General features: G+C 71.8%; 53 protein-coding genes and 7 tRNA genes (2 of these 60 running past the window's edge). 18 read left to right on the top strand and 42 right to left on the bottom strand.

Going from position 1 to position 55524, the window contains the following annotated elements; all coding sequences use genetic code 11:
* Positions 1-177: the 3' portion of a peptidylprolyl isomerase gene (locus AS594_RS28455; RefSeq protein WP_069929688.1), read on the top strand. 627 nt of this gene lie to the left of the window's left edge; 177 of the gene's 804 nt are visible here — the last part of the coding sequence; its start codon lies beyond the left edge, outside the window; it ends in the stop codon at positions 175-177.
* Between the two features lie 143 nt (positions 178-320).
* Positions 321-1550 (top strand): DUF349 domain-containing protein, encoded by a 1230-nt coding sequence (locus AS594_RS28450; RefSeq protein ID WP_069929687.1) that lies wholly within the window; start codon positions 321-323, stop codon positions 1548-1550.
* A 69-nt stretch (positions 1551-1619) separates the two neighbouring features.
* On the opposite strand, the gene AS594_RS28445 is transcribed toward AS594_RS28450, so the two are convergent.
* The 15 genes from AS594_RS28445 to pgsA all read right to left on the bottom strand — a co-directional run bounded on the left by AS594_RS28445 (position 1620) and on the right by pgsA (position 16855).
* The gene (locus tag AS594_RS28445) at positions 1620-4283 is read right to left on the bottom strand and encodes a RelA/SpoT family protein (RefSeq protein WP_069929686.1); all 2664 of its coding nucleotides are present in this window, start codon (positions 4281-4283) and stop codon (positions 1620-1622) included.
* 160 nt (positions 4284-4443) lie between these two features.
* Positions 4444-4989: an adenine phosphoribosyltransferase gene (locus AS594_RS28440; RefSeq protein ID WP_069929685.1), complete on the bottom strand. Its 546-nt coding sequence runs from the start codon at positions 4987-4989 to the stop codon at positions 4444-4446.
* Positions 4986-6110: a protein translocase subunit SecF gene (gene secF / locus AS594_RS28435; protein ID WP_069929684.1), complete on the bottom strand. Its 1125-nt coding sequence runs from the start codon at positions 6108-6110 to the stop codon at positions 4986-4988. Before secF ends, AS594_RS28440 begins: the two co-directional genes overlap by 4 nt.
* A 1-nt stretch (position 6111) precedes the next feature.
* On the bottom strand, positions 6112-7857 hold the full coding sequence (gene secD / locus AS594_RS28430) for a protein translocase subunit SecD (protein ID WP_079144363.1): 1746 nt from the start codon (positions 7855-7857) through the stop codon (positions 6112-6114).
* A gap of 144 nt (positions 7858-8001) precedes the next feature.
* Complete coding sequence (yajC, locus tag AS594_RS28425; RefSeq protein ID WP_069929683.1) at positions 8002-8493, bottom strand: preprotein translocase subunit YajC; 492 nt, start codon at positions 8491-8493, stop codon at positions 8002-8004.
* 175 nt (positions 8494-8668) lie between these two features.
* Positions 8669-9736, bottom strand: a complete 1068-nt coding sequence (gene ruvB, locus AS594_RS28420; protein WP_069929682.1) for a Holliday junction branch migration DNA helicase RuvB — start codon at positions 9734-9736, stop codon at positions 8669-8671.
* Between the two features lie 22 nt (positions 9737-9758).
* On the bottom strand, positions 9759-10388 hold the full coding sequence (ruvA, locus tag AS594_RS28415; RefSeq protein WP_069929681.1) for a Holliday junction branch migration protein RuvA: 630 nt from the start codon (positions 10386-10388) through the stop codon (positions 9759-9761).
* On the bottom strand, positions 10385-10933 hold the full coding sequence (gene ruvC / locus AS594_RS28410) for a crossover junction endodeoxyribonuclease RuvC (protein ID WP_069929680.1): 549 nt from the start codon (positions 10931-10933) through the stop codon (positions 10385-10387). The genes ruvA and ruvC overlap by 4 nt, the downstream gene beginning before the upstream one ends.
* A gap of 114 nt (positions 10934-11047) precedes the next feature.
* Positions 11048-11800, bottom strand: a complete 753-nt coding sequence (locus tag AS594_RS28405; protein WP_069929679.1) for a YebC/PmpR family DNA-binding transcriptional regulator — start codon at positions 11798-11800, stop codon at positions 11048-11050.
* A 63-nt stretch (positions 11801-11863) separates the two neighbouring features.
* On the bottom strand, positions 11864-12457 hold the full coding sequence (gene pdxT, locus AS594_RS28400) for a pyridoxal 5'-phosphate synthase glutaminase subunit PdxT (RefSeq protein WP_107357878.1): 594 nt from the start codon (positions 12455-12457) through the stop codon (positions 11864-11866).
* A 5-nt stretch (positions 12458-12462) separates the two neighbouring features.
* Entirely contained in the window at positions 12463-13371 is a 909-nt protein-coding gene (pdxS, locus tag AS594_RS28395; protein ID WP_028814108.1) for a pyridoxal 5'-phosphate synthase lyase subunit PdxS, read from the bottom strand.
* Positions 13372-13470: 99 nt separating this feature from the next.
* Positions 13471-14019, bottom strand: a complete 549-nt coding sequence (locus tag AS594_RS28390) for a hypothetical protein (protein WP_069929678.1) — start codon at positions 14017-14019, stop codon at positions 13471-13473.
* A 108-nt stretch (positions 14020-14127) separates the two neighbouring features.
* Complete coding sequence (locus AS594_RS28385; RefSeq protein ID WP_069929677.1) at positions 14128-15288, bottom strand: glycosyltransferase family 4 protein; 1161 nt, start codon at positions 15286-15288, stop codon at positions 14128-14130.
* Entirely contained in the window at positions 15285-16196 is a 912-nt protein-coding gene (locus tag AS594_RS28380) for a phosphatidylinositol mannoside acyltransferase (RefSeq protein ID WP_069929676.1), read from the bottom strand. Before AS594_RS28380 ends, AS594_RS28385 begins: the two co-directional genes overlap by 4 nt.
* On the bottom strand, positions 16193-16855 hold the full coding sequence (gene pgsA / locus AS594_RS28375) for a phosphatidylinositol phosphate synthase (RefSeq protein ID WP_069929675.1): 663 nt from the start codon (positions 16853-16855) through the stop codon (positions 16193-16195). The genes AS594_RS28380 and pgsA overlap by 4 nt, the downstream gene beginning before the upstream one ends.
* Before the next feature lie 268 nt (positions 16856-17123).
* Between pgsA and AS594_RS28370 the strand changes: the two genes are divergently transcribed.
* Together AS594_RS28370 and AS594_RS28365 are read left to right on the top strand one after the other, a co-directional pair.
* Positions 17124-19331, top strand: coding sequence for an elongation factor G-like protein EF-G2 (locus tag AS594_RS28370; protein WP_069929674.1), 2208 nt, complete (start codon positions 17124-17126; stop codon positions 19329-19331).
* A 196-nt stretch (positions 19332-19527) separates the two neighbouring features.
* Entirely contained in the window at positions 19528-21183 is a 1656-nt protein-coding gene (locus AS594_RS28365; RefSeq protein WP_069929673.1) for a hypothetical protein, read from the top strand.
* 23 nt (positions 21184-21206) lie between these two features.
* On the opposite strand, the gene AS594_RS28360 is transcribed toward AS594_RS28365, so the two are convergent.
* Positions 21207-21767 carry an HIT family protein gene (locus AS594_RS28360; protein WP_069929672.1) on the bottom strand — a complete coding sequence of 187 codons (561 nt, stop codon included), beginning with the start codon at positions 21765-21767 and terminating at the stop codon, positions 21207-21209.
* 66 nt (positions 21768-21833) lie between these two features.
* Between AS594_RS28360 and AS594_RS28355 the strand changes: the two genes are divergently transcribed.
* A complete protein-coding gene (locus AS594_RS28355; RefSeq protein WP_069929671.1) occupies positions 21834-22496 on the top strand; it encodes a potassium channel family protein in 663 nt (220 codons plus the stop codon).
* A gap of 46 nt (positions 22497-22542) precedes the next feature.
* On the opposite strand, the gene thrS is transcribed toward AS594_RS28355, so the two are convergent.
* The 3 genes from thrS to AS594_RS28340 form a co-directional block, all read right to left on the bottom strand.
* Positions 22543-24519: a threonine--tRNA ligase gene (thrS, locus tag AS594_RS28350; protein WP_069929670.1), complete on the bottom strand. Its 1977-nt coding sequence runs from the start codon at positions 24517-24519 to the stop codon at positions 22543-22545.
* Positions 24520-24608: 89 nt separating this feature from the next.
* A complete protein-coding gene (locus tag AS594_RS28345; protein WP_069929669.1) occupies positions 24609-25853 on the bottom strand; it encodes a hypothetical protein in 1245 nt (414 codons plus the stop codon).
* A complete protein-coding gene (locus AS594_RS28340; RefSeq protein WP_069929668.1) occupies positions 25853-26419 on the bottom strand; it encodes a DUF4365 domain-containing protein in 567 nt (188 codons plus the stop codon). Before AS594_RS28340 ends, AS594_RS28345 begins: the two co-directional genes overlap by 1 nt.
* Positions 26420-26606: 187 nt before the next feature.
* Here AS594_RS28340 and AS594_RS28335 point away from each other — a divergent pair, with 187 nt between their 5' ends.
* The gene (locus tag AS594_RS28335; protein WP_069929667.1) at positions 26607-27335 is read left to right on the top strand and encodes a 3'-5' exonuclease; all 729 of its coding nucleotides are present in this window, start codon (positions 26607-26609) and stop codon (positions 27333-27335) included.
* Between the two features lie 86 nt (positions 27336-27421).
* Here the strand turns inward: AS594_RS28335 and AS594_RS28330 are convergent.
* Both AS594_RS28330 and AS594_RS28325 read right to left on the bottom strand, forming a co-directional pair.
* Positions 27422-27493, bottom strand: a tRNA-Val gene (locus tag AS594_RS28330).
* Positions 27494-27532: 39 nt separating this feature from the next.
* The gene (locus tag AS594_RS28325) at positions 27533-27979 is read right to left on the bottom strand and encodes an SRPBCC family protein (RefSeq protein WP_069929666.1); all 447 of its coding nucleotides are present in this window, start codon (positions 27977-27979) and stop codon (positions 27533-27535) included.
* A 103-nt stretch (positions 27980-28082) separates the two neighbouring features.
* Here AS594_RS28325 and AS594_RS28320 point away from each other — a divergent pair, with 103 nt between their 5' ends.
* Positions 28083-30623 carry an SCO7613 C-terminal domain-containing membrane protein gene (locus tag AS594_RS28320; RefSeq protein WP_069929665.1) on the top strand — a complete coding sequence of 847 codons (2541 nt, stop codon included), beginning with the start codon at positions 28083-28085 and terminating at the stop codon, positions 30621-30623.
* Between the two features lie 83 nt (positions 30624-30706).
* On the opposite strand, the gene AS594_RS28315 is transcribed toward AS594_RS28320, so the two are convergent.
* Together AS594_RS28315 and AS594_RS28310 are read right to left on the bottom strand one after the other, a co-directional pair.
* Positions 30707-30778, bottom strand: a tRNA-Val gene (locus AS594_RS28315).
* Between the two features lie 67 nt (positions 30779-30845).
* Positions 30846-31301, bottom strand: coding sequence for a TIGR02611 family protein (locus tag AS594_RS28310; protein ID WP_069929664.1), 456 nt, complete (start codon positions 31299-31301; stop codon positions 30846-30848).
* 190 nt (positions 31302-31491) lie between these two features.
* On the opposite strand from AS594_RS28310, the gene AS594_RS28305 reads away from it, so the two are divergent.
* Positions 31492-31905, top strand: coding sequence for an SsgA family sporulation/cell division regulator (locus tag AS594_RS28305; RefSeq protein ID WP_003987206.1), 414 nt, complete (start codon positions 31492-31494; stop codon positions 31903-31905).
* Positions 31906-32096: 191 nt separating this feature from the next.
* On the top strand, positions 32097-32654 hold the full coding sequence (locus AS594_RS28300; protein WP_069929663.1) for a CGNR zinc finger domain-containing protein: 558 nt from the start codon (positions 32097-32099) through the stop codon (positions 32652-32654).
* Between the two features lie 52 nt (positions 32655-32706).
* Here AS594_RS28300 and AS594_RS44780 read toward each other — a convergent pair whose 3' ends face one another.
* Both AS594_RS44780 and AS594_RS28295 read right to left on the bottom strand, forming a co-directional pair.
* Complete coding sequence (locus AS594_RS44780; protein ID WP_167368049.1) at positions 32707-32859, bottom strand: hypothetical protein; 153 nt, start codon at positions 32857-32859, stop codon at positions 32707-32709.
* 187 nt (positions 32860-33046) lie between these two features.
* Positions 33047-33535: a hypothetical protein gene (locus AS594_RS28295; RefSeq protein ID WP_420877853.1), complete on the bottom strand. Its 489-nt coding sequence runs from the start codon at positions 33533-33535 to the stop codon at positions 33047-33049.
* A gap of 119 nt (positions 33536-33654) precedes the next feature.
* Here AS594_RS28295 and AS594_RS28290 point away from each other — a divergent pair, with 119 nt between their 5' ends.
* Positions 33655-34161, top strand: coding sequence for a DsbA family protein (locus tag AS594_RS28290; RefSeq protein WP_069929661.1), 507 nt, complete (start codon positions 33655-33657; stop codon positions 34159-34161).
* Between the two features lie 18 nt (positions 34162-34179).
* On the opposite strand, the gene AS594_RS28285 is transcribed toward AS594_RS28290, so the two are convergent.
* The 3 genes from AS594_RS28285 to AS594_RS28275 are packed head-to-tail and all read right to left on the bottom strand — an operon-like array spanning position 34180 to position 36954.
* Positions 34180-35019 (bottom strand): GNAT family N-acetyltransferase, encoded by an 840-nt coding sequence (locus AS594_RS28285; protein ID WP_069929660.1) that lies wholly within the window; start codon positions 35017-35019, stop codon positions 34180-34182.
* A 52-nt stretch (positions 35020-35071) separates the two neighbouring features.
* The gene (locus AS594_RS28280; RefSeq protein WP_069929659.1) at positions 35072-35893 is read right to left on the bottom strand and encodes an aminotransferase class IV; all 822 of its coding nucleotides are present in this window, start codon (positions 35891-35893) and stop codon (positions 35072-35074) included.
* Entirely contained in the window at positions 35890-36954 is a 1065-nt protein-coding gene (locus AS594_RS28275) for a chorismate-binding protein (RefSeq protein WP_069929658.1), read from the bottom strand. Before AS594_RS28275 ends, AS594_RS28280 begins: the two co-directional genes overlap by 4 nt.
* A 144-nt stretch (positions 36955-37098) precedes the next feature.
* Here AS594_RS28275 and AS594_RS28270 point away from each other — a divergent pair.
* The 5 genes from AS594_RS28270 to AS594_RS28250 all read left to right on the top strand — a co-directional run bounded on the left by AS594_RS28270 (position 37099) and on the right by AS594_RS28250 (position 37582).
* Positions 37099-37171, top strand: a tRNA-Gly gene (locus AS594_RS28270).
* A gap of 40 nt (positions 37172-37211) precedes the next feature.
* A tRNA-Cys gene (locus AS594_RS28265) sits at positions 37212-37285 on the top strand.
* Between the two features lies 1 nt (position 37286).
* Positions 37287-37358: transfer RNA gene (locus tag AS594_RS28260), tRNA-Val, on the top strand.
* 39 nt (positions 37359-37397) lie between these two features.
* Positions 37398-37469 (top strand) — tRNA-Val (locus AS594_RS28255).
* A gap of 38 nt (positions 37470-37507) precedes the next feature.
* Positions 37508-37582, top strand: a tRNA-Val gene (locus AS594_RS28250).
* 54 nt (positions 37583-37636) lie between these two features.
* Here AS594_RS28250 and AS594_RS28245 read toward each other — a convergent pair.
* The 4 genes from AS594_RS28245 to AS594_RS28230 all read right to left on the bottom strand — a co-directional run bounded on the left by AS594_RS28245 (position 37637) and on the right by AS594_RS28230 (position 40180).
* On the bottom strand, positions 37637-37912 hold the full coding sequence (locus AS594_RS28245) for a TFIIB-type zinc ribbon-containing protein (RefSeq protein ID WP_069929657.1): 276 nt from the start codon (positions 37910-37912) through the stop codon (positions 37637-37639).
* 68 nt (positions 37913-37980) lie between these two features.
* A complete protein-coding gene (locus AS594_RS28240) occupies positions 37981-39090 on the bottom strand; it encodes a phosphotransferase family protein (protein ID WP_240509098.1) in 1110 nt (369 codons plus the stop codon).
* Positions 39091-39501: 411 nt separating this feature from the next.
* Positions 39502-39708: a hypothetical protein gene (locus AS594_RS28235; protein WP_069929656.1), complete on the bottom strand. Its 207-nt coding sequence runs from the start codon at positions 39706-39708 to the stop codon at positions 39502-39504.
* Positions 39709-39943: 235 nt separating this feature from the next.
* Entirely contained in the window at positions 39944-40180 is a 237-nt protein-coding gene (locus AS594_RS28230) for a hypothetical protein (RefSeq protein ID WP_069929655.1), read from the bottom strand.
* A 231-nt stretch (positions 40181-40411) separates the two neighbouring features.
* Between AS594_RS28230 and AS594_RS28225 the strand changes: the two genes are divergently transcribed.
* On the top strand, positions 40412-41707 hold the full coding sequence (locus AS594_RS28225; RefSeq protein WP_069929654.1) for a serine/threonine-protein kinase: 1296 nt from the start codon (positions 40412-40414) through the stop codon (positions 41705-41707).
* Between the two features lie 97 nt (positions 41708-41804).
* Here AS594_RS28225 and AS594_RS28220 read toward each other — a convergent pair whose 3' ends face one another.
* The 9 genes from AS594_RS28220 to AS594_RS28180 form a co-directional block, all read right to left on the bottom strand.
* On the bottom strand, positions 41805-42623 hold the full coding sequence (locus AS594_RS28220; RefSeq protein WP_069929653.1) for a TrmH family RNA methyltransferase: 819 nt from the start codon (positions 42621-42623) through the stop codon (positions 41805-41807).
* A 121-nt stretch (positions 42624-42744) separates the two neighbouring features.
* Entirely contained in the window at positions 42745-43995 is a 1251-nt protein-coding gene (cobA, locus tag AS594_RS28215) for a uroporphyrinogen-III C-methyltransferase (RefSeq protein ID WP_069929652.1), read from the bottom strand.
* Positions 43996-44583: 588 nt separating this feature from the next.
* The gene (gene cobT / locus AS594_RS28210) at positions 44584-48066 is read right to left on the bottom strand and encodes a nicotinate-nucleotide--dimethylbenzimidazole phosphoribosyltransferase (protein WP_069929651.1); all 3483 of its coding nucleotides are present in this window, start codon (positions 48064-48066) and stop codon (positions 44584-44586) included.
* A 362-nt stretch (positions 48067-48428) separates the two neighbouring features.
* Positions 48429-49718, bottom strand: coding sequence for a precorrin-6y C5,15-methyltransferase (decarboxylating) subunit CbiE (cbiE, locus tag AS594_RS28205; protein ID WP_069929650.1), 1290 nt, complete (start codon positions 49716-49718; stop codon positions 48429-48431).
* Positions 49719-49904: 186 nt separating this feature from the next.
* Positions 49905-50543: a GNAT family N-acetyltransferase gene (locus AS594_RS28200; protein WP_069930840.1), complete on the bottom strand. Its 639-nt coding sequence runs from the start codon at positions 50541-50543 to the stop codon at positions 49905-49907.
* Between the two features lie 162 nt (positions 50544-50705).
* Positions 50706-51569: a MetQ/NlpA family ABC transporter substrate-binding protein gene (locus AS594_RS28195; protein WP_069929649.1), complete on the bottom strand. Its 864-nt coding sequence runs from the start codon at positions 51567-51569 to the stop codon at positions 50706-50708.
* An 83-nt stretch (positions 51570-51652) separates the two neighbouring features.
* Positions 51653-52324: a methionine ABC transporter permease gene (locus AS594_RS28190; RefSeq protein WP_069929648.1), complete on the bottom strand. Its 672-nt coding sequence runs from the start codon at positions 52322-52324 to the stop codon at positions 51653-51655.
* Positions 52321-53391, bottom strand: a complete 1071-nt coding sequence (locus AS594_RS28185) for a methionine ABC transporter ATP-binding protein (protein WP_069932142.1) — start codon at positions 53389-53391, stop codon at positions 52321-52323. Before AS594_RS28185 ends, AS594_RS28190 begins: the two co-directional genes overlap by 4 nt.
* 390 nt (positions 53392-53781) lie before the next feature.
* Positions 53782-54435 (bottom strand): HAD family hydrolase, encoded by a 654-nt coding sequence (locus AS594_RS28180; RefSeq protein ID WP_069929646.1) that lies wholly within the window; start codon positions 54433-54435, stop codon positions 53782-53784.
* Between the two features lie 62 nt (positions 54436-54497).
* On the opposite strand from AS594_RS28180, the gene AS594_RS28175 reads away from it, so the two are divergent.
* Together AS594_RS28175 and AS594_RS28170 are read left to right on the top strand one after the other, a co-directional pair.
* Positions 54498-54857 (top strand): hypothetical protein, encoded by a 360-nt coding sequence (locus AS594_RS28175; protein WP_069935473.1) that lies wholly within the window; start codon positions 54498-54500, stop codon positions 54855-54857.
* A gap of 2 nt (positions 54858-54859) precedes the next feature.
* Complete coding sequence (locus tag AS594_RS28170) at positions 54860-55288, top strand: hypothetical protein (protein WP_069929644.1); 429 nt, start codon at positions 54860-54862, stop codon at positions 55286-55288.
* A gap of 106 nt (positions 55289-55394) precedes the next feature.
* On the opposite strand, the gene AS594_RS28165 is transcribed toward AS594_RS28170, so the two are convergent.
* Positions 55395-55524 carry the final stretch of a GNAT family N-acetyltransferase gene (locus tag AS594_RS28165; protein WP_069929643.1) on the bottom strand. It continues 374 nt past the right edge of the window, so the window shows 130 of its 504 coding nt (coding positions 375-504); the start codon falls outside the window, past its right edge; the stop codon is at positions 55395-55397.

Genomic DNA, 55524 nt, shown 5'->3' with positions numbered 1-55524 from the left:
CAGTTCTTCCTCGTCTACCAGGACAGCAAGTTGCCGCCCAACTACTCACCGTTCGGGACCATCAAGGGCGGCAAGGACGTGCTGAAGAAGATCGCTGACGCGGGTGAGGCGACGGGCGCGGGCGACGGGGCGCCCAATGCCACCGTGGTCATCGACAAGGCGACCGTCACCAAGTAAATCCGGAAGTGCGGGATGCGGACAGCCGCCCTGCCGTTCGCCTATGTTGGCGGTGTGCAGGGCGTCTGTCGCCCCGCGAAAGAAACTGTGGACGATGCCCGGGGGTCAACAGCCCTGCGCAGGCATCATGTGGAGGAGGCGCTGTGAGCAGCGACCCGTGGGGCCGTGTCGACGAGACCGGCACCGTGTACGTGCGTACGGCCGAGGGCGAGAAGGTCGTCGGTTCCTGGCAGGCGGGCTCTCCCGAGGAGGCCCTGGCCTACTTCGAGCGCAAGTACGAGGGCCTGGTTGTCGAGATCGGCCTCCTCGACCGGCGGGTGAAGACCACCGACCTGTCGGCCAAGGACGCCCAGGCGGCGATCGGCCATCTGCGTCAGCAGGTCGACGAGCACCACGCCGTCGGCGATCTCGACGCGCTGAGCAAGCGTCTCGACGCGCTGGTGGCGACGGTCGAGGCGCGCCGCGAGGAGCGCAAGGCCGAGAAGGCGAAGCAGACCGACGAGGCGAAGCACGCCAAGGAGGCGCTGGTCGTCGAGGCCGAGGAGCTGGCCCAGAGCGAGCAGTGGCGGGCGGCCGGTGAGCGGCTGCGGGCACTCGTGGACATCTGGAAGGGCCTGCCGAGGCTCGACCGGAAGTCCGACGACGAGCTGTGGCACCGCTTCTCGCACGCCCGCTCGGCGTTCTCCAAGCGCCGCAAGGCCCACTTCGCTTCGCTGGACGCCCAGCGCGAGGAGGCCCGCAAGGCCAAGGAGAGGCTGGTCGCGGAGGCGGAGAGCCTTTCGGGCTCCACCGACTGGGCCGCTACGGCCGCGCGCTACCGCGACCTGATGACGGAGTGGAAGGCCGCGGGCCGCGCCCAGCGCGAGGCCGAGGACGACCTGTGGAACCGCTTCCGCGGCGCCCAGGACGTCTTCTTCGCGGCCCGCAGCGAGGTGTTCGCCGAGCGCGACGCGGAGCAGGCCGAGAACCTCAAGCTCAAGGAGGAGCTCGCGACCGAGGCCGAGAAGCTGGTGCCGGTGAAGGACCTGAAGGCGGCCAGGGCCGCGTTCCGTTCCCTCAACGAGCGCTGGGAGGCCATCGGCCACGTGCCCCGCGACGCCCGCCCGAAGGTCGAGGGACGGATGCACGCGGTGGAGAAGGCGCTCCAGGAGACCGAGGAGAACGAGTGGCGCCGTACGAACCCTGAGGCGCGCGCCCGCGCCGCGGGTCTGACCGGCCAGCTCCAGGACGCCGTGGACAAGCTGCGCGGTCAGATCGACCAGGCACGCGCGTCGGGCAACAACGCCAGGGCGGACAAGCTCGCCCGCGAGCTGGAAGGCCGGCAGGCGCTGCTGGACCAGGCCCTCAAGGGTCTCCAGGAGTTCGGCGGCTGACCCGGCGGTTTACGCGAAGCGAAGGGCCCCGGTACGGATTTCCGTACCGGGGCCCTTCGCGTACGTGTCCTACGGCCGGCGGGCCGAGGTGACGCGGTAGACGTCGTACACGCCCTCCACGCCGCGCACCGCCTTCAGGACGTGCCCCAGGTGCTTGGGGTCGCCCATCTCGAAGGTGAAGCGCGAGGTGGCCACCCGGTCGCGGGACGTCTGGACGGCCGCGGACAGGATGTTGACGTGCTGGTCGGACAGGACGCGGGTGACGTCCGACAGCAGCCGGGAGCGGTCCAGCGCCTCGACCTGGATGGCGACCAGGAACACCGAGGACTGGGTGGGGGCCCACTCGACGTCGAGGATGCGCTCCGGCTCCCTCGACAGCGAGTCGACGTTGACGCAGTCGGCGCGGTGCACCGACACGCCGCTGCCCCGGGTGACGAACCCGATGATGGGGTCGCCGGGTACGGGCGTGCAGCAGCGGGCGAGCTTGACCCACACGTCGTCGACGCCCTTGACCACGACGCCCGGGTCGGCGTTCGAACGGCGCTTGCCGCGCCCGCGCGAGGGCGGCGCGCTCTCGGCGATGTCCTCGGTTGCGGCCTCCTCGCCGCCGAGCGCCTGCACCAGCTTCTGGACGATGCTCTGCGCGGTGACGTGCCCCTCGCCGATCGCCGCGTAGAGCGAGGAGATGTCGCTGTAGCGCATCTCGTGCGCGAGCGTGACGAGGGAGTCGCCGGTGAGGATGCGCTGGATCGGCAGGTTCTGCTTGCGCATGGCCCGCGCGATGGCGTCCTTGCCCTGCTCTATGGCCTCGTCGCGGCGCTCCTTGGAGAACCAGGCGCGGATCTTGTTGCGGGCACGCGGCGACTTGACGAAGCCGAGCCAGTCGCGGGACGGGCCCGCGCCGGCCGCCTTGGAGGTGAAGACCTCCACCAGGTCGCCGTTGTCGAGGGTCGATTCGAGCGGTACGAGCCGCCCATTGACCCGTGCGCCTATCGTCCGGTGGCCGACCTCCGTGTGGACGGCGTACGCGAAGTCGACGGGTGTGGCGCCGGCGGGCAGCGCTATGACGTCACCCTTCGGCGTGAAGACGAAGACCTCGTTGCGGGAGAGGTCGAAGCGCAGGGACTCCAGGAACTCGCTGGGGTCCTCGGTCTCCTTCTGCCAGTCCAGGAGCTGCCGCAGCCACGCCATGTCGTTGACGGTGTCCTGGCCGCGCCCGGTGTTCTTGGGGACGTCGGTGCGCACCTTGGAGGCGCCGGCGACGGCCTCCTGCTTGTACTTCCAGTGCGCGGCGATGCCGTACTCGGCGCGGCGGTGCATGTCGAACGTACGGATCTGGAGTTCGACGGGCTTGCCGCTGGGTCCGATGACCGTCGTGTGGAGCGACTGGTACATGTTGAACTTCGGCATCGCGATGTAGTCCTTGAACCGGCCGGGGACCGGATTCCATCGCGCGTGCACCGTGCCGAGGGCCGCGTAACAGTCGCGGACCGTGTCGACAAGTACACGAATGCCCACCAGGTCGTAGATCTCCGCGAAGTCACGGCCGCGGACGATCATCTTCTGATAGACGCTGTAGTAGTGCTTCGGCCGGCCGGTGACGGTGGCCTTGATACGGGCGGCGCGCAGATCGGACTGAACCTCGTCGGTCACTATGGCGAGGTATTCGTCGCGCTTCGGGGCGCGCTCCGCGACGAGCCGCACGATCTCGTCGTACATCTTGGGGTAGAGGATCGCGAAGGCGAGGTCCTCCAGCTCCCACTTGATGGTGTTCATGCCCAGGCGGTGGGCCAGGGGCGCGTAGATCTCAAGCGTCTCGCGGGCCTTCTTCTCCTGCTTCTCCCGCTTGAGGTAGCGCATGGTGCGCATGTTGTGCAGGCGGTCGGCGAGCTTGATGACCAGGACGCGCGGGTCCTTGGCCATGGCCACGACCATCTTGCGTACGGTCTCGGCCTGCGCGGCCTCGCCGAACTTCACCTTGTCCAGTTTGGTGACGCCGTCGACGAGGAGGGCGACCTGGTCGCCGAAGTCGCGGCGCAGGGTGTCCAGGCCGTACTCGGTGTCCTCGACGGTGTCGTGCAGCAGGCCCGCCATCAGGGTGGCCGGGTCCATGCCGAGCTCGGCGAGGATCGTGGTCACGGCGAGCGGGTGCGTGATGTACGGGTCGCCGCTCTTGCGCTTCTGGCCGCGGTGCCAGCGCTCGGCCACCTGGTAGGCGCGCTCGATCTGGCGCAGCGTCGACGTCTCGATCTTCGGGTCGTTGCTGCGGACGGCGCGCAGCAGGGGTTCGAGGACCGGGTTGTACGGGCTGGAGCGCTGTACGCCCAGTCGGGCGAGCCGGGCCCGTACGCGGTTGGAGGAGCCGCTGCCGGAGCGCGGGGTGGAGCCCTGGGCCGGCTTGGGGGCGGAGAGGGGCGGCGTGGGGCCGGTGGCCCGCTCGGGGGCGGTCTTCGGCTTGCCGCTGGGCTCGGAGTTCCCGGTGGGCCGGCTCGTCGGGTCCGCGGGGGTGCCACTGCTCCCGGGGGCGCTCGCGGGCGGTCCGCTGCCGGCGGGGGCGCCGCTGCTCGCGGCGTCGCTCTTCGCCGGTTCACCGCTCTTCGGCGGCGCGGCCGGCGGGCTCGCGGGCGTGGCCGGGCCCGCCGCGGCCTCGGCGGCCTGCTGCTGCTCGGGCTGCGCGGCTGCGGGGTCCCCCGGACGGGAGCTGGGGGAGAGTGGCTGGGCCTCGTCTGGCAAGAGCGCTCCTCGTGCGGGTCCGGGTCCCCCGGTCAGGCCCGGAAAGCCCATGGTAACGATGCCTGGCTTCCGGTTCGCCCCCGGCCTGACACCTGGACCAACGTGAAAGGCGGGTCCCGGAATTCCTCCGGGACCCGCCCTTCCCCTACAGCCGTGCTGGTCAGACCGTGATCAGGGCTTCCAGCGGCGCACCCCGCAGGGCCGGCTCCAGACGGGCGCGGCCGCCCAGGAATCCGAGCTCCATGAGGACCGCGACCCCGGCGACCTGGGCTCCGGCCCGCCGGATGAGCTCCAGCGACGCCTCGGCGGTGCCGCCGGTGGCGAGGACGTCGTCGATGACGATGACGCGGTCGCCGTCGACCAGGTCCTCGGCGTGGATCTCGATCTCCGCGGTGCCGTACTCCAGCTCGTACGCCTGCTTCAGCGTCGCCCCCGGCAGCTTCCCCGCCTTGCGTACGGGGATGAACCCGAGGCCGGCGCGGACGGCGACCGGTGCGGCCAGGATGAAGCCGCGCGCCTCCAGACCGACGATCTTCGTGGCGTCGCAGCGTACGCACAGTTCCGCGAGGGCGTCGGTCAGCGCCGTGAAAGCCACCGGGTCCGCGAGCAGCGGGGTGATGTCCTTGAACATCACTCCCGGCTTGGGATAGTCCGGTACGTCACGGATGCGGCTGAGCAGGAGATCCTGCGTGGCGGTCGCCGTCATCGGCGCTTGCCCGAAGGCTTGCCCCGGCCGGGGCGGCCACGGTCGGCCGGGCGCTGGCCGACGACCGCGCCGGCGGGCGCTGCGTCGTCCGGGAACCGGTCCTGCGGCTCGCCGGAAACACCGTCGGCGTCGTCCGCCGACTCGCCCCGCGCCTCGGCGGCCGCCCGCTTGGCGAGCACGCGCTTCTTCAGGGCCTTCATCTGCGGGTCGCGTTCCTTCAGGTCGGCGACGAGCGGAGTGGCGATGAAGATCGAGGAGTACGCGCCGGCTGCCAGGCCGACGAAGAGCGACAGCGAGATGTCGTTGAGCATGCCGGCGCCCAGCACACCGCCGCCGATGAACAGCAGGCCCGCCACCGGCAGCAGCGCGACGACCGTGGTGTTGATGGAGCGCACCAGGGTGCCGTTGAGGCTGCGGTTGGCGATCTCGCTGTACGTCCAGCGCGTCTGCTTGGTGATGTCCTTCGACCCCTCCTTGAGACCGTCGAAGACGACGACGGTGTCGTAGAGGGAGTAACCGAGGATGGTCAGCAGACCGATCACGGTGCCCGGGGTGACCTCGAAGCCGACGAGGGCGTACACACCGACGGTGATCGTGAGGTCGTGGACCAGGGCGATCAGAGCGGCCAGGGCCATGCGCCACTCGAAGGCGATGGCGAGGTAGATCACCACCAGGACCATGAAGATCGCCAGGCCGGTCCAGGCCTTGTTGGCGATCTGCTCGCCCCAGCTGGGGCCGACCAGCTCGGAGGTGATGTCGCCCGGCTTGACGCCGAGGTCCTTCGCGAGCTCATCCTTGACCGGCGACGCGCTGGCGGTGTCCAGACCACTGATCTGGATGCGCATGCCGCCGTTGCCGAGCTCCTGGACGATCGCCGCGTGTCCGGATGCCTCCTCGGCGTCCTCCTGGACCTGGGCGACGGAAACACCGGTCTTGGAGGTCGTGAAGACGGCGCCGCCCTCGAACTCGATGCCCATGACCAGACCGCGCACCGCCAGGCCGACGATGGCCGTGATGGTGATCAGGATCGACAGGCCGTACCAGATCTTGCGCTTGCCGACGAAGTCGTAACCGACCTCACCGTTGTAGAGGCGGGCGCCGAGATTTCCGAGTCGGGACATCTCAGGCCTCCTTCGGGTCGATGGGGGCGGAGACGCGACGGGTACGGCGCAGGGGAGGCTGTACGCCGAGCCGCTTCGGGTCCAGGCCGGACCACGGGTGGCCCTGTCCGAAGAACTTCGTACGCGCCAGCAGCGTCATCAGCGGCTTGGTGAAGAGGAACACCACGACGACGTCGAGCAGGGTCGTGAGGCCGAGCGTGAACGCGAAGCCCTGGACCTTGCCGACCGTCACGAGGAACAGCACGGCGGCGGCGAGGAACGACACGAAGTCGGAGACCAGGATGGTGCGCCGGGCACGCGGCCAGGCACGCTCCACCGCGGGCTTGAGCGTGCGGCCCTCGCGGATCTCGTCGCGGATGCGTTCGAAGTACACGATGAACGAGTCCGCGGTGATGCCGATGGCGACGATCGCACCGCACACCGCGGGGAGGTTCAGCGCGAAGCCGATGCCCGGGCCGAGCAGGGTCATGATCGTGTACGTCAGGATCGCCGAGACGATGAGGCTGACGATCGCGACGAAGGCAAGGCCGCGGTAGTACGCCAGGAGGTAGATGACGACCAGCGCGAGACCGATCGCGCCGGCGATCAGACCGGCCTTGAGCTGCTCGCCGCCGAGCGCGGAGGTGACGGTGGTGACGGTCTCCTCGCTGAAGGAGAGCGGCAGCGCGCCGTACGAGAGGATGTTGGCCAGGTCCTGGGCTGAATCCTGGGTGAAGCTGCCGGAGATCTCCGCGTTGGCGCTCAGGGTCTGGTTGACCGAGGGGGCCGAGACGACCTCGCCGTCGAGGACGATGGCGAACTGGTTCTGCGGGGGCTGCTGCTGCGAGAGCTTGCCGGTGATCTTCTGGAACTTCTTGGAGCCGGCGTCGGTGAACTCCATGTTCACCTTCCAGCCGCCGCCACGCTGGGTGTCGATGGTGGCACTGGCGTCGTCGACGTCCTTGCCGTTGACCTCGGCCGGACCCAGGATGTACTTCTCCCACTCGCCGGCGTTGTTCTTGCCGCAGGCGATCATCGGGTCCTCGGGCTTGACGCCCACGTTGGCCTGGACCCGGGCGGTGTCGTTCGCGCAGTCGAGCGCCGTGAACTTCTTCTCCAGCGCGGAGGCGGCGGGGTCGGCCGACGGCGTGGGCGTCGGCTTGCCGCTCTGGTCGGGGCTCTTCGTGGCGCTGCCCGTGGGGGTCGGCGTCGGGGCCTTCTTGAGGCCCTCCGTCACGGCGCGGCCCTGGGTGGTCGCGGTGGCCGACGGGGTGGCGGTCGGCGTGGACTTGCCGTCCTTGCCGTCCTTGGCGCCCGCCGAGGGCTTCGGGGAGGGAGAGGCGTCCGGCGTGGGGGTACCGGCGGTGTACGTCACGACAGGCCGGAAATAGAGCTGAGCGGTCGTACCGACCTGCTTCCGGGCCTGCTTCTCGTCCGTCCCCTTGGGGATGTTGACGATGATGTTCTTGTCGCCCTGGGTCTGAACCTCGGCTTCGGAAACACCCAGACCATTGACGCGCCGGTCGATGATGCCGACCGCGGTCTCCATGTTGGTCTTGTTGATCGCGTTCGGCTTGCCCGGCTCGGGCTTGGCCTCGAGCGTGATGCTCGTGCCGCCGGCGAGGTCGATGCCCAGACGCGGCGTGAGCTCACCGGTCGCGAACATGCCGCCGGTGAGCGCGACCATGGCGATCAGGATCAAGGCCAGGGCGCGCCCTGGCCTGCCCGGAGCCCCCGCGGGCCTGCGGCCCTTCTTCGGTGCTGCCACCTTCTCGTTTCTCCCTGTCCAACCGCCCCCGCGCCGGGTGAGCGCCGGGGCAGCCACGAAGTATGTGGGGCCCAGCCCCGCGGAAGTCGGCACGATCCGGGGACCGCGGTACGCCGGTGGGCGCCCCGCGGTCCCCCTACGTGACTACTTCGCGTCGCTCTCGCCGTCGGTCTTCTTGTCCTTCGGCTCGTCGCCGGCCGTGTCGGCGGCGTCGTGCGCCTTGTCCGCCCCGTCCGACCCGGCGGTCTTGCCCAGGTCGATCCGCGCGACGTCGTCGTCCTTGTCCGCGTCCGAGGACTCGGTCAGCGAGGACGCGTCGTCCGGGACGACCGGAGCGTCGATCTTGAGGTCACCGTCGCCGTGGACGATGCGGTTGTACTCCTCGTCGTCGAGGACGGCGCCGACGGAGTTCTTCGCGTAGACGGCGTGCACGCCCGGCGCGACCTCGAGGAGGACCGTGTCGTCGTGAACTTCCTTGACGGTGGCGTACATGCCCCCGATCGTCCGGACGCCGGTGCCGGGCTGCATGTCGTTGCGCATCTGCGCAGCCGCCTGCTGCTTCTTCTTGGCGGACCGGGTCATCAGGAACATGGCCCCGATGAGCACGATGAAGGGGAGGAGGGTCACGATATTCACGGGACGGAAATTCCTTCGCACGACCGCGCCGGGGAGCGGCCTGATCTACGGGGGTGGGCACGCCGGCCCTGGAAGGGCGGCATCGGCGGAGTCTAAGCGAGTCCGCATCAATGGAACAACGCCCAGCATCGCACCGTGGTTCCTGACAGGTCGACCGTCCGCGCCGTCAGGTCCGTCACGTCCCGAAGAGCCCTGCTTGTCCGTTTCTTCCGTTACCCTGCTGCGGCGGTACGAGACCGAGGTGGGCCCAGGCGGCGGGCGTGGCGACCCGGCCCCTCGGCGTGCGGGCCAGCAGACCCTCCCGTACGAGGAACGGCTCGGCCACCTCTTCCACCGTCTCCCGCTCCTCCCCCACCGCGACCGCCAGCGTGGACAGCCCCACGGGCCCGCCGCCGAAGAGATTGAGGAGGGCGCCGAGCACGGCCCGGTCCAGGCGGTCGAGGCCGCGGGCGTCGACCTCGTACACCTTGAGGGCCGCGGCGGCGATGTCGCGGTTGATGACGCCGTCCGCCTTGACCTGGGCATAGTCCCGTACGCGGCGCAGCAGGCGGTTCGCGATGCGGGGCGTGCCGCGGGAGCGCCCGGCGATCTCGGCGGCGCCCTCCACGTCTATCTCCAGGTCGAGGAGGCGCGCGGAGCGGTGGATGACCCGCTCGAGCTCGGCGGGCTCGTAGAACTCCATGTGGCCGGTGAAGCCGAAGCGGTCGCGCAGCGGCGGCGGCAGCAAGCCGGCCCTGGTGGTGGCGCCGACCAGGGTGAAGGGGGGAAGTTCCAGCGGGATGGCGGTGGCTCCGGGGCCCTTGCCGACGATCACGTCGACGCGGAAGTCCTCCATCGCCATGTAGAGCATCTCTTCGGCGGGCCGGGACATCCGGTGGATCTCGTCGAGGAAGAGAACCTCACCCTCCTGGAGGGAGGAGAGGATCGCCGCGAGGTCGCCCGCGTGCTGGATGGCGGGGCCCGAGGTGATGCGGATCGGGGCGTTCATCTCGGCCGCGATGATCATCGAGAGGGTCGTCTTGCCGAGGCCGGGGGCGCCGGAGAGCAGCACGTGGTCGGCGGTCGCGCCGCGTGCGCGGGCGGCCTTCAGGACCAGGTCGAGCTGCTCGCGGACCTTCTCCTGGCCGACGAACTCGTCGAGGTCCTTGGGGCGCAGCGCGGCCTCGACGGCCTGGTCCTCGCCGTCGGGGCCGGAGTCGACCAGCCGCTGGTCGATGTCGGGTCCGGTGTCGTCCCAGTTCATGTACGGATCTCTCGAATCGAAGTCAGCGGGCGCGGTTGAGGGTCTGGAGCGCGGCGCGCAGCAGCTGCGGCACGGGGGGCCGGACGCCGTCGGCGAGCGCCGCCTCGGCCTGCGGTGCGACGGCGGCGACCGCTTCCTCGGCCTCGCGCGACGCGTAGCCGAGGCCGATGAGCGCGGCCTGGAGCTGTTCGCCCCAGGGGGCGGGCCCCGACGCGACGCGCTGGGCGCCGACGTGCCCCGATGTGCCGAGCGGCTCGCCGAGGCGGCCCTTGAGTTCGAGGAGCAGCTTCTGGGCTCCCTTCTTGCCGATGCCGGGGACGGCGGTCAGCGCCTTCTCGTCCCCCGTCGACACCGCGAGGCGCAGCGCGTCGGGCGAGTGCACGGCGAGCATGGCCTGCGCGAGCCGGGGGCCGACGCCACTGGCGGTCTGGAGCAGCTCGAAGACCTGCCGCTCGTCGTCGTCGGCGAAGCCGTAGAGGGTGAGCGAGTCCTCCCGTACGACCAGGGAGGTCGCGAGCTTCGCGTCCTGGCCGACGCGGAGGGCGGACAGCGTGCTGGGCGCGCACTGCACGGCCATGCCGATGCCGCCGACCTCGATGACCGCCGTGGTGGGGGCGAGTGCGGCGACCGGGCCGCTGACGAACGCGATCATCGCGTGACCTTCCGTACGACGGGGATGCGGGACGCGCGGGCGGCGGCGTGCGCCTGCTGGAGGCGGTTGACCGCGGGGGCGCGCCAGATGTGACAGATGGCGAGCGCGAGGGCGTCGGCGGCGTCGGCGGGTTTCGGCGGGGCGTCGAGCCGCAGCAGCCGGGTCACCATCGCGCCGACCTGGTCCTTCTCGGCCCTGCCGTTGCCGGTGACCGCCGCTTTGACCTCACTGGGCGTGTGCAGGGCGACGGGCAGTCCGCGCCGCGCGGCGCACAGCATGGCGACCGCGCTGGCCTGGGCCGTACCCATGACCGTACGGACGTTGTGCTGGCTGAACACCCGCTCCACGGCGACGTATTCGGGCCGGTGCTCGTCGAGCCATGCCTCTATGCCGCGCTCGATGGCGACCAGCCGGTCCCCCAGCTCCGCGTCCGCCGGCGTCCTTACGACTCCGACGCCGAGCATCCGCAGGGGACGGCCCGCGACGCCCTCGACGACGCCGACGCCGCACCGGGTCAGCCCCGGGTCCACGCCCAGTACGCGCACAATGCCCCTCCCCTTCGATCACCTGTTTGTGCAGGCTATCGGCTACCAGTGACAAAGCGGCGGGCCGACGGGTGTGTCCCGTCGGCCCGCCGCTTTTCGCGCCACTGCGAGAGGTCAGGCGTCGACCTTCTCCATGACCTCGTCGGACACGTCGAAGTTGGCGAAGACGTTCTGCACGTCGTCGCTGTCCTCCAGCGCGTCGATCAGCTTGAAGATCTTCCGCGCGCCCTCCTCGTCGAGCTCGACCTGCATGGTCGGGACGAAGTTGGCGTCGGCCGAGTCGTAGTCGATGCCGGCGTCCTGGAGCGCGGTGCGGACCGCGACCAGGTCGGTGGCCTCGCTCAGCACCTCGAAGGACTCACCGAGGTCGTTGACCTCCTCGGCGCCCGCGTCGAGGACCGCGCCGAGCACGTCGTCCTCGGTCAGCTCGCCCTTGGGGACGACCACGACGCCCTTGCGGTTGAAGAGGTACGAGACCGAACCGGGGTCGGCCATCGAGCCGCCGTTGCGGGTCATGGCGACCCGCACGTCGGAGGCGGCACGGTTGCGGTTGTCGGTGAGGCACTCGATGAGCACCGCGACTCCGTTGGGGCCGTAACCCTCGTACATGATGGTCTCGTAGTCGACGCCGCCCGCCTCGAGACCGCCGCCGCGCTTGACCGCGGAGTCGATGTTCTTGTTGGGGACGGAGCTCTTCTTCGCCTTCTGGATGGCGTCGAAGAGGGTCGGGTTGCCGTCGATGTCGGCGCCGCCGGTGCGCGCCGCGACCTCGATGTTCTTGATCAGCTTCGCGAAGAGCTTGCCGCGCTTGGCATCGATCACGGCCTTCTTGTGCTTCGTCGTAGCCCATTTAGAGTGGCCGGACATCCGCCTGTCTCCTTCGCGTCACCAAATACTGCTGCGTTCGGCAGAGATCCTACCGGGATCCCGTCAGCGTACGGCCCGCACCATCTCTGTGAAGAGCCGGTGCACCCGGTGGTCGCCCGTCAGTTCGGGGTGGAACGATGTGGCGAGGGCGTTGTCCTGGCGTACGGCGACGATGTGGCCGCCGTGCTCCGCGAGCACCTCGGCCCGGGCGCCGACCGACTCCACCCAGGGGGCGCGGATGAAGACGCCCTCCACGGGCCCGTCCTCGATGCCGGCGATCTCGACCTGGGCCTCGAACGACTCGTTCTGCCGCCCGAACGCGTTGCGGCGCACGATCATGTCGATGCCGCCGAAGGTCTCCTGGCCCGAGCGCGGGTCGAGGATCTTGTCGGCGAGCATGATCAGGCCGGCGCAGGTGCCGTAGACCGGCAGGCCGTCCCTGATGCGCTCGCGCAGCGGCTCCTGCATGCCGAAGAGCGCGGCCAGCTTGGACATGGTGGTGGACTCGCCACCGGGGATGACCAGGCCGTCGATCTCGGCGAGCTCTTCGGGGCGCCGGACCGGCCTGGCCGTGGCGTCCGCCACGGCCAGGGCGACCAGGTGCTCCCGTACGTCGCCCTGGAGAGCCAGGACTCCGATCACGGGGTTGCTGATCACAGTGACTACCAGCCGCGGTTGGCGTAGCGCTCGGACTCGGGGAGGGTGTCGCAGTTGATGCCGACCATGGCCTCGCCCAGGTTCCGCGACGCGTCCGCGATGATCTTCGGGTCGTCGTAGAAGGTGGTGGCCTTCACGATCGCGGCGGCGCGGGCGGCCGGGTCGCCGGACTTGAAGATGCCGGAGCCGACGAAGACGCCCTCGGCGCCGAGCTGGCGCATCAGCGCGGCGTCGGCGGGGGTGGCGACCCCACCGGCGGAGAACAGCACCACGGGGAGCTTGCCGAGCTCGGCGACCTCCTTGACGATCTCGTACGGCGCGCGGAGCTCCTTGGCTGCGGCGTACAGCTCGTTGTTGTCGAAGCCGCGCAGCTTGGCGATCTCGTTCTTGATCTGGCGCAGGTGACGCACGGCCTCGACGACGTTGCCGGTGCCGGCCTCGCCCTTCGAGCGGATCATGGCCGCGCCCTCGGCGATACGGCGCAGGGCCTCGCCCAGGTTGGTGGCGCCACAGACGAAGGGGGTGGTGAACGCCCACTTGTCGGAGTGGTTGACCTCGTCGGCCGGGGTCAGGACCTCGGACTCGTCGATGTAGTCGACGCCGAGGGACTGGAGGACCTGGGCCTCGACGAAGTGGCCGATGCGGGACTTGGCCATGACCGGGATCGAGACGGCCTCGATGATCTCTTCGATCATGTTGGGGTCGGACATCCGGGCCACGCCGCCGTCCTTGCGGATGTCGGCGGGCACGCGCTCCAGCGCCATGACGGCAACGGCGCCCGCGTCCTCGGCGATCTTCGCCTGCTCGGCGTTGACGACGTCCATGATCACGCCGCCCTTGAGCTGCTCAGCCATGCCGCGCTTCACGCGTGCGGTGCCGGTCTCGGGGGCCTGGAAGTTGCTGGTGCTGGACACGGATGGACCTCACTCGGAGAAAGAAGGTTCTTGCTGTCTCAGAGACAACATCGCCGGACCAGTCCACTGCAAGGGCCAATGCTCAGCGGGTGGATCGTTTTACTGGCTGCCTGGGCGGTCGGCCAACGCCACAGGGGCCTCGTCGTCCATCTCGAACGCCATCGGGAACGGGGCGTGGCCCGCCAGCCGGAACCACCGGACCTTGCGGTGGCGGCGCAGCGCGCGTGCCGCGCGTACGGAGTCGTTGTGGAAGCGCCGGGCCATGGGTACGCGGCGTACCGCCGCCGCCAGCTCCCCGGTGGCCTCCTCGCCGCCGGGCGCCTCCTTGACCGCCTCCACCTGCGCCGTCTCCCCGAAGACGGCCCGCAGCGCCTGGCTCAGCTCGCTCTCCGCGACCTCCCGGTGATCCTCCTCCGCCTGGCGGGCGGCGTGCGCGGCCTGGTACAGCAGGATCGAGGCGGCGGGGTCCAGCACTCCGGAGGTCGCCAGTTCCTGGGTGACCGAGGCACGGCGCAGCAACTGGGCGTCGAGGGCGGCGCGGGAGGCGTCGATACGGGCGTGCAGGCGGTCCAGCCGGCCGGCGGTCCAGCTGAGGTACAGCCCGATCGCGACGAGGGCTACGACGATCCAGATGAGGGTTGCGGTCACGGGCGGCAACGTTACCCGTGGCCGGCGGGCCCCCGTCGGCCGGCGGCGCCCGGCCCCGGATCAGCCGTGGACCAGGGCCGGGCTCGGCGGTGGCCCCCGCTCCCCGAATCAGTCGCGGGCCAGTCCGAAGCGGGCCCGCAGGCCGGTGCGCTCGTCGGTGTCCACCGACCCCGCCCCGTCCGTCACCGTCTCGTACACCGACAGGATGTCCGCCGCCACCGTCGACCAGTCGAAGCGCCGTACGTGCGCCGAGCCCCGCAGCCGCAGCTCGACCAGCCGCTCCGGGTCTCCCAGCAGTCGTACCGCCGCCGAGGCGAGCGCGTCCGCGTCCTCGTTGGCGAAGAGCTCGCCCGCCGCACCCTGGTCCAGTACCTGGGCGAACGCGTCCAGGTCGCTGGCCAGCACCGCCGCGCCCGCCGACATCGCCTCGACCAGGATGATGCCGAAGCTCTCGCCGCCGGTGTTCGGGGCGACGTACAGGTCGACACTGCGCAGCAGGCTCGCCTTGTCCTCGTCGCTGACCATGCCGAGGAATTCGACGCGGCCGCGCATCTCCTCGGGCAGGGACGCGACCGCTTCCTCCTCGTCGCCGCGGCCCGCGACCAGCAGTCGCGTCCGCGGGCGCTCGGCGAGGATCTTCGGAAGGGCGCGCATCAGCACGGGCAGGCCCTTGCGCGGCTCGTCGATGCGGCCTATGAACCCGATGGTGTGCCCCTGCCACTCCGGCTTGGGCTCCGCCTTCGCGAAGAAGTCGACGTCGACGCCGTTGGGGATGACGACCGCGTCCCCGCCGAGGTGCTCGACCAGCGTGCGCCGCGCGTACTCGCTCACCGCGATGCGGGCGCTGATCTTCTCCAGCGCGGGCTGGAGGATCGGGTACGCCGCGATCATCGCGCGGGACTTGGGGTTCGAGGTGTGGAAGGTGGCGACGATGGGCCCCTGGGCGGCCCAGCACGCCAGCAGCCCGAGCGACGGCGAGGTCGGCTCGTGGATGTGGATGACGTCGAACGTGCCGTCGTGCAGCCACCGCCGTACCCGCGCGGCGGAGAGGAACCCGAAGTTCAGGCGGGCGACCGAGCCGTTGTACGGCACCGGCACGGCCCGGCCGGCGGACACCACGTACGGCGGAAGCGGCATCTCGTCGTCCGCGGGGGCCAGGACGGAGACCTCGTGGCCCAGCCCGATCAGGTGCTCGGCCAGGTCCCTGATGTGGAACTGGACGCCACCGGGCACGTCCCACGCGTAGGGGCAGACAATGCCGATCTTCACGAACTCTCCTGACGGGGCTCGAGGTCGTCGAGCCACAGCCGTTGCAGCATGTGCCAGTCCTCCGGGTGCTCCGCGATACCGGTGGCGAAGGCGTCCGCCAGCGCCTGTGTCATGACGGACGTCTTCTCGTCCCGCGTACCTGTCTCCGGTACCTCGACGGGCGGATGGACGCGCCCCCGCATCACCGGAGAGTCGTCGTACCAGAGCGTCGCCGGCAGCAGCAGCGCCCCGGTCTGCTGCGCCAGCAGCGCGGGACCGCCGGGCATCCGCGCCGCTTCGCCGAAGAATGTGACCTCCGTGCCGGACGCGGACAGGTCGCGGTCGGCGACCAGGCAGACGAGGCCGCCGGCCCGCAGCCGCCGGGCCAGCGTGCCGAAGGCGCTGCCGCCCTCGTGCGGCAGGACCTCCATCCCGAGGCCCTCCCGGTACGCGACGAACCGGTCGTACAGCGTTTCCGGCTTGAGGCGCTCGGCGACGGTGGTGAACGGGACTCCCAGCGCGGTGGTGACCCAGGCGCCGGCAAGGTCCCAGTTTGCCAGGTGCGGCAGCGCGAGGACGACGCCGCGGCCGGAGGCGAGGCCGGCGGTCAGGCGGTCTATGTCCTGGACCTCTACGCCGCCCCTGATGCGCTCCTTGCTCCACGCGGGCAGCCGGAACGACTCCATCCAGTAGCGCATGTACGAACGCATCCCGGCCCGGGAGAGCTCGGCGAGGCGCTCGGGGCCGGCGTCCGGGACGACCCGGGCCAGGTTGGACTCCAGCCTCAGGACACTCGCGCCGCGCCGCTTCCACACGGTGTCGGCGATGGTGCGCCCGAGGGCGGCGGCGGCCGGTTCGGGCAGCTTCTTGACCGTGGCCCAGCCGAGGCCGTACAGCGTGTCCGTCAGCCGTTCCCTGGCGTCGCTCACGGCGTGGCCCCGCTCCCCGGCGCGGCGGCGGCGTCCGCCTCTGCCGCCTCCCTGCGTACGGTCACGACCCGCTGTCCCAGCGTCACGAGGCTGCCGGCGGCGACCGCCCACAGGGCGACGGGCAGCAGTACGTCGATGTGCGGCACGCCGAAGTCGTGCAGTCCGGCGAGCCCCGCGGCGACGAGCGTGATGACGAGCCGTTCGGCGCGCTCCACCAGGCCGTTGACCGCCACGGGCAGGCCGATCGACTCGCCGCGGGCCTTGGTGTACGAGACGACCTGGCCGCCGGCGAGGCAGAAGATCGCGACCGCGCACAGCGCGTTGTCGTTGCCGGTGCCCGCGTACCAGAGCGCGATCCCGCCGAAGACGGCCGAGTCGGCGACTCGGTCGAGCGTCGAGTCCAGGAAGGCGCCCCAGCGGCTCGAAACCCCCGCCTGCCTCGCCATATTGCCGTCGACGAGGTCGGAGAAGACGAACAGCGTGATGACGATCGTGCCCCAGAAGAACTCTCCCCGGGGGAAGAAGACCAGCGCACCCGCCATCACTCCGGCCGTACCGATGAGCGTCACCGCGTCGGGGCTCACGCCACGGCGGAGGAGAAACGCGGCGAACGGTGTGAGGACACGCGTAAAGAATGCACGCGCGTACTTGTTCAGCATGGCCTTCCCGAGGGTCGGTGCGCCGAGCGGCCCCTGTGGCCCCCGACTGGCCCATCGTAGCGACGACCCACCTCCGGGACCGCCGGGGCATCGCCGGGCCGTCACAGGGCCTCCTGCCGCCTGTCGGTCGCGTACTACGTATGGACGCGCCGTGGCGGGAGTGGAAAGCTCGAATGACCGCGGGCGTCACTGGTGTCGCCTCGCCAATGCGGCTTCCACATGTCCGCGCCCCCTCTCCTCACCGTGCTCGAACTGGGAGGCAAGGATCATGGGCGAAAAGACGCAATCACACCCCGGGGCCGCCGGCAGGGCAGCGACGGCCGACCGGCCCACATCCATCCGGAACGTCGTGCTGGTCGGCCACAGCGGCTCGGGAAAGACCACTCTGGCCGAGGCCCTCGCGCTGGCGACGGGAGCGGTCAACCGGGCGGGCCGGGTCGAGGACGGCGCGACCGTCTCCGACTACGACGAGATCGAGCACCGGCAGCAGCGCTCGGTGCAGCTTTCGCTGGTCCCCGTCGAATGGGACGGCATCAAGATCAATTTGATCGACACCCCCGGATACGCCGACTTCGTCGGGGAACTGCGGGCCGGTCTGCGGGCGGCGGACGCGGCCCTCTTCGTCGTCTCGGGCTCGGACGGCGTGGACGGCGCGACCCGGATGCTGTGGGACGAGTGCGCCGCGGTCGGTATGCCGAGCGCGATCGTGTTCACGCACCTCGAAGCGGCCAGGACCGACTTCGACGAGATGACCCAGGCCTGCGCGCAGACGTTCGGGGGCGACGATCCCGACGCCGTACTGCCGCTGTACCTGCCGTTGTACGGGCCCCAGGGACCGGACGGGCACGCCCCCGTGGAGGGGCTCGTGGGCCTGCTGTCGCAGCGGGTCTTCGACTACTCGTCCGGCGAGCGCGCGGAGTCGGCGCCGGACGGCGAGCAGCTTCCCCGGATCGAGGCGGCCCGCAGCAGACTGATCGAGGGGATCATCGCGGAGAGCGAGGACGAGACCCTCATGGACCGTTACCTCGCCGGTGAGGAGATCGACTACAAGACGCTCGTCAAGGACCTGGAGCGGGCCGTGGCGCGCGGCACGTTCCATCCGGTGCTCGCCGCCGCGCCGCCGGCGGGGGGCAACCGGGAGGGCATCGGCACGATCGAGCTGCTGGAACTGATCACCGGCGGCTTCCCGACGCCGGTGGAGCGCGAGGCGCCCGCCGTCACCACCCCGGAGGGCGGTCCGCGCCCGCCGGTCACCTGCGATCCCGACGGGCCGCTGGTCGCCGAGGTCGTCAAGACGGCGTCCGACCCGTACGTGGGGCGGGTCAGCCTGGTGCGGGTCTTCTCCGGCACGCTGCGGCCCGACGACACGGTGCATGTGTCGGGACACGGTCTGACGGACCGCGGTCACGACGGCCCGGACCTTCACGAGGCGGACGAGCGGATCGGCGCCCTGTCCTCGCCCTTCGGCAAGCAGCAGCGCACTCTGAACCGCTGCATCGCCGGCGACATCGCGAGCGTCGGGAAGCTGATACGCGCGGAGACCGGGGACACCCTGTCCTCGAAGGACGATCCGCTGCTGATGGAGCCGTGGACCATGCCCGACCCGCTGCTGCCGCTCGCCATCCAGGCGCACAGCAAGGCGGACGAGGACAAGCTCTCCCAGGGGCTGGCCCGGCTGGTCGCCGAGGACCCGACGATGCGCCTGGAGCAGAACCAGGACACGCGTCAGCTGGTGCTGTGGTGCCTGGGCGAGGCCCATCGCGACGTGGCGCTGGAGCGGCTGCGCAGCAGGTACGGGGTGCGGGTGGACGTCGTACCGCACAAGGTGGCGCTGCGCGAGACGTTCGGAGCGGCGGCGACCGGGCGCGGGCGTCACGTGAAGCAGTCCGGCGGCCACGGCCAGTACGCGATCTGCGAGATCGACGTCGAGCCGCTGCCGCCGGGGAGCGGCATCGAGTTCGTCGACAAGGTCGTGGGCGGAGCGGTTCCGCGCCAGTTCATCCCGTCCGTCGAGAAGGGGGTACGCGCCCAGGCCGCGCGCGGGGTCTCCGCGGGCCATCCGCTCGTGGACGTGCGCGTCACGCTGACCGACGGGAAGTCGCACTCCGTCGACTCCTCCGACGCGGCGTTCCAGACGGCGGGGGCGCTGGCGCTGCGCGAGGCGGCGGCCGAGGCGAAGATCCACCTGCTGGAGCCGGTCGCGGAGGTGCTGGTGCTGGTGCCGGACCAGTACGTGGGACCGGTGATGAGCGACCTGTCGGGAAGGCGGGGGCGGGTCGTCGGCACCGAGCAGTCGGGGCACGGGCGCACGCTCGTGCGGGCGGAGGTTCCGGAGATCGAACTCGGCCGGTACGCCCTGGACCTGAGGTCCGTCTCGCACGGCACCGGACGGTTCAGCCGCTCGTACGCCCGCCACGAACCGATGCCGCCCAACCTGTCGGGCAAGATACGCGAACAGGCCGAAACGGGGACATAGTTGTCCGGCCGCCCGCCCAATTCGATTGCGGCGGGCGGCATTTCACCGCCCCATGGCGGGCAGGGTCATTCCGGGGCCGTCCCCGGACACGCCGGATACGCTGGACGCTCCGGGGCGCCCCCACTCGGAAGGTGTGCGGGGCACGGCAGTTGGGAACAGGCCGCAGGGGCGGTTGCGTGCGGCGATGGGGGCAGCAGTGGCGGATGACGGGTTCGACTTCTCACCGGGGGCGCAGGTCCCGCTTCAGGGCTCGGCGGGCCAGACGGCCGCGACGCAGGCCCTCGCCTCGGCGGCGTACCGCGACAGCCCGGTGACCGAGATCCTCAATGCCAACAGCGAATGGCACAAGTCCGCGGTGAAGCCGGGCAAGCTGTCCCTCCTCGAACCGAACCTGGGCGAGGCGTTTTCGAGAGCCGTACAGGTACGGATGCTCGGCGGTGCCCGCAAGGCACTCATCCAGTCCTTCGGCACCGAACCGCAGACCGTCGTCGAGCACTGCCTCGCGGCGACCCGCATCCGTAAGGAGCGGGACACCCGGCTCACCGGCGTCATGGCGCTCTTCGGCCTGCTCTTCCTGCCGGGCCTGCTCATCTGGCTGGCCGTCTTCCAGCTGCGCCGTACGATCGCGGGCTCCAAGGACAAGCGGGCCGGAGCCCTCGGCACCGCCGCCCTCCTCGCGGTGGGCGGCCTGGTCCTGCTCGTCCTCGTCAAACTGCCCTTCGACGGATTCTGGGCGATCTACCTGCGGGCGATGCTCGTGGCCCCGGTCGTCGGCTGGCTGCTGGCCAAGCGGATCACCGAGTCCACGGCCAAGGACATGAGGGCCCGCTGGGAGGCCCTGCTCTCGGGTGGCGGCGTGGGCGCGAAGATCCCCGAAGCCGTCCCCCGCGACCCCAACGAATCCGCCGCCGAGCAGCTGCGCCAGTCGCTCGCCAAGCTCACCGCCGAGCAGTACAGCAACTCGGTCTTCTACGCGGGACCCAAGGGAATACTGGGCATGGGGACCCGCTGGGGCAGCTGGCAGCTCGCCGAAGAGCTCGTCCCGCGCGAAGCCGGCAAGGAGATCCACGGTTTCCGCAGCTGGGACGTCGTACGCGCCATCCACGACCAGCTGCGCATGCTGGAACGCGGCCCCCTGCACACGGGCGGCTTCCCCAAGCCCTCCGTGCGGCACTGGGTCGTCGCCCCGATCGGCGAGAACGCGGACGAGGTGAGCCGGCCCGGCGGACAGGACGTCGACGCGTTCCAGATCAAGGGCCACGAGATACAGCGGATCTGCAACGAGCAGCAGTTCGGCGCGGGAAACCGCCACTACCTGGGGGTGCAGTTCACGCTCTGGGACGGCCAGCTGGTCATCACGATGCTGATCACCGTCACCGTGCTGCACGAGACGCTGCGCATCGAGGTCACCGGGCACGCCCTGGGGCCGGTCCACTCGCTGTTCACCACCAAGCCGAAGCCCAAGACGGTGACGGTCAGCAAGCCGGTCAGGTTCTGGGAGACCGTCGACAAGCAGCAGCCGCTCGTCGACGCCAACGAAGTGGTACGCCTGGCCGTCCGCGCGCCCTTCACCTGGTTCCCGCCGGTCCTCGACTACTTCGGCGGCAAGATCGTGCTTCCGGAACCCTTCGGGCTGCGGCACGCCTGGGCCGAGAAGCCCTGGCGGCACCGCTTCATGGCCGACGACGCCATGCGCGCGGCCACGCCCGTCCTGCGCGTCGTCCACGCGGCGGCCATCCGCGTGCTCGACGACCACGGCGTGGACACCGACCGCTTCAGCAACCGCTCACTGGTCCTCAGCGGCCTGGTCCAGGACGCGGCACCGAGGAAGGCCGACGTGTACGACGCCTGACGCGGCCGGGGGGGGCGGCCCGGTCAGGCGGCCGGCCAGGCGTCGGCCAGCATCTTGCGGGTGTCCCCCAGCAGCTGCGGAAGCACCTTCGTGTGGCCCACGACCGGCATGAAGTTCGTGTCCCCGCCCCAGCGCGGCACGACGTGCTGGTGCAGGTGCGCCGCGATGCCCGCCCCGGCGACGGCGCCCTGGTTCATCCCGATGTTGAAACCCTGCGCCCCGGACGCCGTGCGCAGCGCCGTCATCGCGCGCTTGGTGAACGTACCGAGTTCGGCGGTCTCGGCGTCGTCCAGGTCCGTGTAGTCGGCGACGTGGCGGTACGGGACGACCATCAGGTGGCCACCGTTGTACGGGTACAGGTTCAGCACCGCGTACACGTGCTCGCCACGCGCGATGACCAGCCCGTCCTCGTCGGACATCGCCGGAATCGAGCAGAACGGGCAGCCGTCCTCGGCCCCCGGACCGGTCGGCTTGTTCTCCCCCTGGATGTACGCCATCCGGTGGGGCGTCCACAGGCGCTGGAACGCGTCCGGCGTCCCCACTCCGATCTGCTGCTCCGGCTCAATCGTCATGGAGTGCAGCATATGACTTGGTACCCGCCGAACGTGTCGCCGGGGCGCTCCCGAAGGCCCGGCGGCCATGCTGGAACGATGCATGTCGATCACGGCAGTCCGCTGGGTCGGTGGGAGGCGCGGGCCGAGCTCCCGCTCTTCGCCGCGTCGCTCCTCTTCCTCGCCTCGTACGCGGTCCGCGTGCTGGCCCCCGGTCTGGCTCCGCCCTGGCGGGACGTGTGCCTGGCGGTGACCCTTGCCCTGTGGGCGCTGTTCGTCGCCGACTACCTGGTGCGCTGGCGGCTGTCGGGCCGGCGGCTGGGGTTCGTCCGCACCCACTGGCTGGACACCGTCGTCCTGGTGCTGCCGCTGCTGCGCCCGGTGCGCGTGGTGCGGGTGTACTGGGCGGTGCAGCGCAGGCGTGACCGGCCGCGGCTGACCCTGCACGCCCGGGTGATCACGTACGCGGGCCTGACGGCGGTGCTGCTGGGTTTCTCCGGCGCCCTGTCCGTCTACCACCAGGAGCACGCCGCTCCCGGCGCGACGATCCGTACCTTCGGGGACGCCCTGTGGTGGACGTGCTCGACGCTGACGACCGTGGGGTACGGCGATGTGGCGCCGGTGACGTGGGCCGGCCGGCTCATCGCGGTGGGCATGATGGGCTGCGGCCTGGCGCTGCTGGGGGCGGTGACGGGCTCCTTCTCGGCCTGGCTGATCCAGACGTTCGCGCGGGAGGACGAGGAGAGGCCCCCGGCGGGCTGACCTGCCCCGCCGGGGGCCTCTCTCACCGTTCACGCGCCGGGGCGGGTCACACCTGGACGCGGCGCTCCACGACGTCGGCGATCTTCGCCAGCGCCTCCTCGCGGGGGATGCCGTTCTCCTGCGATCCGTCGCGGTAGCGGAAGGAGACGGTGCCCGCGTTCATGTCCTCGTCACCGACGATGATCATGAAGGGGACCTTCTGCTTCTGCTGGTTCCTGATCTTCTTCTGCATCCGGTCCGAGGAGGCGTCCACCTCGACCCGCAGGCCCTTCTTCTTCGCGTCGGCGGCGAACTCCTGGAGGTACGGGATGTGCGCGTCGCCGATCGGGATGCCGACCGCCTGCACCGGGGCGAGCCACGCCGGGAACGCGCCCGCGTAGTGCTCCAGGAGCACCGCGAAGAAGCGCTCGATGGAGCCGAACAGGGCACGGTGGATCATCACCGGGCGCTGCTTGCTGCCGTCGGGGCCGGTGTACTCCAGGTTGAAGCGCTCCGGCAGGTTGAAGTCGAGCTGCACGGTCGACATCTGCCAGGTACGGCCGATCGCGTCCTTGCACTGGACGGAGATCTTCGGGCCGTAGAACGCGGCGCCGCCCGGGTCCGGGACCAGCGGCAGGCCCTGCTTCTCGGCGACCTGGCGCAGCGTCTCGGTGGCCTCTTCCCAGATCTCGTCCGAGCCGACGAACTTCTCCGGGTCCTTGGTGGACAGCTCCAGGTAGAAGTCGGTCAGGCCGTAGTCGCGCAGCAGGCCGAGGACGAAGGTGAGCGTACGGTCGAGCTCCTCCGCCATCTGCTCCTTGGTGCAGTAGATGTGCGCGTCGTCCTGGGTGAAGCCGCGGGCACGGGTCAGGCCGTGCACGACGCCGGACTTCTCGTACCGGTACACGGTCCCGAACTCGAAGAGGCGCAGAGGCAGTTCACGGTAGGACCGGCCCCGCGCGTCGAAGATCAGGTTGTGCATCGGGCAGTTCATGGGCTTGAGGTAGTAGTCCGTGCCCTCGTCGAGCTGCATGGGCGGGTACATGCCGTCGGCGTACCAGTCCAGGTGGCCCGAGGTCTCGAAGAGCTTCCCCTTGGTGGCGTGCGGGGTGTAGACGAACTCGTACCCCTCCTCCTCGTGCCGGCGGCGCGAGTAGTCCTCCATGACCCGGCGGATGATGCCGCCCTTGGGGTGGAAGACCGCCAGACCGGAGCCGATCTGCTCGGGGATGGAGAAGAGGTCCAGCTCGCTGCCGAGCTTGCGGTGGTCGCGCTTCTCGGCCTCGGCGAGGAACTCCAGGTGCGCCTTCAGCTCGTCCTTCGACGGCCACGCGGTGCCGTAGATGCGCTGGAGCATCGGGTTCTTCTCGCTGCCGCGCCAGTAGGCGGCGGCGTTGCGCATCAGCTTGAATGCGGGGATGTTGCGGGTGGTGGGCAGGTGCGGACCCCGGCAGAGGTCCTTCCAGCACAGGTCGCCGGTCTTGGCGTCAAGGTTGTCGTAGATGGTCAGCTCGCCGCCGCCCACCTCGACGTCCGCGCCGTCGTCGCTGGACGCGGAGCCCTTGATGCCGATGAGCTCCAGCTTGTACGGCTCGTCCGCCAGCTCCTCGCGCGCGGCCTCGTCGGTGACGACGCGGCGCGAGAAGCGCTGCCCGCGCTTCTGGATCTCCTGCATCTTCTTCTCGACGGCCTTGAGGTCCTCCGGGGTGAACGGCTTCTCGACGTCGAAGTCGTAGTAGAAGCCGTCCTTGACCGGCGGGCCGATGCCGAGCTTCGCCTCGGGGAAGAGCTCCTGCACGGCCTGGGCCATGACGTGCGCGGTGGAGTGGCGCAGGATGTTCAGGCCGTCCTCGGACGAGATCTCGACCGGCTCGATCTCCTCGCCGTCCGCGACGACGTACGCCAGGTCCTTCAGCTCGCCGGCCACCCGCGCGGCGACGACGGTGCGCTCGCCGGGGAAGAGTTCCGCCGCCGTGGTGCCCGTGGTCACCACGCGCTCTTCCCGCTCGGAATCGCGTTGGATGAACACACGGACGTCCGACACCGGTCACTCCTGTCTGAGGGGGTCGCGCGTAAGTGGTTGCGCGCGTGGCTAGTAACTGTACCGAGCCGGGTGACCTCCTCGCGAAACGGTTAATCCCCGCCGCACGCCTCCTCGAAAAAGTCCAGGTTCTCCTGGAGCGACTTCATCAGCCGGTCGCGTTCCGCCTCGTCCACCTGTACGGGCACCACGCCCTCCGCGCCGGTGAGCCGCCGGAAGCCGCCCCGGCTCTCCAGCTGCCCGTGGACCCGGACCGGCAGCCCGACGAGGTGCGCGTGGCCCGCTATCCGGTACGCCTCCTCGTCGAGCACCATCCGTACGTGCGGCACCTCCGCGCCCGCCAGGACGCGCAGCCGCACCGTGCCGGCCCCGCGCGGCCCCGAGCGCCGCATCCGGACGACCGTGCCCGTGATCCGTACCGTGACGGACGGCTCCGCGCGGGTGTAGCGCGCGCCCACCTCGCGCAGCGCCGGCAGGTCGCCCGGTGAGAACTCCACCGCCTCGGGGCGCGCCGCGCACCCCTCCGGCACACCGGCGGCCGGTGACCAGTCCAGCGCGATGCGGGTGCCTTCCGAGCCGTGCACGAGCGCGATCACCGCGTCCGTGAGCTCGCGGCTCACGCCCGCCTCGACGGCCGTGTCGAACGCCTCCATGCCGCCCGTCGCCCGCTGGTAGTCGACGGCCTCGCGCGCGGCGTGCAGGGCGTGGTGGAGCCGTACGGCGGCGCCGCGCCCCGCCGCCACCGGTACGAACGCGGTCAGCGCGCGGCCGCCGGGGGCGGGTCCCACCAGTACGCCCTCCAGTGACGCCTGCGCCTGCCGCCGGTGCCGGGCCCCGTAGTACCCGGCGCGCCCCCGCGCGGCCAGCGCCGCCGCGAGCAGCATCTGGCGCGCGGCCGAGCGCAGTTGTTCCTGCGCCGTCCAGGAGGCGGCTCCGGAAGGGCTCTCCGGTACGTCGCGCCACCACCTGATCTCGTCGCTCGGGACGGCGAGCGAGACCAGCACCTCGCGAGCGGAGGGCGCGGCGCAGCGGGCCAGCGCGGTCAGCGCCTCGCCGAGCAGGTCGTCACTGTCGGGGAACGCCCTGCTCTCCGGTACGAGCAGACTCGTACCGCCGCCGGAAGGCCCGGGCGGCGTCCAGCGCGCGTAGCGCCCCGCCGCTCCCCCGCGCCGCCGCCAGCCGTGCCGGGCGAGCAGTACGCCGAGTACGGCCGGGTCGACCTGGGCGGGGTCGGGCCCCGCGCCGGCGTCCCAGACGCCGGGGCCCGCGGCGAGGCCGCCCTCGGGCTCCGTGCCCGGGTGCGGCCGTACTGGTTCGTCGATCGGCCGGTGCTGCATCAGGGTCTCCCTCCCACCCCGACCCGGGTCATGATCTCGCAGAGTGCTCGGTCGTCGAATATCCGCGAGGTCGGGATCCGCACGGTCGTCCTGCGCCTGCCCGTCACCGGGTGTCCGGCCAGGTTGGTCCAGTAACAGCAGTGCCGCAGGTCGAGCCGGTCGTGGCCGGCGCGCAGCCAGTCCTCCTGGGTCCGCGGCACGAGCATCACGACGAGGATCTTGTGCACCGCCACCGGGCTGCGGGCGAGCTTCTCCAGATGCGCGTTGTCGAGCGTGAAGGAGAAGGAGCCCCCGGCCGGATGCGGCGGGATCTGGTAGGTGCACTTGAGCTGCACCTTGATGGTGACTTCGTCATCGACGGTGTGCTCGGGAGCGTTGTGGCTCACGTGCCAGTCGATGCCGTTGTCCGGAAACGGCTGTGAGAGAGAGCATCCGGCGGCCGCCGCGACCGCGTGCAGATAGCCCACCTGGAGAGTCTCCATGCAGGCGGTGGTGGCGAGTCCGCCGCGCAGCGGTGCGATCCGCTCGGGCAGCAGCCCGCCCGGTTCGGGCTGCGTGAGCGCCATGGCTGACGAGTGCCTTCCGGGCTGTGCCGATCATTTCCCCGCGACGGTCCGTCAAGCTCCCGTGCCGTCACCTGTGTTGTCTCCGTTCTGTCTCCCCCGCAAACGGCGTACCGGGCAAACGACCCGGGTATCACCGGTTCGGGCAGGGGACGCACGCCATCTGCCAAGGGAGCAAGAGGAGTTCGACATGACGTGCTGGTACGAAGGGCCCCTGGCCGCTTTCGACACCGAGACGACGGGCGTGGATGTCGAGGAGGACCGCATCGTCTCGGCCGCGCTGGTCGTGCAGGACGCGCCGGGCGGCCGGGTGCGGGCGACGCGCTGGCTGGTCAATCCGGGCATTCCGGTGCCCAGGGAGGCCACTGACATCCACGGGCTGACGGACGATCACCTCCAGCGCAACGGCCGCTGGCCCGCGCCGGTGGTCGAGGAGATAGCCCGGAGCCTCTCCGAGCAGAGCATCGCCCGCCGGCCGCTGGTGGTGATGAACGCCCCGTTCGATCTGACGCTGCTGGACCGCGAGCTGAGGCGCCACCGGGCGTCGTCGCTGACGCGCTATCTGGACAGCCGACCGCTGTGCGTGCTGGACCCGCGCGTACTGGACAAGCACCTCGACCGCTATCGCAAGGGCCGCCGTACGCTCACCGACCTGTGCGCGCAGTACGAGGTGGAGCTGGACGGCGCGCACGACGCGGTCGCCGACGCGACGGCGTCGCTGGAGGTCGTACGGGCGCTGGGACGGCGCTTCGCGGCGCGTCTGGACCGGCTGTCCCCGGCCGAACTGCACTCGCTCCAGGCGGTGTGGCACGCGGCGCAGGCGCGCGGACTCCAGGCGTGGTTCGCGCGCAACGGGTCGGAGGAGGCGGTGAATCCGGCGTGGCCGCTGCGCCCGGAGATCCCGGCGGCGGCCGCCTGAGCGGGCGGCGTGGGAAAGCCGCCCGACCGGGCGGCGCGAGAAAAACGAAAAGCCGGTCCGTCGGTGACGGACCGGCCTTCCCGGGGTGGGCGATACTGGTTTCGAACCAGTGACCTCTTCGGTGTGAACGAAGCGCTCTCCCACTGAGCTAATCGCCCGGGAACGGACTGAACCATACAACCCCTCGCGGGTTCGGTTCAAACCGCGAGGGCTGCCGCCAGCCCGCGCCGCCCGCCCCGCATCATCAGCGCGTGATTGGCGATGAGCAGGGGGCGCCCGGGTACCGCGAGACGGCGCACCAGTGTCCTGCGGACATCGACCTCCTGCTCGTAGACCGCGCGTGTGCCGTCGGCGCCGCGCGGCCGCACGGTCCAGCGCGCCCAGCCGTCCATGTCACCGCTCATCGCCACCTCCAGCAGGCCGGTGTCCGGCGCGCGAAGCGTCTCGCGGACGGTGACGACCAGTTCGTACGGCAGAAAGGACCGGACGTGGACGAGGCCGGCGCTGTCGTCGAGGCGCGTCACCCGCCGCACCTGCGGCCACCACCGGGGGTACGCGTCGACCTGCTCCAGGGCGGTGTAGACCGCGCCGGGCGGTGCGGTCAGGTCCCACACGCTGCGGAAGCGGTAATGGCTCCAGTCCATGCCCCAAGTCTGCGCACGGCAGCCGCATCCATGCGTACTCACCGGGGATCTGAGTACCCGCGCCCATGTCGCGGGCGTGTGCCGGGCGCCACACTCCTCAACCATGGAGAACGCGCCACCACCCGCCGAGGAATTGGTGATCCTCGACCGCGAACTGGGACAAATCGAAGCTCGCCGTGCCCAGTTGCTGGCCCGCAGGGCCTGGCTGCTCAGTGTCATGCAGCAGGCCGTCGCCCCGCAGAACCCCTTCTCGCCGCCCGGCCCGGCCGCTTTCGGCGGCGGAACCGGGGCGCGGCCGCCGCATGCCCCTCGGGACGCCTCGACGCGCAGTGCGCAGAACGTGCTGCTGACGCTCGGCGGCATCCTGCTGACGATCGCCGCGGTCGCGTTCACGCTGGTCAGCTGGGGCCACATGGGCATCGGCGGCCGCTCGGCGGTGCTGGGCGCCGTGACGGCTCTCGCCCTGGCCGCGCCGGCCGCGCTGCTGCGCCGCGGGCTCGTCTCGACCGCCGAGTCGGTGGCCGCGCTCGGCCTCGCGCTCACGGTGCTTGACGTGTACGCGGTGCACCGTGTGGCAGTGCCGGACACCGACGGCCTGGCGTACGCCGCGGCCGGTTCGGCGGCGCTGGCCGCGCTCTGGGCGGCATACGGCCTGGGCTTCGGGCGGTTGCGGCTTCCGCTGCCCGCGGCGCTGATCAGTGCTCAGTTCCCGTTCCTCCTCTGGGCCCTGGCGGCCGACGCGGGTCCGCTGACGCTCACCTGGGCGCTGCTGGCCACGGCCGCGCTCGATGTCGCCGTGGCGCTGTGGGGCCCGGGTCGCGCGGTGCGTCCGATGGCGTGCGCCGGTGCCTGGCTGTCGGGTGCGGGAGCGCTGCTGAGCGCCGCCGCCCTGTCGCTGGCGGCGGGCGGCAGCGGCGACGCCGTGCGCCCCGGTGTTCTTCTGCTGGCGATCGCGGCGCTGGCGCTGTTCGCCGCGTGGCGGGCCCCGGCCCCGCGTGCGGCCACGGCGGCGCCGGACAGCGAGGCGTCCACGCCGGCCACCGCCCCTTCGGCGTCCCCGTCGCCGTCGCCGTCTCCGGCCGCCGGGTGGTCGCCGCTCGCCGTCGCGTGCTCCGCCGTGGCCGGGCTCGCCGTGCTCGCCGCCGTCGGCGGAGTGCTGCGTCCCGCCCTGCCGGCCGCGTGGGCGGTGCCCGGATACGTACTGTGCGCCGTGGTCCTGGCGGCCGTCGTACGGGCGAACCTGCCGCGCCCCGTGATGCTCGGCCTGGCCGGTTCGTCCGGTGCGGTACTGGCCGGGGGCACCCTCTGGGCGCTCCCGCCGGTGGCGGTCGCCGTGCTGGGGCCCGCCGTCCGGACCGGGCGCGCCTGGTCGGGCGCTCCGACCGGCCTCCGCGAGGCACTGCCCTCCGGCCTGCCCTGGTCGTGGACGTCCGCCGCCCCGGCGGTGCTGCTGGCGGTGGCCGCCGTCCTGGCCGCGGCCTGCCGCCGGACCGAGCCCGGCACCGCCTGGCGCACCCCGGCGGCGTGCGCGGCCCTGGCACTGGCCTGGGCGGCGGCGTACGCCACCCCGGCCGCCCTGGACCTCGGCTACCCGCTGTCCTTGGTCCTGTACGTCCTGCTGACCGCCGCCTCCCTGGCCCTGGCCGTACGCCCCGCCCTCGCGGGCGCCGCCCGGGCACCCGGCGGGCTCGCGCTCACCGCGCTCGGCTGCGCCCTCGCGGCGGCGGTCTCCGTCTCGCTGCTGTCGCTCGCCGCGCAGGCCGCCAGCTTCGCCGTCCTCGGCGTCCTGCCGGCGCTGTACGGCGCGGCCGCCGTGCTCGGCAGGGGGCCCCTCACCCCGTCCGTCTCGGCGGTGGCCGCCGTCGTGTTCGCCACCGGGCTGACCGGCGCGGGCGCCGCCGCTCTCGGCCTGGCGCCGCACCAGGCGGCCCTGGCGGTCCTCGCCGTACCGGCGGCCACCGCCCTGCTGGCCGCCCGTCTGCGGGGTCACGTCACCGCTCTGCCCCTGGAGGTCGCGGGCGCGGCGGCGGGCCTGCTGGCGACCGGTCTCGCGGCAGGCCACGCCCCGACCCTCGCGCTGGTGCTCGCCCTGTGCGGAGTCGTCGCGGCAGGCACGGCGGTGCGGGCCGACCGGCGTCCCGCGGGATACGCGGCGGTCGTGCTCTTCGTACTGGCCACCTGGGTCCGCCTGGGCGCGTCGGACGTCGTGACACCCGAGGCGTACACGCTCCCGGTCACCGTCCCGGCCCTCGTGGTCGGCGTACTGCGCAGGCGGCGCGACCCCGGGGCCTCGTCCTGGACGGCGTACGGTCCGGGGCTCGCCGCGACCCTCCTGCCGAGCCTGGTCGCGGCCTGGGGCGACCAGCACTGGACGCGTCCGCTGCTTCTCGGGGCGGCGGCCCTGGCCGTGACCCTGACCGGCGCCAGGCACCGGCTCCAGGCGCCGCTGGTGCTGGGCTCCGCCGTACTCGCGATGGTCGCGCTGCACGAGCTCGCGCCGTACGTCGTGCAGGTGGCCGGATCTCTCCCCCGCTGGCTGCCGCCCGCCCTCGCGGGCCTGCTGCTGCTGGCGGTCGGGGCGACGTACGAGCAGCGCCTGCGCGACGCGCGCCGGCTGAGGGACACGCTGGGGCGGATGCGCTGAGGGCCCGGCGCGTTCCCGGCGGCGTCCCGGCCGGGAACGCCGAAGGCCCGGAAGACTTTCGTCTTCCGGGCCTTCGGTCCGGGTGGGCGATACTGGGTTCGAACCAGTGACCTCTTCGGTGTGAACGAAGCGCTCTCCCACTGAGCTAATCGCCCCGGCGCTCCGCAAACATTACCCCATGTCAGCGGGCCGGCCGAACCGGTTTCAACCGGTCACCCGCGGTCACTCGTCAATGTTCCACGGCATCGCTATCCCGAACTTCCACACATAGATCCCCACCAGCACCGCGATGATCACCAGACCGACGGTCGTCAGAATGATGTTGCGCCGCCGGACCCTGGGATCGAGTGCCTTGCGGGCCGCCTCGGTGACTTTCCGTTTCGTCCAGCGCAGCACCAGCTGCGCCCAGACGAACTCGGTGGCCCAGATCGCCATGCCACCGAAGATCACCACCCAGCCCGGCCCCGGCAGCGGCAGCATGACCACGCCCGCCGCCACCACCGCCAGACCGATGACGAACACCCCGACCTGCCAGCTCAGGTGCAGTGTTCTGTGGCGCTTGATGATCTGCGGCGCCCGTGACCCCAGCTCTCGCTCGTCCCCGCTCACGCCCCCCGTGGCGGGCTCGGCGGCAGTCGGGCCGACGACTTCTTCCCGCTCGTTACTCTCCGCATTCATGAGGCCCAACCTACCGGAACCGCCCGCGCGGCCGGAATGCTCGTACTACCTCAAGTGTCACTCCGCCGTACGAGGTACCTGAAGAGCCACAAAAAGGTCAGAGGGGTTTACAACGACACCGTAGGTGGCATGTCGATTTCGCCGACGTGCGAATCCCCGAGCGCACACTGAGCGAAAGGCCCTGGCGCTTATGAACACCACGGTCAGCTGCGAGCTGCACCTGCGCCTCGTAGTGTCGAGCGAGTCATCACTGCCTGTACCCGCGGGCCTGCGGTATGACACGGCCGATCCCTACGCCGTGCATGCCACCTTCCACACCGGAGCCGAGGAAACCGTCGAGTGGGTGTTCGCCCGCGATCTCCTCGCCGAGGGCCTTCACCGGCCCACCGGTACCGGCGACGTCAGAGTCTGGCCGTCCCGTAGTCACGGCCAGGGCGTCGTGTGCATCGCCCTGAGCTCCCCGGAAGGAGAAGCCTTGCTCGAAGCCCCGGCGCGGGCCCTGGAATCGTTCCTGAAGCGGACGGACGCCGCGGTCCCACCGGGCACCGAGCACCGTCACTTCGACCTCGACACGGAACTCTCACACATCCTGGCCGAGAACTGAGCCAGGCCGAGAGCCACCCAGCGCCGTCCGACTCGGGGCGACGGCGAGGGGCGGACAACTGCATACGGCACACACCGGCGCCGTCTCCGCGGACTCCACCGCGGGGACGGCGCCGGTGCGCTCCGCGCACGAGCCGCTAAAGTCGTCCGGCATCTGCGGGCGCCCGCCCGCAGCAGGCCAGGGAGCGAATCGTGCTGATCCCCCACGACACCAGGCGCGCCCTCGACGTCGTCGTCGATCTCGTGAACACGGCGGCGGAGGGCGACCAGAACGACCGGCTCGCCGACATCGAGGCGCTGTACGGCTTTGTACGGCTCCACCACGTCAGCGACGTCGGAACGCTCACCGAGGCGGATCTGCGGGCCGTACGGGACGTACGAGGCCGCTTCGCGGACGCGTTCGCGGCGCCCGGCCCCCGCGCCTGCGCGGAGCTGATCAACCAGCTCGTGGCGGCGGCCGGCACCACGCCGCGCCTCACCGACCACGACGGCTTCGACTGGCACGTGCACTACTTCGCGCCCGGCGCCTCGGTCGCCGACCACCTCGCGGCGGACTGCGGGATGGCGCTGGCCTTCATCGTCGTCTCCGGCGAGCAGGAACGGCTGCGCCGCTGCGAGGCCCCGGACTGCCGGCGGGCCTTCGTCGACCTGTCGCGCAACCGCTCCCGCCGCTACTGCGACAGCCGCACCTGCGGCAACCGTCTGCATGTGGCGGCGTACCGGGCCCGGCGCAAGGAAGCCGCGGGCTGAGGCGCCGCGCGCGTCACGGCAGGAACCGCCGCGGACTGAGGCGCCGCGGGCGTCACAGCAGGAAGAGATCGTGCATCGCGGCCATCAGCAGCAGGAAGCCGATCACCCCGAGGAAGATCATCAGGGGTGGCTGGGAAAGCGCGAAGAGGCAACCGCGCGGTTCTTCGGTGGGTGCGGGGGCTTCGCCCCGGGACGTGTCCAGCATCTCGGGCCGATGATGACGCAGGCCGGCCCCCCGCCACGACCAACACACCCACCTGTGCGGTGAGTTCGCTGGATCTTGGCCATTCGTGATCTTGCGCTGATCACTTCGGCGCCCGAGTTGCCAGGTTTGCTTTCAAGTACCGGCCGGTGTCGTCGGCGCCCTGTGGCCCTGCAAGGACCACGCCGCTTCAGATGCCGTGCTTCTTCAGGATCGCTTCGATGTCGCTGAAGTCCTCCGCCTGCCCCTTGGCCGCCTTCGGCCCGGGCTCCTTGCGTCGCTCCGCCGCCGGGAGCGCCGCGCCCGTGGGTTGCGCGGCAGCCCCGGGCGCGACCGCTTCGCGCTGTGCGGCCCGCGCGGCCCGGCGCTCCTTGCGCGTACCGCCGCCGCGGCGCTCCACCGCCCTGGTCGTCATGAAGAGCAGCCAGGACAGACCGAGCAGGCCGAAGCCCAGCCACACCTCCGGCCTGAAGGCGATGCCCGAAAGCCACTCCACGACGCCGGTCATCACCAGGCCCACCGGTACCAGCGAGTAGGCGACGATGCGCGTCGCAGCCAGGAATCGCCTGCGGTACGCGGTGATCGCGGCGATGCCCAGGCCGGCCGCGGACGCCGCGGAACAGATCGTCTCTGCCAGCATCCGGTCCTCCAGCTCCAGGGGTGCACGTTTCCCCTCCATCCTGCACCGCCGGACGCCGCCCGGGCCACGCCCGCGTACGACGTCAGGGACATCTCCGGGGCGCCCTCCTCCCCCGGTCCCGGTTGGGGCGCGGCCCGCCGGGCTGGGAGACTGACCCCATGACCGACTCCTCTCCCGCGCGCCCCGTCGTCCTCGACGTCTGGTGCGACCTCCAGTGCCCCGACTGCCACGCCGCGCTGGACGACATCCGCGCCCTGTGCGAGCGCTACCGCGACCGGCTCGACGTACACCTGCGCCACTTCCCCCTCGAGAAGAACAAGCACGCCTACGCCGCCGCGCAGGCCGCCGAAGAGGCTGTCGACCAGGGCAAGGGCTGGCCGTACGTGGAGGCGGTCCTCGCCCGCACCGCGGAACTGGCGGCCGCGGGTGAGCCCCTCCTGCTGGAGGTGGCGGCGGAACTGGGCCTGGACGCCGAAGAGTTCGACACCGCCCTGATCGACGGCAGGCACCTCCTGATCGTCGACGCGGACCAGGCCGAGGGCAAGGCCATCGGCGTCACCGGCACGCCGACGTACGTCATCGACGGCGAGCGGTTCGACGGCGGCAAGAGCCAGGAGGGGCTGCGCGAGCGCATCGAGGAGATCGTCGACCGGCTGCTCGCCTGACCCGCGCGGTTCCCGGGATCAGAGCAGGTGTTTGTAGAGGTTGTACGAAACCGGCTCGTATCCCAGTGATTCGTACAGCCTGCGCGCCGGGGTGTTGTCCGCGTAGACGTTGAGTCCGATCCGCTCGGCCCCGGCCGCCATCGCCTCCCGTTCGGCGAGCAGCAGCAGCGCGCGCCCGAGTCCCTGGCCCCGGTACGCGCCGGCCACCTCGACGTCGAAGACGTACGCCCCGCTCGCGCCGGCATGCGGGTTCCGCAGTGCCAGCCAGAGCGTCCCCACCACCGCGCCGTCGCGGACGAGGACGCCCAGGTACGTGTCGGGGGTGGCGATTCCGTCGGCGAGAGCGGTCGCGTGGTCGGCGTCGGACTTGGCCCGCGCGGCGTCCTCGGAGTAGCCGCGCGCGGTGAGGGACTCGGCGTAACCCGCCTTGGTGTGGGGGAGCCAGGCGTCGAATTCGGCCGCGCTCATCGGCCGGCCCACCACGCCTGCGGGCAGCGCGGGCGGCCCGGCGGGCAGGGCCTTGGTCATGATGCGGCCGCGTTCGGTGTAGCCGAGACCGTCGGCCATGCGCCGCGCGGCCGCCGCCTCGGCCGGGACGGAGATCTCCACGCGGCGGCAGCCCCAGCCGCGCAGCACCTCCTCCGCCGCCAGCGCGGCGACCGTCGCCCGGCCGCGCCGCCGGTCGGCCTCGTTGATGCCCAGGGCGGCGATGCGGCCGACGCCGCCGCCGAACCGCACATCCGTGGACAGCTCGACCCTGCCGACGGGCCGGCTGTTCACACACACGTCGTAGGTACGCGATCTGGCGCCGTCGACGCCCTGCTGAAGCGGCGCTGTCGGCCGCAGAGTTGTGGTCATCAGGGGAGTTCTACCCTCCGGGCGGCCACCCGTCTCCCCCATTCCCGGCGCTTTACGGGTCCAGGTCCGACGCGGCCCGCTCGTCGAAGACGCGCATGGCCTTCGCGGTCACCGGGCCCGGCGCACCCGCCAGTTGGCGTCCGTCGATCCGGTGCACCGCCTGTACGTCGCGCAGCGTGGAGGTCAGGAAGACCTCGTCGGCCCGCTCCAGTACGTCCAGCGGCAGGTCGGCCTCCTCGGCGCCCGTCCACTCGGCGGCCAGGGCGCGCGTGATGCCGGCGAGGCAGCCGGACGAGACCGGCGGGGTCAGCAGCCGCCCGCCGACGACGACGAAGACGTTCGACCCCGTGCCCTCGCAGAGCTGCCCGACGGTGTTCGCGAACAGCGCCTCGGAGGCGCCGTGTTCGTGGGCGCGGGCCAGTGCGACGACGTTCTCGGCGTACGACGTCGTCTTGAGCCCGGTGAGCGCACCCCGCTCGTTGCGCGTCCAGGGCACGGTGATCACCGCCGTGCTGTCGGGCCGGCGGCTCGCCTCCCCCAGGGCCACGACCAGGGTCGGGCCGGTGTCGCCGCGCTCGGAGCCGAGCGGCGAGAGGCCGCCGGTGTACGTGATCCGCAGCCGGCCCAGGGCCATGGGATTGGCTTCCAGGACGGCGGCACAGGCCCGGCGCACCTCGTCGAGATCGGGCTCGGGCAGTCCGAGGCCACGCGCCGAGCGGGCGAGCCGCTCCAGGTGCCGGGTGAGGGCGAAGGTCCGTCCCGCGGTCGCCTTCACCGTCTCGAAGATGCCGTCGCCCACGGTCAGCCCGTGGTCGAGCACGGACACCCTGGCGGTCGCCGCATCGTGCAGCCCGCCGTCGACCCAAAGTTTCATGACGCGGTCCTTCCCGTCTCCCGGTACGTCCCCGACGCTACAGCGAGCAGTCTGGCTGCCTTCAGTTCGGTCTCCTCCCACTCGCGGTCGGGGTCGGAGCCCCAGGTGATGCCCGCGCCCGTACCGAACTTGAGAACCGGGCCGGCGGGGAGCGTGCGGTCGATCCAGAAGGTACGTATGCCCACGGCCAGCTCACCGGTGCCGCGGTCGGCGTCGACCCAGCCGATGCCGCCACAGTAGGGGCCGCGCGGGGAGGTCTCCAGCGCTCCGATGATCGTCAGGGCGCTGGACTTCGGCGCGCCCGTCACCGAACCCGGCGGGAACGTCGCGGCCAGCAGCGCCGCCCAGCCGGCCCGGGGCGCGAGCTCGGCGCGCACGGTGGAGACGAGGTGGACGAGGCCGGGGTGCGGTTCGACCACGCACAGCTCCGGCACGGTCACGGAGCCCGGGACGGCGACCCGTCCCAGGTCGTTGCGGACCAGGTCCACGATCATCACGTTCTCGGCGTGGTCCTTCTCCAGGAGATCGCCGGCCGTCCGCCCGGTGCCCTTGATCGGCCCCGACTCGACGGTCCGCCCGTCGCGCCGCAGGTAGAGCTCGGGGGACGCGGTGGCTATCTCGACGCCGTGCGCCGGCAGGCGGATCGTTCCTGCGTACGGCGCCGGATTGCCCCGGGCCAGCCGGGCGGTGAGCGCGTCGACGTCGGCGCGGGCGCCGGGCCGGTCCGGCAGCGGAGCGGTCAGTACGCGGCAGAGATTGGCCTGGTAGACCTCGCCGGCCGCGATGTGCTCACGGATACGGCGGACACCCGCCGTGTACGCGGCGCGGTCCATCGACGACGTCCAGTCACCGGCGGCGGGCCCGCGCCAGGCGCCGGGCACCGGTGCGGGCACCGGCTCGGAGCGTACGTCGCCGAAGCGGGCACACACCAGTCCGCCCTCGAAGTCCGCGGTGACGGCCCAGAAGCCGGCGGAGTCGAGTGCGGCGGGATCGCTGGTCACATCGCGCAGATCAGAGGCGACAAGGCCGCCGAAGCGGGCCAAAGGGGGAAGGTCGTGCACGGCCCCGAGTCTAGAGCGGACCGCCGTGACCTGCGCCGGGCCGGGCGCAGCGCAGCACGCTGCACAAACGCGTTTTTGTACTGGCCCCGGTATCCGCTAGAGTTCAACACGTCGCCGGGACACGGAAACGCTCCGGCAAGACAAGCGGACGTGGCTCAGTTGGTAGAGCATCACCTTGCCAAGGTGAGGGTCGCGAGTTCGAATCTCGTCGTCCGCTCGGTGTGGGGGATCTTCCCGAACCCCCGTATTGCACTCCTGGTGGAGTGGCCGAGAGGCGAGGCAACGGCCTGCAAAGCCGTCTACACGGGTTCAAATCCCGTCTCCACCTCCAAGGACGATTAGCTCAGCGGGAGAGCGCTTCCCTGACACGGAAGAGGTCACTGGTTCAATCCCAGTATCGTCCACTGGATCTCCGGCTGTACTTTGACCGGAGTGTCCGTCCCGCGCGATTAGCTCAGCGGGAGAGCGCTTCCCTGACACGGAAGAGGTCACTGGTTCAATCCCAGTATCGCGCACGCAGTTCGCAGTACCGCACGATCAACTGAACAACCCCGCGCGATTAGCTCAGCGGGAGAGCGCTTCCCTGACACGGAAGAGGTCACTGGTTCAATCCCAGTATCGCGCACCACCCAGCAAGCAGCCCCGGCCGTGATCCACGGCCGGGGCTGCTTCGTGTTCACGGTCAGGACGAGAAGAGCATCCGGCCGAAGCCCTTCTGGCGGTGGCCGCCGTGATGGCCGTGCTGCGGGGCACCCCAGGCGGGCGCCGGGGCGGCGGGGTACGCCTGCGGGGCCGGCGGCGGGGGCGGGGCCTGCTGGGTCCACTGCGACTCGAGGCGGGTCAGGGACTCCAGCTCGCCGTAGTCGAGAAATATCCCGCGGCAACCACTGCACTGCTCGATCTGGACACCATTGCGGTTGTACGTGTGCATGGGCGCGTGGCACTTGGGGCACTGCATGGTCGGGTCAACTCCTCGCCGTCGGTTCGGCATCGCCGGAAAGCATGCCCGGCGACGGTCCGTTCACCCTACGACGTGGCATCGGACTCCAACTCGGGCGGGAGAGAGGCGATACGGGCACAGGTCTCGGTCATCATCTCCTCCACCTCGTCGAGCGGCCGGTTCCCGGCGGCGGACTTGGCGAGCGCGAGGGCGGCGGTCTGGACGGTCAGGGCGCGGGCGGGGACGTCGAGTTGGGGCCACGGGTCGCCGTCGGGGGGTACGGCGGTGCCGCCGGCGGCCCGGTAGGCGCCGAGGAAGCGGTCCCAGATGTCCGGTGCGAGCAGGCCGGCGGCGTACCAGGCGGCGGGGCGGGCGAGGTCCCAGGCCGGGTCTCCGATGCCCATGTCGTCCACGTCGATCAGCAGCCAGCGTCCTTCGGCGGCGGCGCCGGTGCGGACGGCACGGGCGGCATCGGCATGGGCATCGGCCTCGGGTGGGTGGCGGACGAGCTGGCCGAGGTGGAGGTCGCCGTGGCAGAGGGCCGCGCGGCCGGGCGGCTGCGGGGCCTCGTCGCGGGCCCAGGCGGGCAGGCGGCCCCAGGCGCGGAGCACGGTGGCGGCGGCCGGGTGGTGCCCGGCGAGGGCCGCCCGCATGCGGGCGATCGCGCGGGCGGCCTTCGCGGGGCCACGCATGGGCGGAAGCGGGGCGGGGAGCCGGAGGGCACCTGGGGCGACGCCGTGCAGCCGGGCCAGGAGGGTCCCGGCTTCCTCCCAGGGGGCGGCCTCAGGCTCGGCGGGGTCGACGGGCGTTCCGTACGGCCACAGCGTGAGGGGGCGGCCGTGCAGCACGGTGCTGTGGGCGTCCCCCTTCGCGGCGGGTACGGGCAGGGGCGGCAGGAGGATGCCGGCCAGGAGGGGGTGCGCCGCTGCGGCGAGTCGTGCGGTGAGGGCCGCCGGGTCCGTATCGGGGGCATGGGACTTCGCGACGACGTCGCCGTGGCGCACGACCGTGCCGTCCGGCCTGTCGGCCAGGATGTCGGGCCTGGGGCAGGCGCAGGACGCCGGCGTCGCGCCGCGGGTACCGGGGTGGGTACTGCTGGGGTCGGTGCCGGTGCCGGTGCGGGTGCGAGGCGGCGCGGTGCGCGGCGCGACGTCGTGCGCGACCGCGCTCAGCGCTTGGGCGACGGATACGGTCACGGTGTCCCCCGGGATGCGGTGCGGCCGGTGTCGTACGGCGCCGTGGAGTGCTCGCGGCGCCCGCCCGGAGCCTACGGCTTCCCCGGCCGGCCCGTTCCCGCCGCCGGGGAGAGGGGAGGCTGTACGCCTGTGGGCCGTGCCGGCGAGGGTAAGGCGCGTGGGCGGGCCGGGAAATGCGCCGCCCCGAAGGGGGCCTGGCCTCCGCGACGGGAAACATGCTGCCCCGGGACAGGATCACGCTTGCGTCCGGTGCGGGAACACGCTTGCCCCCCGGGCCGGAAAAAGGCGTTGCCCGGACAGCTCCCCAGCTGTCCGGGCAAACGCAGTCGTCCGCCGCACCCCCGTCCCCACGGGGTTTTGATATGGCCGGATGTCCTGGCCCGGTCCGCTCTACCGGGCCGTGGGCGCCGCTCAGCGCCCGAGCATCACACCCACGGACGACGCCTGTGTGACCACTGCTTCCCAGCCTCCGAAGAGGACGACGAGCAGCACCGCGAGGGGAAGGACCATGGCAGTCGCCACCAGCGGGTGACGCGTGCCGGACTGACGGCCGCCGAACGAGGTGAATGCCCTGCGTCCCTGCGTACGGAACATCGTCCGTGATGCCGTGTCCGCCATGGTCCCTCTCCTGTCGTGGTTGGCAGCGGCGGGTGTCTGACCTCGGGGGACGAGTGCTCCACCCGCCGCTTGACCTCAACATTAGGGGCGCGTCACGACCGGGTCGTCATGCCCGCGTACTGATTGCCGGGCCTCCCGGAGGATGAGCGGACCCCCCGCGACGTACTCCCCAGGGTGGAGAGACGGCCCTGCCTCTTGGGGTCTTCCCGGAGGGGGCGCTCCCGCCGTCCGGGTCTCAGGCGTGTTCGGAGGTGTCCTCCCTCGGGACCGGCTGTTCGACCAGGGCGAGCACCCTGGTCGCCATGAAGCGCGCCGTGCGTACCACGGAGCCGCTGCGGGTGACTTCGCTCACTTCCACCACTCCCCTGCGGACCGCTGTTTCCACCCGCCGGCCTGCCCGGCCGGCCACCACCTCGTACGTACGGGTCGTGTCTCCCGCGTCGACCACTATCTCCACGCGATCGCCCTTCATTGATCCAATCCCCCTTCTGCGACGGATCATTGAGATCTCGCACGGGCCGGGGACGGCGGATCGGCCGCCCCCTGACCACTCTTCAAGTTTCCCACCCGGCACTGACAATCGATCGATTCGTGAGGGCGCGGCCTATGAGCACACCGGGCCGCAGGTACGTAAGCTGTGCGACGTCGAACGGACCGGTCAGCAGCGGGGTGGGGGAGGCCCCACCAGAGGTAGGGGACGGACATGGCGATGATGCGGCTCCGGCGCGAGGACCCGCGTGTCGTCGGCTCGTTCAGGCTTCACCGGCGGCTCGGGGCGGGCGGCATGGGGGTCGTCTATCTCGGCTCGGACCGGCGCGGCCAGCGCGTCGCCCTGAAGGTGATCCGGCCGGACCTGGCGGAGGATCAGGAGTTCCGGTCCCGTTTCGCCCGCGAGGTGTCCGCCGCGCGGCGGATCCGCGGTGGCTGTACGGCCCGGCTGGTTGCGGCCGATCTGGAGGCCGACCGGCCCTGGTTCGCGACCCAGTACGTACCGGGGCCCTCTCTGCACGACAAGGTCGCCGAGGAGGGGCCGCTGATCGCCGCCGAGGTGGCCTCGATCGGCGCGGCGCTGTCGGAGGGACTCGTGGCGGTGCACGAGGCCGGCGTCGTCCACCGTGACGTCAAGCCGTCGAACATCCTGCTGTCGCCCAAGGGCCCCCGGATCATCGACTTCGGCATCGCCTGGGCGACGGGGGCGAGCACCCTCACACATGTCGGTACGGCGGTGGGCTCCCCGGGCTTCCTCGCCCCCGAGCAGGTGCGCGGCGCGGCGGTCACGCCGGCCACGGACGTCTTCGCGCTGGGGGCCACGCTGGCGTACGCCGCGACCGCCGACTCGCCCTTCGGGCACGGCAGTTCCGAGGTCATGCTGTACCGCGTGGTGCACGAGGAGCCGCAGCTGTACGGAGTGCCGGACGCCCTCGCGCCGCTGGTGCGCGCCTGCCTCGCCAAGGACCCGGAGGAGCGTCCCAGCACGCTTCAGCTCTCGATGCGGCTCAAGGAGATCGCGGCCCGGGAGGCCCAGGGCATCGGTGACGCCCGGCCGCCCGCCCCCCGCGTCGATCACGATCGCCCCACCGGGCGGCTGTCGGAGCGGTACGCCGATCAGGACACCGAGCGGGGGCGCACCGCGGGTACGCCCGCTCCCCGCGCGCACGCGCCGCGCGCCTCGACTCCGCGCACGGGATCACGCCCCTCGACCGGGCGCGGTACGACACGTTCCGGCGGCCGTACGAACGGGCGTCCGGGAACGCGGCCGGGGACCAGGACGACCTCGGCCGGACGGCGCCCGGCGAACCCGCGGCTGCTGCGCCAGCGCCTCGTCGTCTTCGTCGTGGTGACGCTTCTGGTCGCACTGGGGATCGCGGCGGCGCAGGGGTGCCAGGGCCCGGCCAGGAGTCTGGGCCTAACGCTCGAAGGGCAGCGTCCGGGGGCTCGGGAGCTCCCGGGGGTGCCCCTCATGCCGCGAGGGACCGGCGCAGGCGCCCTGACGCCGTGAGGGGCCGGCGGCGGCTGCCGGGCGGGCCGGGAGACACCCCGGCCGGGCTCCCGGTTCGCCGGCCGGGCCTGGACGCGCGGTTCGCACGCCGGGCCGGTCAGGTCTGCGGGCGGCCCGTCGCCACGGCGTAGAAGGCGACCGCGGCCGCCGCGCCGACGTTCAGCGAGTCGACGCCGTGCGCCATCGGGATACGGACCCACTCGTCGGCGGCCACGAGCGCCTGCCTGGACAGACCGTCGCCCTCCGCCCCGAGCATCAGCGCGACCCGGTCGAGGCGGTGCGGGGCCGCGTCGTCGATCACCGAAGCCTTCTCGTCGGGCGTGAGGGCGAGGAGCTTGAAGCCCGCCTCCCGTACCTTCTCCAGGTCCTTGGGCCACGACTCCAGGCGGGCGTACGGCACCGAGAAGACCGCGCCCATGGAGACCTTGACCGACCTGCGGTAGAGCGGGTCGGCGCTGTCCGGGGAGAGCAGCACGGCGTCCATGCCGAGCGCGGCGGCGCTGCGGAAGATCGCGCCGATGTTGGTGTGGTCGTTGACCGCCTCCATGACGACGACCCGGCGGGCGGTCGCCAGCAGCTCCTCGGCGGTCGGGAGCGGTCTGCGCTGCATCGACGCGAGGGCGCCGCGGTGCACGTGGTACCCGGTGACGCGTTCGGCGAGGTCCGGGCTCACGGCGTACACCGGGGCCGGGACCTCGTCGATCACGTCACGCATGACGTCGACCCACTTCGCGGAGAGCAGCATCGACCGCATGTCGTAACCGGCGTGCCGGGCGCGCCTGATGACCTTCTCGCCCTCGGCGATGAAGAGGCCCTCGACGGGCTCGCGCTTGCGTCTCAGTTCGACGTCGGTCAGGCCCGTGTAGTCCTTCAGGCGCGGGTCGTCGGGGTCGTCGATGGTGATGAGCTCGGCCACAGGGTGATACTGCCTTGTCGTGGGTGCGGTGCCAACGGGTGGGGCGGGGTGGGGTTACCGAAGGTTACGCCCTCCCCCGCCCGCTTGCTGTGCTCTTGCCTGCGCTTGCTTGCGCTTGCGTTTACGCCCGCTGCTCCGGGCCTACCGTGACCACGTCGCCGATGACGATGACGGCCGGCGGACGTACGTCCTCGGTCCTGGCCCTCTCCGCGACGGTCGCCAGCGTCGCGTCCACGCGGCGCTGGGCGGCCATCGTGCCCTCCTGGATGATCGCCACGGGGGTCTCGGGCGAGCGGCCGTACGTCGTCAGGGCGTCGGCGATCGCGCCGATCCGCTCGACGGCCATGAGGAGTACGAGCGTGCCGCGCAGGCCCGCGACCGCCTTCCAGTCGACGAGGGAGCGCGGGTCCTCGGGGGCGACGTGGCCACTGATGACGGTGAACTCGTGCGCGACGCCCCGGTGGGTGACGGGGATTCCGGCCGCGCCGGGGACGCTGATGGAGCTGGAGATGCCGGGGACCACGGTGCACGGGATGCCGGCCTCGGCGAGCGCCTGGGCCTCCTCCATGCCACGGCCGAAGACGAACGGGTCGCCGCCCTTGAGACGTACGACGGCCTTGCCGGCCTTCGCGTGCTCGATGAGCGCGTTGTTGATGGCCTCCTGGGCCATGAAGCGGCCGTACGGGATCTTCGCGGCGTCGATCACCTCGACGTGCGGCGGGAGTTCGTCGAGCAGGTCGCGCGGGCCGAGGCGGTCCGCGATCACGACGTCAGCCTCGGCGAGCAGGCGGCGGCCGCGGACCGTGATCAGGTCCGGGTCGCCGGGGCCGCCGCCGACGAGGGCTACGCCGGCGGTGCGGGTGCGGTGGTGGGGGGCGACGAGCGTGCCGTCGCGCAGGCCCTCGACGATGGCGTCGCGCACGGCGGCGGTCCGGCGGGGGTCGGGGCCACCGCTGGTGAGGACGGCCACGGTCACACCCTCGGAGCGGCCCGTGGCGGGGGTCCAGGCGGTGGCCGCCTCGGCGTCGTCCGAGCGGACGCACCAGGTGCGGGTGCGTTCGGCCTCGGCGGAGGCGGCGGCGTTGGCGGCCGTGTCCGTGGACGCGATCAGCGCGTACCAGGCTTCGGCCAGGTCCCCTTCGGCGTACGGGCGGCGCTCCCAGCGGATCTCGCCCGCTTCGGCCATCGCCTCCACGGAGGGCGTCGCGGACGGCGACACGAGGACGATGTCCGCGCCGGTCGCGATGAGCGCCGGGAGGCGGCGCTGGGCGACCTGGCCGCCGCCGATGACGACTACGCGCCGCCCGGCGAGGCGGAGTCCGACGGGGTAGGCGGGGTACGGGTCGCCTGCGGCGGCGTGCGGCGCTGTCATGGCGTGCGGCTCCTCGGGACGGGGAGGTGGGTGCGGCTTGCGGCTCTGCCGCTGTGCGGCGTGGGGGCCTTGCGCCGCTGCGACGGTGAAGCGGCTGGTGGGGCGGGGTTCGGCGCCCTGGCGAATACCTTACGGGCCGGGGGCTTCGGGGTCACCGGCGGACGGGGGCGGGGCAGGTCACTTCCGGGGCGCGGCTGCGGGGGGCCGGGGGCGAGTGGGGCGGGGCGCGGGCCGCTGGGACCGGGAGCGGTGGGGCGGGGCGGAGGCTGCGGGGACCGGGAGGCGGTGGGGCGGGGCGGGGGCTGCGGGGCCTCGGCTCGCGGACGGGGTCGGTGCCGCGTCGGGGCGTCTCCTCGGGTGCCGAACGTTCGGGCACCGGGATCGTTGGGGGCGTGTTGCGTTCGACACCCTGCGGGGAGCGCCCCGACACGTCCCCTCCCGGCACCGTGGGAAGGGCCTGCCCCGGGCGCGGGCTGCGATCGGCACCCCGGGCACTAGTTGCTCTCACCCGGCAGGGGCGGTGGCGGGGGCAGGCATTGGCGTGCCCCCCACTGCGGAGCGTGAGGGGCACGGCCGGGCTGCGTGCGGTTACTTCTCCGTGACTCCTGCCGAGTCGAACGTCGCCACCTCGTGCATCGCACGCGCCGCGCTCTGGACCACCGGCAGCGCCAGCAGCGCGCCCGTGCCCTCGCCGAGGCGCAGGTCCAGGTCGACCAGGGGGCGCAGGCCCAGCTTGTTGAGGGCGGCCACGTGACCCGGTTCGGCGCTGCGGTGGCCGGCGATGCAGGCCGCGAGCGACTCGGGGGCGATCGCCCGGGCGACCAGGGCCGCCGCTCCCGCGCTCACGCCGTCCAGGATCACCGGCGTACGCAGAGACGCTCCGCCGAGCAGGAAGCCGACCAGCGCCGCGTGCTCCAGGCCGCCGACCGCCGCCAGGACGCCGATCGGGTCCGCCGGGTCCGGGTGGTGGAGCTCCAGGGCGCGGCGTACGACGTCGACCTTGCGGGCGTGCATCTCGTCGTTGATGCCCGTACCACGGCCGGTGATCTCGGCCGGGTCCTGGCCCGTGTAGACCGCGATCAGTGCCGCCGAGACCGTGGTGTTGGCGATGCCCATCTCACCGGTGATCAGGGCCTTGTTGCCCGCTGCCACCAGGTCGCGCGCCGTCTCGATGCCCACCTCGATCGCGGCGAGCACCTCCTCGTGGGTGAGCGCCTGACCGGTGGTGAAGTCCGCCGTCCCCGCGCGCACCTTGCGGGGCAACAGGCCGGGGGTGGCGGGGAGTTCACCGGCGACGCCGACGTCCACCACGCAGACCTCCGCACCCACCTGGCTCGCGAAGGCGTTGCAGACCGCGCCGCCGCCCAGGATGTTGGCGACCATCTGGGAGGTCACTTCCTGCGGCCAGGCGGTGACTCCCTGGGCGTGCACTCCGTGGTCTCCGGCGAAGATCGCGACGGCCGCGGGCTCCGGGATCGGCGGCGGGCACATCCGGGACAGGCCGCTGAGCTGCGCCGAGATGATCTCCAGCATGCCCAGCGCGCCGGCCGGCTTGGTCATGCGCTTCTGGCGCTCCCATGCCTCGCCGAGCGCCTTGGCGTCCAGCGGGCGGATGGTGGAGACCGTCTCCTGGAGAAGGTCGTGCGGCTCCTCGCCGGGCAGCGCGCGACGGCCGTACGTCTCCTCGTGGACGACCCAGGAGAGCGGGCGGCGCTTGGACCAGCCCGCCTGCATCAGCTCGGGCTCCTCCGGGAACTCGTCGACGTATCCGACACAGAGGTAGGCGACTACCTCCAGGTGCTCGGGCAGGCCCAGGGCGCGGACCATCTCCCGCTCGTCGAAGAAGCTGACCCAGCCGACACCGAGCCCTTCGGCGCGGGCCGCGAGCCACAGGTTCTCGACCGCGAGGGCGGAGGAGTACGGCGCCATCTGCGGCTGGGTGTGGCGGCCCAGGGTGTGGCGGCCGCCGCGGGTCGGGTCGGCGGTGACGACGATGTTCACCGGTGTGTCGAGGATGGCCTCGATCTTCAGTTCCTTGAACTGCTTGGCCCGGCCCTTGGGCAGCGACTTGGCGTACGCGTCGCGCTGGCGGACGGCCAGTTCGTGCATCGTACGGCGGGTCTCGGCGGAGCGGATGACCACGAAGTCCCAGGGCTGGGAGTGGCCGACGCTCGGCGCGGTGTGCGCTGCTTCGAGTACGCGGAGCAGTACCTCGTGCGGGATGGGGTCGCTGCGGAAGCCGTTGCGGATGTCGCGGCGCTCGCGCATGACCCGCAGAACCGCTTCACGCTCGGCGTCGTCGTAGCCGGGTGCGGGAGCGGATTCGGGGACGACGGCTGCGGGCCCGGGTTCGGCGACCACCGGTGCGGGGCCGGCGTCCGGGACGACAGGTGCGGGTTCGGCGTCGGGGACGACCGGTGCGGGTTCGGGCGCGGTGGCCGCTGCCGGGGGCTCGGGAATCGCTTCGGGCTCGGGGGCCGCTTCCGGCTCGGCGGGGGCGGCTTCCTGCTCCTGCTGCTGTACGGGGCGTTCCGCGGCGGGGCCGCCGTCGCGCGGGGCGGGCACAAGCACGGGGGCCGGGGCCGCGGGCTCGGTTTCGGGCTCCGCGAGCTGCTCCGGTACGGGAGCGGGCTCCGGGAGTGCCTCCTCCGGCGTCAGCTGCGCCTCGCCGGACGCGGCGGCCGGTTCGGCTGCCGGCCGCTCGGCCACGGGCGCGACGGGCTCGGCCGCCGGCAGAGGGGCCTCGGCGGATTCCGGCGCGGCCTCGGCCGGCGGCGCGGGCACGGCCTCGGCTTCCGGTACGGGCTGGGGCTCCGGCTCGGGCACCTCGGCGACGACGGGCGGCTCGGTCACCGGCTCGGGCGCGGGCTCGGCGGCCGGCGCTTCGGCCGGCGTGGGAGCGAGCTGCGGCTCGGTCGGGAGGGACCCCGCGACCGGGACGAACTCGCCGACGGGGTGGGGCTCCTGCGACGGCACCGGGTGCTGCTCCTGCTGCTGCGGTTCGGGTTCCGGCTCGGGAGCGACCGGCTCGGGCGCCACCGGCTCGGCGGCGGCCACCGGCTCGGGCTCGGCCGGAACACTGACGGCCTCTTCCGCGACGGGGGCGGCCACGGGCTCGGGCGCGGGCACCTGCTCGGGAACCGGCTCAGCCGTGGGCTCGGGCTGAACCTGCGCCGGTGGTACCGGAGTCTCAGCCTCCGGAACGACCGTTTCTGCAGGGTTCCCCTGAGGCGCCTGGGCCTCCTGCGGCTGAGGCCAAGGCGTAGCAGCCTGTGACGGGATCGTGCCGAGCTGCGGTCCGGGCAGCGCGGCCGCCTGGTCGCTCGGCATGTCGAGGTACTCCAGACCGGTCACCGGCGGTGCCGGCTGCCGTACCGGGGCAGGGTTCCGGGGCATCGCCGCGGCGCCGGGGGCGGCGGCCGCGGGCCCGCGGTCGGCCAGCGAGCGCACGACGCCTCCGGTGGCCTCGGGCATCGGAGGACCGAGATGCAGCGGGCGGCGCGCGGGAGCGGGCGTCTGGGCCACCGCGGGCGCCGGCTGCGGCGTACGTACGGCGCTGAGGTCGACGGAACCGGAGTCGCGGCCACCGGTCTCGTGCGCGCCCGGCTCGCCCATCTCGGGCTGCGGCTGGAACTGCGGCTGCGGCTGAGCGGCCTGAACCTGCCCGGCCCCCGACGGCGCGCTCTGCGCCTCCGGGGCGGCGGCCGGCTGCGGCTCGGCGGCTTCGGCCGCCGGGGAAGCCGGCGCCGCCTGGTACTCGGGCTGCGCCTGCGGCAGCGCCTGCGACACCTCGGCCGCCTGCGCGACCGGCTCGGCCTGCGGCGCCCCGGCAGCGTGCATGGCGTGCTGGGGCTGCGGTACCTGCTGTATCTGCGGCTGCGGAGCCGACACGACCTGCGGGTCGCTCCAGGCTCCCTGCGCGCCCGGCATCAGCAGGAGGTCGTCGTCCTCGGCTGCGTTCTCGGAGGGTTCGGTGAAGGTGTACGCGTCCGGAGCGGCGATGCCCGGCTGCGCCACCATGCCCGCGTCCTCCGGCAATCCCTCGCCCGGGACCCGGCCGGTGTCAGTCATGCGTACCCCTCGCCCATCGCTTGTGCTCCTTCGGCCCCTTCGCCCGGGACGTCCGCTCGCGGCATGTACCGGTACCCGCTCAACAAGAACGAGCGTCCCTGCCCGGCGGCACGAAAACCCCCACGGACACCATGCATTCTCGCGGCCGTTCGCCGCCAGGGCGGGAAGTCCCGCCACGGCCCGCTGTGGGCTGCGCCACGTTGCGCGCCCCCCGGCTGCGCCGTACCACATAGAGCGCCAAAACGGGCCCCTTTTCCGGACATTGGCGAACGAAGTGCCGAACGCCCGGCTGCGGTACAACGATCGGCCAGCCTACCCCGCGCCTCCCGGCGGGATCATCATGGGGCGCTGTCGGGCTGCTCTCACCGGGATGCTTCGCGCCGCTCCTGGACACCGGAGAGCAGGAAGACCACCGAGCGGTCGCGTTCCGACCAGGCCGTCGTGTCGAGTTCGACGGACTGGAGCAGCGCGCATTCGACGGTGTAGCCGCCTGCGGCGAGCGCCCGGCCGATGGCCTCCGCCTCGTCGCGGGTGGACGCGTGCGTCACGATGCGCTCGGGCCTGCGGTCGGCGCAGGCGGACACGACGGCCACTCCCCCGCCCCCGATGCGTACGACATCGGGTTCGGGCAGGTCCTCCAGGGCGTACGGTGCCCGCCCGTTCACGACCTGGAGCTGTACGCCGAAACGCCGCGCGGCGGCTGTCGCACGGCCGCAGGCGTCCGGGTCGGCGTCGACGGCGATGACCGCCGCGCCGAACCTCGCCGCCTCGACGGCGAGCGCCCCGCTGCCCGAGCCGATGTCCCAGACGAGGTCGCCGGTACGGGGACCGAGCCGGGCCAGCTGGGCTGCCCGCAGGCCGGCGTACTCGCCCTCCCGCGTGTCCCCGGGCCGCTCGTCCGGTCCGTCGCCGTCGCCGTACTCCGCGGCGGGCAGCGCCCAGCCCCGTACGGCCGGCGGGTAGCCGGGGTCATGGCCGCTGATCCAGCCGCCGCCGGGGCCGCCGGGGCCGGCGGGGCCTCCCAGGCCGACGGCGGAGACGGGGCCCGCGCTCCCTCCGATGACGATGACGACGTTGGGGTCGCGCCAGGTGTGGTCGGCGGCCTTGTCGGACGTCAGGACGGTGACCTGTTCGCGGGCCGTGCCCAGCTCCTCGCAGATGACGAAGGTGCGGTGGACTCCTTCGAGCAGCAGGGCGAGTTCGGCGGGCCCGGCGCCCGGTGACGTCAGCACGGCGACCTTGGTGTGCGCGCGGCACACATTGACGGCGCGGCGCAGTGTGCGGCTGTGGGCGACGACGACCTGGGCGTCGTCCCACGGCATTCCGGCCCGGGCGAAGGCGGTGGCCACCGGGGAGACGGCGGGCACCACTTCGACCTCCAGGCCGTGCTGGGGTGCGCGCAGGGTGCGTACGACGCCGAAGAAGCCGGGGTCTCCGTCGGCGAGCACGACGGCCGTGCCCCGGTGGCCCGCGATGCGGCGGGCGGCGAGGTCGACGCTGCCGAGGCGGATGCGCTCGGCGCCCGGCGGCACTTCGGGGAGCGCGAGGTGGTGCGCGGCGCCCGCGACGAGCGTGGCGGCCCCGAGGGCGGACCTGGCCGCGGCGGTGAGCGGCGATCCGTCCCAGCCGATCACCGTGACCCGGTCGGCCATCCTTGTCAGTCTCCTGGGGTTGTCGCTGGTGAGTACGGGGCGCTGGTGGTACGGGCGGTTCTGCGGCGGCCCGGGCGACGGCGCGAGCAGGGTGAGCGTATCCGGTACAGACCAGGACGGCCCCCGGCGGGCATGCGGTTCCGAGTCCGCTCGGGACCGGTTCCGGTGGCTTCGTGTCCGTTCCGGTCAGTTCCAGTCGTTGTACGCGCCGTAGCCGCCCGCGTCGGCCATCCGGTCGGCCACACCTTCGAGATCCTCGGGCAGCAGGCTCCATACGATCAAGTCCGTACGGATGTCGGTCCACCCGCCGTCCTCCGTCTGGGTCCGCGCTATCCAGGCGTTGCGCAGGACGCCTTCGCTGATGCAGCCGATCTTCTGCGCGACCTGCTGGGAGGCGGTGTTGTCGGCGGCGGTGCGCAGTTCCAGGCGCTCGAACCGCTGGTCGCGGAAGATCCACTGGGCGACGGCGAGCACCGCCTCGGTGGCGTAGCCCTCGCCGCGCGCCCACGGGGCCGTCACATAGGCGACCTCGGTGGCGCGGGTGCGCCAGTCGGTGTGCTGGAGGTGGACGGTCCCGACGAGCCGCTGGGTGAGGAATTCCGTGACGGCGAGGGCGATTCCGCGCCCCTGGGTACGTTCCGCAGGAGCGATCCTGCGGACCCAGCGCTCGGCGTCGAGCGTGGTGTACGGGTAGGGCGCGGAGGTCCAGGCGGTGACCATCTCGTCACTCATCATCTCGGTGAGCGCCGGGATGTCCGATTCGTCGAAGGGGCGCAGCACCAGCCGGTCCGTGCTGATGGAGATGTCCGGGAAGGTGGTAGTCATGCGCAGCTCCATGCCGTGGACCGTCGTGAGGGACGTAAAGGCACAGCATGCAGCATCGTCCCCGTCGTGCGCATGACCGGGTGGCGGCGCCCCGGGAACGCGAAGGCCCCGCGCGGCCGCGTGCGGCCGGCGGGGCCCTGGCTCACAAGGACCGTACGGGCGTCAGGACTTGACGGCGCCGAAGGCCGGCACGATCGAGCCGGCGTACTTGTCCTCGATGAACTTCTTGACCTCGTCGGAGTTCAGGAGCTCGGCGAGCTTCTCGACGCGCGCGTCCTTCTCGTTGCCCTTCTTGACCGCGAGGAAGTTGGCGTACGGGTTGCCCTCGGCCTTCTCGATGGCCAGGGAGTCCTGCGCGGGCTCGAGGTCGGCCTCGATGGCGTAGTTCCCGTTGATGACCGCGGCGTCGACGTCGTTCAGGGCGCGGGGCAGCGTCGCCGCCTCCAGCTCCTTGAACTCCAGGCCCTTCCTGTCCTTGATGTCGGACAGCTTGGCGTCCTGGCCCGCGCCGTCCTTCAGCGTGATGAGGCCGTTGTCCGCGAGCAGCTTGAGGGCGCGGCCCTCGTTGGTGGTGTCGTTGGGCACCGCGACCGTCTGGCCGGGCTTGATGTCCTTGATGTCCTTGGCCTTCTTGGAGTAGAGGGCCAGCGGCTCCAGGTGGACATCGGCGACGGGCACGATGGTCGTGCCCTTCTTCTTGTTGAAGTCGTCGAGGTACGGCTTGTGCTGGAAGAAGTTGGCGTCGACCTCGCCGCTCTGGGTGGCGGTGTTCGGCAGGACGTAGTCCGTGAACTCCTTGACCTCGAGCTTCAGGCCGGCCTTCGCCGCCAGGTTGTCCTTGACGTAGTTCAGTATGTCGGCGTGCGGCGTCGGGGACGCGGCGACGACGAGCGCCTTCGACGGGTCGGCCTTGCCGCCGGACTCGGTCTTGGCGCCCGGGTCGGAGGCCGTGCCGCAGGCGGTGAGGCCGAGGGCGAGGGCGGCGGAGGCGGCGGCAGCCGCGGTGATCTTGATGTTCTTACGCACGAAAAGTGCCTCTTTCTGGGTGTTGCGGTGGTGTCGCCCGGACAAGGAGTGCGGGCTTGCTTGGGACAGGAGGTTCCGGGCGGCTACGACGCGGTGCGTCCGCGGCGCGTCAGGAGCCGGGTGGCGCCGTCGCCGATGAGCTGTACGACGGTCACGAGCGCGATCAGGATGACCACGGTGACCAGCATGAACTCGGTCTCGAAGCGCTGGTATCCGTATGTGACGGCCTTGCTGCCGAGGCCCTCGCCGCCGACCGCGCCCGCCATCGCCGAGTAGCCGACGAGCACGATGACGGTGGTGGTGATCCCGGAGATCAGCGACGGCAGGGACTGCGGGAGCAGCACCTTGAAGACGACGGTCGGTACGCCGCCGCCCATGGCCTGGACCGCCTCGACGAGGCCGTGGTCGACCTCCCGGATCGCGGTCTCGACGAGCCGGGCGAAGAAGGGGATGGCGCCGATGGCGAGCGGCACGATCATCGCGCTGGGGCCGATGAACGTACCCACCACCAGCGTCGTGAAGGGGATGAGGGCGATCAGCAGGATGATGAACGGCAGGGAGCGGCCGATGTTCACGATCACGCCGATGACCTTGTTGACCGCCACGTTCTGGAGCAGTCCGCCCTTGTCCGTGAGGACGAGCAGGATGCCGAGCGGCAGGCCGCCGATGACCGAGACGACGGTGGACCACAGCACCATGTAGAGGGTGTCGACGGTTCCCTGCGTCAACAGCGGCTGCATCTCCGACCAGTTCACTTGGCACCTTCCTTGACCAGGGCGGGGGCGGCGGCCTGCGCCGGTACGTTCGCGGGTTCGTCGGGTGCTTCCACGGCCTCGACCTGGAGCCCCTGCTCGCGCAGGAATCCGACGGGGACGACGTTCTCCTCGTACCGTCCGGGCAGCTCGATGCGCATCCGGCCGATCTGCCTGCCGCCGACGGTGTCCATCGCGGCCCCGAGGATCGAGATGTCGATGTTGTACGTACGGGAGAGCTGGGAGATCACCGGCTGCGTCGCGGCCTCGCCGTGGAAGGTGACGTCGATGACGGTGCGGCCGGGGCCCGATGCCTGGCCGCCCACCGGGAAGAGTTCCTGCGCCAGTTCGGATCCGGGCGTCGCCAGGAGCTCGCTCACCGTGCCGGACTCGACGATGCGGCCCTTCTTCATCAGCGCGGCCGAGTCGCAGATCGTCTTGACGACGTCCATCTCGTGCGTGATGAGCAGGACGGTCAGGCCGAGCTGCCGGTTGAGGTCGCGCAGCAGCTGGAGGATCGAGCGGGTGGTCTCGGGGTCGAGCGCCGAGGTGGCCTCGTCGGAGAGCAGCACCTTGGGGTCGCCGGCCAGCGCGCGGGCGATGCCGACGCGCTGCTTCTGGCCGCCGGAGAGCTGGGCCGGGTAGGACTTCGCCTTGTCGGCGAGGCCGACGAGGTCGAGCAGTTCCAGCGCCTTGCGGGAGCGTTCCTGCCCGGACACGCCGAGGATTTCGAGCGGCAGCTCGATGTTGTCCTTCACGGTGCGCGAGGAGAGGAGGTTGAAGTGCTGGAAGACCATGCCGATGCGGCTGCGCGCCTGGCGCAGCTCCTTGCCGGCGCGCCGGCCGCGGCCGGCGAGTGCGGTGAGGTCCTGGCCGTCGACGGTCACCGTGCCGGCGGTGGGGCGCTCCAGCAGGTTGACGCAGCGGATCAGGGAGGACTTCCCGGCGCCGCTCTGACCGATGACTCCGTACACCTCGCCCTCTCGGACGTGCAGGTCGACGCCGTCCAGGGCGGTGACTTCGCGGCCACGCGAGGGATAGACCTTGGTGAGGCCCGTAGTGGTGATCACAGGGTTTCCGTCACTGTCGAGTGCGCGGCGAAGTGTCCGCCGGGCACGGGGCATTCGTCTTGTGGACGTGGCACGGCTGGGTCGGTGGGTACCGGAGGCAACGCGTGCGCGGGGCAGGCGGGCCCGGTCCTTCGAGTACGTACGCGCTCGGGTGGACTCGGGGCGCGGCTGTCGGGTCTCGCTTCGGGGCGCGAGGCTCAGGCAGGGGCCCTCAGAAGGCGCACATTCGACACATACAACGAGCACCGGGCGTCATCGTCGCCTCGGTCGCAAGGGTGCGGCTGCTCGTCGTGGTCATGCGATGAGTAAACCAGACGTGCGTACGCGTCGATCCATCGTGTCCGAATAGCGGACACTTCCGTCTCGCCACCGGAGACGTGCGGCGCGGTGTCAGTCCGCGACGAAGATCTCCACGCCGCTGTCCGTGGCCTGCGCCGACACGGCCGAGAGATCGTTCACGACGATGTCCGCGACCAGCTCGGAGCGGTCGTGGGTTGTGGCCAACGCCACGGTCGTCATGCCCGCCGCGCGGCCGGCCTGGAGCCCTGCGGGAGCGTCCTCGAACACCACGCACCGCGCCGGGTCGACCCCCAGCCTGCGGGCCGCGAGCAGGTAGGGCTCCGGGTCGGGCTTGCCGCGCGTGATGTCGTCCGCGGCGATCATCGCCTTGGGGCGGATGCCGGCCTCGGCCAGGCGCGCCTCGGCGAGCCTGCGGGTGGCGGAGGTGACGACGGCCCAGCGGTCGGCGGGCAGGCTCGCGAGGAGCGCGGCGGTGCCGGGGAGCAGCACCACTGCGCCGGCGCTGGTCACGTCCTCGACCTCCAGCTGTTCGATACGGGCGACCGCCGCCGGCACCACGTCCGCGGGCAGCAGGTCCGCGGCGATCTCGGCGGCGGGGCGGCCGTGCAGTTCCACGGCCGCGAATTCCTCCGCCGATATGCCGTACTCCCCCGCCCAGCGGGTCCAGCAGCGGATCACCGACTCCAGGGAGGACAGGAGCGTTCCGTCGTTGTCGAACAGGAGGGCTTCGGCGTGGATCTTCATGGGCGTCGACCCTACGCCCACCCGTTGTCGCGGACGTAAACGGTCGTAATACGCTCGTCGTCATGCTCGACGCCCTGACGGTCGCGGTCTCCGCGGCCGCGCTCGTACTCGCCGCGTGGTGCGGTTACGCCGCCTTCCGCGATCAGCCCACCAAGGACTGGCACTTCATCGGCATGGCCGTGGTGTCCCTGCTCGCCCTCGCCCAGGTGGTCGTGGGCGTCGTGCGGCTGGCGGGCGGCGGCAAGCCGGACGAAGGCACGGTGATCTTCGTTTCGTACCTCGTCGGGGCGCTCGCCGCGGTGCCCGCCGCCGGTTTCCTTTCCCTGGGCGAGCGGACCCGGTGGGGTTCGGTGACCGTCTCGGCCGGCGCGGTCGTGCTGGCCGTGCTCGAAGTCCGGCTGCACGACATCTGGGGAGGCTGACGATGAGCGAGCCCGTCACGCGGGAGCGCGCCGGTTCGCGCACGCGGCTGGTGAGTGGGCCGGGGCTGCTGCTGGTCTGGCTGTACGGCGTCATGTCGGTCGGCGCGGTGTCCCGTTCGGCCTACCAGATCGCCACGGAGTACGACCGGGCTCCGCTCGCCTACACGCTGTCCGCCGTGGCCGCGGTGGTGTACGCCTTCATCACGTACACGCTGGTGCGGGGCGGGGAGACCGCCCGGCGGGCGGCGCTGGTGTGCTGCGGGGCGGAGCTGCTGGGCGTCCTGGTGGTGGGGACGTGGACGGTGATCGAGCCGTCGGCGTTCCCCGACGCGACGGTGTGGTCGGCGTTCGGGAAGGGCTACCTGTTCATCCCGGTGCTGCTGCCGGTGACGGGCGTCATGTGGCTGCGGAAGGCGCGGCGGCGCGGGTAGGGCGGACGCCTGAGGCGAAAACTTTCGCCTTGCCCGCCCCTTCGCCTTGCCCACCCCTTCCCGGGGTGACACATGGGAAGGGGCGGGGCGGGGCAGGCCCCGCCGCCTACGCGCTCGCGGCGAGCGTCCGCGCCGCGGGCTCCTTCTGAAGGGTGACCAGGGCGAAGCCCGGTGCCACCTGCTCCGTGGCCACCAGGGCGTAACCGTGGCTGCGGTACAGCCGCAGACTGCCCTCG

Origin of the sequence: Streptomyces agglomeratus (assembly GCF_001746415.1) — a bacterium.
Taxonomy (GTDB): Bacteria; Actinomycetota; Actinomycetes; order Streptomycetales; family Streptomycetaceae; genus Streptomyces; species Streptomyces agglomeratus.
This window is presented reverse-complemented; position numbering and strand designations above follow the sequence as displayed.

Coding starts and splice junctions, on each gene's coding strand:
- AS594_RS28440 (WP_069929685.1), bottom strand. CDS start 4,989: ATGACGGCGACCGCCACGCAGGATCTCCTGCTCAGCCGCATCCGTGAC.
- secF (WP_069929684.1), bottom strand. CDS start 6,110: ATGTCCCGACTCGGAAATCTCGGCGCCCGCCTCTACAACGGTGAGGTC.
- ruvB (WP_069929682.1), bottom strand. CDS start 9,736: ATGAACTGGGACGACACCGGACCCGACATCGACCAGCGGCTGGTCGAC.
- ruvA (WP_069929681.1), bottom strand. CDS start 10,388: ATGATCGCGTTCGTCAGCGGCCCGGTCGCCGCACTCGCCCCCACCACG.
- AS594_RS28405 (WP_069929679.1), bottom strand. CDS start 11,800: ATGTCCGGCCACTCTAAATGGGCTACGACGAAGCACAAGAAGGCCGTG.
- pgsA (WP_069929675.1), bottom strand. CDS start 16,855: ATGCTGAACAAGTACGCGCGTGCATTCTTTACGCGTGTCCTCACACCG.
- AS594_RS28370 (WP_069929674.1), top strand. CDS start 17,124: ATGGGCGAAAAGACGCAATCACACCCCGGGGCCGCCGGCAGGGCAGCG.
- AS594_RS28360 (WP_069929672.1), bottom strand. CDS start 21,767: ATGCTGCACTCCATGACGATTGAGCCGGAGCAGCAGATCGGAGTGGGG.
- AS594_RS28355 (WP_069929671.1), top strand. CDS start 21,834: ATGCATGTCGATCACGGCAGTCCGCTGGGTCGGTGGGAGGCGCGGGCC.
- AS594_RS28345 (WP_069929669.1), bottom strand. CDS start 25,853: ATGCAGCACCGGCCGATCGACGAACCAGTACGGCCGCACCCGGGCACG.
- AS594_RS28340 (WP_069929668.1), bottom strand. CDS start 26,419: ATGGCGCTCACGCAGCCCGAACCGGGCGGGCTGCTGCCCGAGCGGATC.
- AS594_RS28335 (WP_069929667.1), top strand. CDS start 26,607: ATGACGTGCTGGTACGAAGGGCCCCTGGCCGCTTTCGACACCGAGACG.
- AS594_RS28325 (WP_069929666.1), bottom strand. CDS start 27,979: ATGGACTGGAGCCATTACCGCTTCCGCAGCGTGTGGGACCTGACCGCA.
- AS594_RS28320 (WP_069929665.1), top strand. CDS start 28,083: ATGGAGAACGCGCCACCACCCGCCGAGGAATTGGTGATCCTCGACCGC.
- AS594_RS28310 (WP_069929664.1), bottom strand. CDS start 31,301: ATGAATGCGGAGAGTAACGAGCGGGAAGAAGTCGTCGGCCCGACTGCC.
- AS594_RS28305 (WP_003987206.1), top strand. CDS start 31,492: ATGAACACCACGGTCAGCTGCGAGCTGCACCTGCGCCTCGTAGTGTCG.
- AS594_RS44780 (WP_167368049.1), bottom strand. CDS start 32,859: ATGCTGGACACGTCCCGGGGCGAAGCCCCCGCACCCACCGAAGAACCG.
- AS594_RS28295 (WP_420877853.1), bottom strand. CDS start 33,535: ATGGAGGGGAAACGTGCACCCCTGGAGCTGGAGGACCGGATGCTGGCA.
- AS594_RS28290 (WP_069929661.1), top strand. CDS start 33,655: ATGACCGACTCCTCTCCCGCGCGCCCCGTCGTCCTCGACGTCTGGTGC.
- AS594_RS28285 (WP_069929660.1), bottom strand. CDS start 35,019: ATGACCACAACTCTGCGGCCGACAGCGCCGCTTCAGCAGGGCGTCGAC.
- AS594_RS28280 (WP_069929659.1), bottom strand. CDS start 35,893: ATGAAACTTTGGGTCGACGGCGGGCTGCACGATGCGGCGACCGCCAGG.
- AS594_RS28245 (WP_069929657.1), bottom strand. CDS start 37,912: ATGCAGTGCCCCAAGTGCCACGCGCCCATGCACACGTACAACCGCAAT.
- AS594_RS28235 (WP_069929656.1), bottom strand. CDS start 39,708: ATGGCGGACACGGCATCACGGACGATGTTCCGTACGCAGGGACGCAGG.
- AS594_RS28230 (WP_069929655.1), bottom strand. CDS start 40,180: ATGAAGGGCGATCGCGTGGAGATAGTGGTCGACGCGGGAGACACGACC.
- AS594_RS28225 (WP_069929654.1), top strand. CDS start 40,412: ATGGCGATGATGCGGCTCCGGCGCGAGGACCCGCGTGTCGTCGGCTCG.
- cobA (WP_069929652.1), bottom strand. CDS start 43,995: ATGACAGCGCCGCACGCCGCCGCAGGCGACCCGTACCCCGCCTACCCC.
- cobT (WP_069929651.1), bottom strand. CDS start 48,066: ATGACTGACACCGGCCGGGTCCCGGGCGAGGGATTGCCGGAGGACGCG.
- cbiE (WP_069929650.1), bottom strand. CDS start 49,718: ATGGCCGACCGGGTCACGGTGATCGGCTGGGACGGATCGCCGCTCACC.
- AS594_RS28200 (WP_069930840.1), bottom strand. CDS start 50,543: ATGACTACCACCTTCCCGGACATCTCCATCAGCACGGACCGGCTGGTG.
- AS594_RS28180 (WP_069929646.1), bottom strand. CDS start 54,435: ATGAAGATCCACGCCGAAGCCCTCCTGTTCGACAACGACGGAACGCTC.
- AS594_RS28175 (WP_069935473.1), top strand. CDS start 54,498: ATGCTCGACGCCCTGACGGTCGCGGTCTCCGCGGCCGCGCTCGTACTC.
- AS594_RS28170 (WP_069929644.1), top strand. CDS start 54,860: ATGAGCGAGCCCGTCACGCGGGAGCGCGCCGGTTCGCGCACGCGGCTG.